This window comes from Pseudoalteromonas sp. SG45-5 (assembly GCF_014164085.1).
GTDB lineage: Bacteria > Pseudomonadota > Gammaproteobacteria > Enterobacterales > Alteromonadaceae > Pseudoalteromonas > Pseudoalteromonas aliena.
The window spans coordinates 2,893-60,563 of record NZ_JACJEM010000010.1 but is presented as its reverse complement, the minus strand read 5'-3'; the positions used below and the strand labels follow the sequence as shown (position 1 = coordinate 60,563).

Sequence of the window (57,671 nt, the reverse complement as noted above, 5' to 3'; positions counted from 1 at the left end):
GCTATTGGTTGGTACCAAATAGCACCTGAGCATGCCTTTTGGATCACTATTTCTGTTTTAGTTGCTACCTGCCCATGTGCCCTGAGTTTAGCCATACCAACCGCACTTACATGCGCGGTTGCAACCTTGACCCGTAAAGGCGTATTAATAAAACAAGCGCATGTGCTCGAAACACTCTCACAAATAACCTTATTTGCGTTTGATAAAACAGGCACACTCACCCAAGGTAAATTTAGCCTTGATGCCGTGGACATACTCGATAAACAATACACAAAAGGCCAAATTTTAGAAATAGCGGCTATGTTAGAAAGCTACTCGGAGCACCCTATTGCCAGTGCTTTTAACGAATTTACACCAGCTCAACGCACTTTTGTCGATGTTGAAATTCACCCTGGGTTAGGTATTAGCGCGCAAGATGATATGAATCATTACGCAATAGGTAAAAGTGGCTGGTTTGATAGTAAAAAAACCAATGCACAAGCGAGCTTATATATAAACAAACACGTAGTCGCACGTTTTTACTTTGTTGATAAAATTAAAAAAGATGCCAAGCAACTTGTAGACTCACTGCAATCACAAAAGTTGACATGCCACATGTTAACTGGCGATGCATCTGATGCAGGGCAAAAAATTGCTAAGCAGCTTAAGCTTAACAGTGTGCAATCTGGATGCTCGCCACAGGATAAACAAACAGCCGTTGAGCAATGGGCTTCGCAAAACGAAGTCGTTGCAATGGTAGGTGATGGCGTGAACGACAGCCCTGTATTTGCCAGTGCGCATTTATCTATTGCGATGGAGACAGGCGCTGATATATCAAAAAACAGTGCCGATGTAGTGCTCCTTAATAGCGATTTAGCTTCAATCGATCACTTACTTAATGTTGCCAAACAAACAAGACGGATTATTAAGCAAAACCTTGCGCTGTCTTTATTGTACAATGGTTCGATATTACCGCTTGCTGCATTGGGCCTAGTTGCTCCGTGGATGGCTGTCATTGGCATGTCTGCCAGCTCAATTATTGTGATCTGTAATTCACTAAGGCTATTAAAGTTATGAGCATAATTTACATTTTGATCCCCATTGCTATTTTATTTGTCATTATTGCCATTGGTGTCTTTTTTTGGGCTGTAAAAAGCGAGCAGTTTTCTGATTTAAACAAGCAAGGCCACAGTATTTTGTTCGAAGACGACAAAGAGCAGCATAACAAAAGCAATGATTGACCCTCTTTATACCAGTGCATTTTTAATGGGCCTCATTGGTAGCGGCCATTGCATTGCTATGTGCGGCGGTATAGCTAGTTCATTGCAGTTAGCCAGCGACAAGCGTAAAACATTCACTTACTCATTAGCGTATAATATCGGTCGTGCACTAAGTTACATGATTGCGGGCGCGCTAGTTGCAGGAATTAGTAGCCAATTTGCCAAGCAAAATACATCTTTTTCTTTAATACTTTCATTTATTGCTGCCATTTTTATGTTACTTGTAGGCGTTTATATAATGCGTCTAGGGCCCACTTTACAATGGTTAGAAAAAATTGGAAAAACTTTAATATGGCAGCATATTGTTAAGCTTAATAAATATTTAATGCCAATAAACTCCCCTTTTAAAGCTTTAGGTTATGGTGCTTTATGGGGCTGGCTGCCTTGTGGTCTGGTATACTCAGCCTTAACTTGGGCCATGACCAGCCCAAGCGCATTAGATGGCGCTTTAGTTATGTTATGTTTTGCCTTGGGCACTTTTCCAGCAATGATCACATTAGGTGTTACCGCGCAAAAGCTAAACACACTAATTAACCATCCTTGGACCCGAATTGTATTAGGCAGCGTTATAATTTGGTATGGTATCTACTTATTGATTATTGCAACCGACAAGCTGGTACTTTAATCTAGACAACGTCGTGAATAAAAATTAAAACGGATTAAATTATGGATTTCTCTCAAAGTCGCGCTAAAGGTAATTGTGCTATTAGCTGTAATAACTGCAGTATTAGTCAATTGTGTTTGCCATTTTCACTTAATGGCCAAGAAATGGATAAGCTTGACGAAATCATTGAACGAAAGAAACCACTTCACAAAGGCGACTACTTATTTGAATCTGGTGCACCTTTAAAAGCTATTTATGCAGTACGCTCAGGCTCATTTAAATCATATACATTATCAGAGCAAGGCGATGAGCAAATTACTGGCTTCCATCTAGCGGGCGATCTTGTTGGCTTTGATGCAATAAATAAAATGATACACCCAAGCTTTTCACAAGCATTAGAAACATCTATGGTGTGCGAAATTCCATTTGATACCCTCGATGAACTATCTGGTAGATTACCAAAACTACGCCAACAAATAATGCGCTTAATGAGCAGTGAGATTACATACGATCAAGAAATGCTGTTATTACTCAATAAAAAATCAGCTGAAGAGCGCTTAGCAAGTTTTATTTATAACCTTTCGGAACGTTTTGGTGAGCGTGGTTTTTCGCGTAAAGAATTTAGATTTACCATGACACGCGGAGAGATTGGTAACTATTTAGGTCTAACCGTTGAAACTATAAGCCGTTTACTGAGCCGTTTTCAAAAAGCCGATTTAATAAAAGTAGAAGGCAAGTTCATTACTATTTTAGACAATAATGCACTCGCTAAAACAGCCGCAATAGTAAAGCCTTGTTAAAAAACACCTCCCAAAAAATCACTACTTTATTCGTAATTAGAGTGTAATTATTGCAATTACACTTCCCCTCAACTAATACTTTAGAAGTGAACTTATACAAATCAGTATAAGTATGAAAACTATTTAACAATATGAAAACTGCGATCTAATTCAGTGTAATTATCCTTGTAGTGCGTTTTCATTTATACCAATCTGCTTATATATGGGGTCTATTTAATGTTAAGAAAATTACGCTAGAACTAGGCAAAAATTTTTGTATCTAGTTGTTCTAAATAAAAAATTTTTAACGACGTTATAATGCAATTTAATTCGTTAAATTGGTCAAAGATTTATGCAGTTTGGTATTAGCCATATTGCAATCCTTATCATAGTTATAAACTTCTATTTATTAACAATATAAAAGGAATAACCTATGCCTAATATTTTATATTTCCTGTTTATCTTCTCTTTAAGTATCTTCAGTAGTCAAGCATCAAGTTCAATGTTACCTGATGATAATATTGATGACTCCCAAGCATTAAAAGAGTTAATTTTAAACACTGCGGAAAATAACGAGTTAGTGATAGAGCAACCAGGTATTTATGATATTTGCTCAGCCATCATTTTTAGAAATATTAGTAATATCGTTATTTCTGCGCAAAAAGGGGTAGTACTAAGAAAGTGTGAAAAATTTGACGGTGAATATATTTTAGCTTTTTATAACTCGCGCTTTATCACTATTGAAGGCTTCACCTTTGAAGGGTTAACAAAAGACACTGTTAATTATGTGTGGGGTGAGCAAGGCATACTCTTTGCTGGTTCTTCTGATATATCGGTACGTGATAATCAGTTTTTTAACTTTGGGGATGCCGCAATCAGAGCAACCTCTTCTCATTTATCTTCTTATGATGCGCCAATTAATTCTTTTAGAGTCAAAATTACCAATAATTACTTTGAAAATATCACGCAAGTTACCACCACTCACCCTTGGAATAATAACTTTGGTGGTACGCATGATATTACTGTTGAAAATAATATTTTTGAAGGTTTAAAAGGCTCTTTAAAATTTGCTTCCGTAAAGCCAGTGTCAAAGGGGCTAATAAAATATAATACATTTAAAAATACCAAAGGGACTGCAATTGAGCTGACCTATTATTCCGATGTTAAAATAATTGCGAATACGTTTGTAGATACAGATAAATTTATACTCAATGCCTACCCAAATAAGCCAAGCAGCGTGACAACACCATTTAATTGGGGAAATATATATTTTACGCACAACAGTATTATACGTTCTAAAGGGGGGATCAGAATACAGTCTGATGTCACAAATGAGCTCATTGACGATAAATACGTCAGAGGTATTTATATCAATAATAATCACTTTCTCAATATTGATATGACTGTTTACCCTGAAAAAAAATACTGGGATCTAATTAACTTATTCTCTCGTGGTGGGAAAAGCTATGTATTTTCTACAATTAAGAACAATACTTATAACTTACTCCCAGAAGTAAACTTTGTGAAAAAAACGAGTGGATTTATCGAGAAAAATAATACATTACTCACACCTAAAAGTGATTAGGGCGTGTCGACCTTTCGTGATTGGTTTTGGTTTAAATTAACTTTCAGTCTATTTTATAGCCATTTTAGGTTATTAATTTTTAATAACCTTGGATAAAAAATTTCTTGATTTAGAACAACAATTTTTATGCTATTCCTTTAACTGTCTTGTATTTAAGTTACACTAAAATACACCTGTTCAGTAAATGGAGTAGCACATGGACACTATTAAACGTATTATTGCAATAATCGACCCTACCAAAGACGACCAACATGGTTTGGCGCGTTCAATCGACTTAGCTAAAAAATCTGGCGCAAGTATTACCGCTTTTATGACCGTTTACGATTTTTCTTACGAGATGACGACAATGCTCTCAGGAGATGAACGTGAAGCAATGCGAAAAGCCGTTATTAAAGACCGTGAACTATGGCTAAACGATCTGGTCTCTCCTTATCAAGACCTTGATATTGAAACCCAAGTTGTGTGGCATAATCGCCCTTACGAAGCCATTATCAACACTGTTATTGAGCAGCAATATGATCTCGTTATAAAAAGCACACATCAACATGGCGCACTTAAGTCGGTTATTTTTACTCCTACTGACTGGCACTTAGTGCGAAAATGCCCTACTCCTGTATTGTTTGTGAAAGAAATGGCATGGCCTGCACACGGTAATATTTTGGCAGCTGTAAATGCTGTTAGTGAAAACGAGCAGCATATGGCGCTTAACAAACGCATTATTAAAGATGCGCAATTTCTATGTGAACTCGCCAATGCCAAGCTCAATTTAGTTAACGCCTACCCTGCAACCCCAATTAATATAGCCATTGAAATTCCTGAGTTTAATCCAGGGCTTTATAATGAGTCAGTTAAAAAACACCATATTGATTCAACCAATGAGCTTGCCGCTGAGTTTAATTTACGCCAAGAACAATGTTTTATTGAAGAAGGCTTACCTGAGGATGTAATTCCTGATGTAGCTAAGCGATTAAATAGCGAGTTAGTCGTTATTGGCACTGTTGGCCGCACGGGTTTAAGCGCAGCGCTTGTAGGTAACACCGCAGAGCATGTAATTGATAGCTTAGATTGCGATGTACTTGCACTAAAACCCGATGGTTACGTGAGCCCGATGGCAAAAAAGCGGGATTAATACCAAACTGCATAAACCTTTTAGCAGGTAACAACCCGCATGCTACTTGCTAAAAATACCTTGTTTAATTTCTTTTTTAATTACACCCTAAACTCGCATATTCAGGTGGTTTGGGTATAATACGCCCCTTTATTTTTAGCAAATAACTTTGCTGTATTGTTTTACTAGGGGGCGTAATTGTCACATTCAGATCAAGCTAAAGCTCAATTTAACTTAAATAAGCTGCAAAAGCGTTTACGTCGCCAAACTGGTCAAGCCGTTATGGACTTCAATATGATTGAAGAAGGCGACCGTATAATGGTATGCCTTTCTGGCGGTAAAGACAGCTACACAATGCTTGAAATGCTTCAGCATTTAAAACGTGTAGCACCGATAAAGTTTGATCTTGTTGTTGTAAACCTCGATCAAAAGCAACCAGGCTTTCCTGAGCATGTTTTACCCCAGTACCTTGATAAACTAAATGTTGAATACAAAATTGTAGAAGAAGATACCTACAGTATTGTTACCGATATTATTCCTGAAGGTAAAACAACCTGTTCACTTTGCTCTCGCTTACGTCGTGGTATTTTATACCGCACAGCAAAAGAATTAGGCGCGACTAAAATTGCGCTTGGCCATCATCGCGACGACATGATTGAAACCCTATTTTTAAACATGTTTTACGGCGGTAAGCTAAAAAGTATGCCAGCTAAACTGATGAGCGATAATGGCGAGCACATGGTTATTCGCCCACTTGCATACTGTAGAGAAACCGATATAGCTCAATACGCATTTGCACAAGGCTACCCAATTATTCCGTGTAATTTATGTGGCTCACAAGAAAACCTACAGCGAAAACACACAAAAGCCATGCTTGCTAAATGGGATACCGATCATCCAGGTCGTATCGAGAGTATTTTTACCGCGATGCAAAATGTAGTGCCTTCGCATTTAGCTGATGCCGAACTATTTGATTTTAAAAACTTACAAACAGGCGACGTTATTGACGGTGGCGATATTGCCCTTGATAAACCCGATATTCCTAAAGTCCCTGTTAATAGCGAATTTGATGAATCAAAAGTTCCTGACGTAGTAACTATCAATCTAAGCTAACTATCGTTACGGGTTTGTATGGATATACAAACCCGTCATATTTGCCAACTCGAGCTTACTCTTTATTTTACCCCTGTGCTAAACCTTGTAAAAACTCTAAACTTAATTTTTCTTGTGCATTTGCCTGATATGGTAATTGCTGCAAACTATCATAGGCAAAATCAGTGATCTCAAAATAGCTAATTTCACTGCTGCCAAAACTATTTTGCTCGCCTGGGCTTGGCGACATTCTTTCGATGACAAAATCGCTTAGACGCATAGTTGTTATACCTTGCGGTAACACTGACCAATGCGATTTTAAATCAAGTAATTGATTACCTTCAGTCAGACGCTCTTTTGCAACCAAATGGGCAAGCGGCGTATTCCCATCATATAAATTAGCTCGAACACGGTATAAACCGCTTTTTATAACGTTTAAATTAGCAGGCACAATCATATTGTCATTCTGTGCATACGCTTTATTAAAGCCTGTTAACGTTGCACTTGGTGCCATGTATTGAATTTCAGCCACAGCAGGGACTTTTTTACCCGCAATATCTGCTTGAACAAACAGTTGTATATTTCGAGGGTAACTTTCCTCCCCCTTAAACGTTATAATTGCTTCGCCTTCACGTGCACTGCCTTTATGCGTACTAATTACTTCTTTCGTATCGGTATTGGAAAGTTCAACCACTACCTTGCCTAAACTCTGTGCATTTACATTGACAACTATGTCTTGTGGGTATGTAAAGCGATACTGTTTAAGGCTAACGGTAAGCGCTGCGCCACTTTCATCAATAGGACTCGATATAGGGTAAAACTGATTTGGTTTTAAGCGGTCTTCATCCAAAGCGCTTATCGGCTGAGAGTATGGCGGAAACTTTAGCGCATTTTCGTATTGCATTGCTACCAGATCAGCTGCTTGCGATAAATTATCATCAAAAATAACGTGTTGTTTTGACGCTTGAGCTGGCTTTTTATTTTTAGGTAAATCGATAGGGATAACTTTAACTGGCTGTGTAGCTAGCGTACTTTGCATTTTTTTTACCGGTAACGCAGTATGCTCAACCGACTTATTAGACACATTTTTATTCGTAAACCACAGCGCAAATAAAGTAACGCTAACAATTAAAGCTATCGCATAAAATTTTTTCATCGTTTATGTCTTTATCCTTTATAAAACATGAGGCTTTGTACCAATTCGCTTAATTAAATAATTTATTTTGAGGTAAGCAAACCGTGTCGATAACAAGGCAAATTTTTAACGCCGTTAGCACCTGGTTTAATCCCTCAAGTTGATTACGTATTATTGCAAATTGGTATTATCTTTAATCACACACTTTTTTGCTTTTATAATTAGTGTGTGCTCATCAGATAAAAGCTCAATAAAACGTTAAACAATATTATTGAGCCATTTAACTCGTTAAAATAAACTTAATAAAATTGAGAGTAAATCACGGGATCACGTTATAAATAAGCGCTGATGCACTCACGTTATTTGAATCCTTGACGTAACGGTACTCTTTTTTCCAAAACCAACTCCCCGTTGTTTTATCAAATGTCTTAAAGCCTATATTGTTGTCTTCTACATTTACATTATTCATCGCAATGGTTACATTGCCTTTTCGTTGCGCATTATGAATGTCGCTATGATTGTAGCTTTTACTCATCATTATTGGGTAGTGATTCGGCATAAAACTAGTCACAGCATTTCCTTGTGACTTTAAATGACCATCTGTATCAATATTACCACTGCAGCTACCAAACGATTTTGCCGCACTCGCGCCACACGATGAATGCGATGCAACAACCGAATCATCATTTCCTTTTAAAAAACCACCCGTTAAACCCAAATAAGCATTTCCGTCGGCAACAAAACGTAAACGCGGTGTGCGTGCATCTGGAAACGGTGAAATTTTACGCGCATTATTTACTTTTAAATCGTGTAGAACACCTACAGCTTCAGTAACCTCGCCCCCAAGCCACCATTTGAGTGCAGCATCAACCGCAAAGTTCCATGATGCCCCAGTTAATGCACTTACAGCAACATCAGCCAATTCACTTCCGCCACCAGCACCTGCTAAATCGAACGTAGCAACAATATTAAGTGGTTTTAAACCTGCATTTTCCAGCCAGTTTTCTTGGTTATCTATAATATGGCGAGCAATTAAATCCCCTGTTGAATGGGTTACAAACACACAACCTTGCTCACACAAGTTAGACTGTGACATTTGCTTTAATTTAGGCCACACCCAATCAGTGGCTATCTTTCCTTCCACCCTTTCATAAGCGGGCCAATCAATTCGCTCATCCGCACGGCTATTCCAATATGATTGCCAATATGTTTCACCATCATTAACAACATCACTCCCCGACTTATTCACTATTTGTGATACCTGTAAACCATGAATAAGTACAATTTTGTAGTCTTTACTCGCGGCAGAAAAGCTCATAAGCATAGCCAGTCCTGCGCCAAGTAAATGGCTGGCTTTTATTAGCCCTAATGTGCGCTTTTTATTGTTCATACCATTCCTTAATGTTGTGTGTTCAGTGTTTTTTATTATTTAAGGTATTCGTGTATAACCTGCGCAAACGTGTTAGTTCACACCTTCATCAGTATTAGGATCAAACAACAAAATTGCAACATTTTATTATCATTAAACCTGTTCTAAAATTAAATTCACTTATAAACAAGTAATTAAAAAGATATCGTTGTGATATTTGAAATTATAACGAGGAAGTATCAGTAACTAACCTGAACTTTGGTTAAGAGGTTTACCAACGTATTGAATTATGGAGATATTTAAATTTATTTTCTCAAGCCAGAGATTTTCAGTGAAAACAAGGCGAATCTTCGCGTCAATAGCGGGCCTATTGCAAGTAAATTCAACGCAGTTAACGCTGGAAATAGCTGCTCGAGATAGATTTATTATCCAGAGTTCAGGTTAACTAATAAGGCAAGGCTTGTATAAGTGTGGTGGCACAGTAAGTCACTTTAAGTAGCCGTTTTGGGGATGTTTATTCTTTGAGGTCTTTTAAAGGCCGCATTGAGCGAATTAAAGACGTGATAACAACAGTCACAACCCGACCCGATATATGTTGAGCTGCTGCATGGTATTGTTAGCAAATGCAAAGTCGGGGATCGTATCCACTAAACTTGCACCTGATTTTAAAGCAATGTTAATGCTAGCTACATTTTGTTCTAAGCATCTAAACTCAATGACCTTAGCGTTTGTATTTTTGAGTATGCTTGGCACTCTGGCGATTACTTGACTGATAATACCATTTCCTTGTGCATCACTACTTAACCAATAACCAAGTTCCGCTACATTTAACTCAGGGCAAATAGACTTAACTGCAAAAATACCACTCAGATTATCTTTAAAATAAATCTTAAACCACCACGAACCATTAAGCCCGCTGTTTACTCTGTCAGATACATATTTTTTAGCCGATTCAATATTGTTTACCCCTTCTACCCAAGGCAAAAACTGTCCTAAACTTGCTCGACTTAAATTAACAACCCTTAAAATATCCGCCGCATCGCTCTCCAATAAAGGAGATAGTTTGATGTGTTCTGCAATTTGGATATGCAAGTGTTCTTCCTTGTGAGTATTAATTTTATAGTTGTAAGTTTAAAACCAAAGCTCACTATTAAGTAGCCCCAAACTCATTTAACGGCTGAATAACCTTTGAGCTATTAAAAAGATACAGAAAAGTATTGCTCTAGGGCAACGCTTTTAGATGAAATCGCTAATAAACTAAATAATCGACCAAGAAGGATATTATACTATTTAACTCCTAGTTATATGATCAAAGACCATGTTGCACTGACCACTTGATATCACCGTACATTATTTAGTATCTAAGGATGACTGTCTTGTTTATTACTTAACATTTTTAGTAGGCCAAAACGGTAAGATTAAAAACCTGTATGATAAATTTAAACAAAAATCACCATCAAGTAGTGTTGGACTATTTGGCGACAGAGTAAGTTAGCTACTAGAAATAAAATACAAAAAAGCGTTGCTCAAGGGCAACGCTTTTTGACAAACTAAGAAAAAATTTTTATTAATATACTGCATCTCTAAAAGTACAGCGTGGTTCACTATTTACAAAGTCTGAAAATAAAATAGAACAATCGAGAAAAAATCGCCCAGGCCCTCTAGCACTTATATCAATTACTAACTGCAGACCATCTTTTGTAAACTTAACATTTTCATACGAAATAGCACTTACATCTTCTCTCGCATCAGTCACTTCGCCTATTTCGTCAGTAAAGCTACAAAATTCTCTGCCATTTGATTCACCTAGCTTTATTTTAAAACAAGGATAGTCTTCTGTGTTATAGCTAAAGTAAGTAACCTTCAGCTCTTGGTATTCACCTTCGATCATAACTGAAGGTTTCAAGCCGGCTTTCTCCTCATTTACTACAGCCATACAAGCAATGAAAGGGAAGAATAATGGTAATAGAAGTAAGCTTTTTAATTTATTCATGGGGTTACTCCAAGAGGAATTAATGAAGCGAATTTACTTCTCATATTAAAACGCTCAACGGGGACCTGAGCCCATTTAGAACGATCATTCATAAGCATTTTAATATTGCTTATATCTCCTTTCGAAAGAGGTTCTTGTAAAAATGATCTTGTTTGAGGCGAGTAGTCACCCCGGTATTTCAAATCAACAAATAATTCTAAAACTGATTTTGGTATTAAATTAAAATCAACCGTACCATATTTTTTTACTGTATCTCCTTTATTACAAATGCGCTTTACTTCAGACTCTTCATATGAATATGCAATATTAAAAAGAGCAAGTTGCACTGGGGCTGTAATTTGAAAGTCAAGAAGATCATTTTCTACAATAAATCGCTCAGCATTTGTACCCGATAAACGTGCGCCTTTACTTAATTTCTGAGCATAAAATAATGAAAGGCCAGCTTTTACAAGTTCTGTTTGAACTCGAGTTGAAGATTTCCCTTTCATATCATAGCCTCGCCCGAGCGTTAATCCAGATTTGGAGCTCGGAACATGGAGAATACGGCTATGAAAGAGACCGCCTTCTTTACCTTCAGAGTCCCAAGTTAAGCCCCCTCTAGTTGGCGAGGTTATAGAACTTAATCTAAAACTATTTTTTAAATTGCTTACAAGCACCTTAAAGGTTCTTTGATTACTAGATACAAGCCCATCGGGGATTCCCATTCTAACTACATTTTTTTGAAAATCATTTAGTAGGGACAGACTATCAGCATCAAATGTATTATTCATCTGAAGAGGTTTTTTACAAGCTCCCCTTGCATAAACATTGAGTAAAGCTTTAATTAAATAAATATCTACAGACGAATTTTTTCCTTTATCTCCAACTGAACCTGTCATTTTAAGTGAAATCATCATTACTCCTTTAATTATAAATTTGCATACTTTTAAGCCCAATTGATTTTTACATAACTATGAACTTTAGGCTATCAAATCATCTTAATAAGATCTTAAACCTTGGGTAAAAACAAAATTTAAAAACCAAAGGGATCAAACCTTGACCTCACACATCATGATTAATTAACATCAGCTTTTGCTATTTTCGATCATTGTGTAACACAGAGCTCCGAGATAAGTTGCTAATGACTATTATCGTTGGGTTTCGCTACGCTCTACCCAACCTACGAGTTTGTCTTAAATTTTTACGCAGACGAAAATGGCGTTGCCTGAGCGCTGTGTCCATGGGGTTATTTTGTCGTAGTCATGTTCAAATATGTGGACTTCGAAGTACGGCTTTAGGGCTTCTTTAAGCTCGGTATAACTAAAAGCCACCATTGGGTGCTCGTCGTGCCATACAAGTGTTTTGTCTGCGGTGGTTTTTTCGATGCTGAGTTTTAAAGAAACCAGAGGGGTCAAATCTTGACTTCATACATCATAATTAATTAGCTGTTTATATTCGCCGAAACTCAAATAAGTTACTGTGTCGGATGGCGCTTCGCTTATCCGACCTACGTTTTCAAATATATAATGCGGGGTTATTGGGTGTGGGTATTGGGGGTTCGTTGGGTTTCGCTGCGCTCTACCCAACCTACGTGTTCAACTTAAATTTTTACGCAGACAAAAATGGCGTTGCCTGAGCGCTCTGCCCATGGGGTTATTTTGTCGTAGTCATGTTCAAATATGTGAATTTCGAAGTACGGCTTTAGGGCTTCTTTAAGCTCGGTATAACTAAAAGCCACCATTGGGTGCTCGTCGTGCCACACGAATGTTTTGTCTGCAGTGGTTTTTTCTATGCTTAGTTTTAATAACTGTTTGCTACCGCTGCCACTGTAGTGCCAACCAGAGCGAAATGTGAATACGCTATTTTCGCTTGTTGCTGTGTGCTCTACAAATGAATCGCTGTCGATTTTGTTTTTATCAACTGTATTAAAGCAAAGTATCCCACCCACGTTTAATGCATTATGTACACTGGCAAGGCACTCTTTTAACTTATTAATGCCATCGCAGTAATGGATTGAATACAAAAAGCAGGTAATTAAATCCAAGTGCTCAGTTACCTTAAATTCACTCATGTTTTGCAATGAAAATTGTGCTTCTGGGCAACGAATTTTTGCTTTATCGAGCATTGGCTGGTTTAAATCAAGCCCACTACTTTGATAGCCGTTATCAATAAAGTGGCGTACATGCGGGCCGGTGCCACATGCTAAATCGAGATGGGTATTTCCGCTATTACCAAAAATTTGGTGCAGCCTGTGAATAGAATTGCTCTGGGCTTGATAATCTATATCTGCGCACATTAAGTCGTAGTAATCAGAAAGGTCGGTGTAAAGCGCGTTTGCGGACATATAGGCCTAGTGGTAAGTAGTAGAATATTTTTAAGTCGCGCATAGTAAACTAGTTATGGCTATTAGCGAAGAAGATATGAGTTTTAGGGTTGTCGGATGGCGCTTCGCTTATCCGACCTACGTACTATAACTTTAAGCTGGCTTTAACTAATTCCTAAATACTTATGTACTTGTATTGATAGGCGCCAGTTTTTAGCAATACAGGTGTCGATTGCGAGTTTAGTTGCTGATACTTTTTGGCTAATTGGCTGTAAATAAACAAGCTTTGGGTTAACGCCTGTTTTAGCAAATAACTCTTCTAGCTCTTCTACGTGCTTTTGCATAGCAACGGGGTGTTTAATCTCGTTTGCACGCTTCATCGCGCTGGTAAGTACTTCATAGCCGCCGCGCATATTAATTTTTGGTGATACTGTTACCCATGTTTGCTCTGGTGCGAGTATTTCAAACGTGCCGCTTGTTTCTATTTGCGTACTAAAACCGTTCTCATGTAATAAGTTACACACTGGGTTTAAGTCGAACATACATGGCTCGCCGCCGGTAATTACAACATGCTTTGCGGTATACCCACGCGATTGGAACAAGGCTAAAATTTGCTCTGCACTGGCGTAAGCCCAATGATCTGAGTCGGCCTTTTTTTCTACGGTTTCATCCAGCGATACTTTATATACATTATCAACATCCCACGTTTGCTTGGTGTCGCACCAAGAGCAACCTACAGGGCAACCTTGCAGACGTAAAAATATTGAGGGTGTGCCAGTAAAGCTAGCTTCACCTTGAATGGTTTCAAACACTTCATTAATTTTGTACAAAAGAGATCTCACTTACTACCTAGCAGCCAAATTGCTACTATTAAAAAACCAAAAAGCGCTGTGCAAAAATTGTTATTTAAGCTGCGGCCGTGTAGTATATCGCGCCCTGATATAAACCTCTATTAAAACTAAGAGCAAAACAGATATGACGCAAAAAGTAGTTGTTATTTATTCCGGCGGTATGGACTCATTTACCGTATTAAATAAAGCCCTGCAACAAGGCCATGATGTATATGCCCTTTCATTTGACTATGGTCAGCGTCATGTAAAAGAGCTTAAAGTGGCAGCAAGTGTGTGTGAAAAACTAAACGTTCCACACAAAATTGTTGATATTTCGGCGATTAACCAACTTATTGGTGGCTCATCACTTACTGATGACATTGATGTGCCTGAAGGCCATTACGAAGAAGAGAGCATGAAAAGTACGATTGTACCTAATCGTAATATGATTTTGCTCTCGCTTGCTGTTGGTTACGCGGTATCACTTAAAGCTAGCCAAGTTTATTACGGCGCTCATTCTGGGGATCATGCTATTTACCCTGACTGCCGTCCTGAATTTGTGCAAAAAATGGATGATGTGTGTCGTATTGCTAACTACGATGCTGTAGAAATTTTTAGCCCGTATTTAAATAATACTAAAATTGGTATTTTAACAGACGGTATTGAAATGGGTTTAGATTACAGCCAAACGTGGACTTGTTATAACGGCCGTGAAAAGGCCTGTGGTAAATGTGGCGCGTGCCAAGAACGCCTTGAAGCATTTGCACTAAATAACATTACAGACCCGTTAGAATACGAATAAGCCGCAATTAATTAGTAATACAATTGCTGCAAACAAAAAAAGGCTATCATCGATAGCCTTTTTTTGTTTGTCAGGTTTTAAGTAACTGGTATTGATTACAACCAGCGTTTTACGCGCGCTTTATAAGCGGTAAACTCTTCGCCAAATAATTTAGTGAGCGCGCGTTCCTCTGGAATTATTTGAAAAAGCGTTAAATACGCAATAAATCCAACAATACAAAGCATTGCCCACAACGAGCATAACCAAATACCCCACCCCGTTAAAATAAATGCAAAACCGACATACATTGGGTTACGCGAAATTTTATAAATGCCGCTAGTAATAAGTTTTGACGCTCGTTCAGGTTTATTAGGGTTTACCGTGGTATTTGCTATTTTAAAACTCGCCACACCCGCGATACAAAACGCACACCCAATAATGACCAAACTTGCCGCTAAGTAGGTAATAAATGCGGTGAAATCAATAACACTGTAATGCGCAATAAGCGCCATTATGCCTGCAAAAAACAGCACAACAATAACGGGGGGGATTTTATTATTTAACATAGCAACTCACTGTATTGACAAAAGTATGTTTATTATATGGTGGCTATGCAGCCATTAAACAATATCTTAAGTGTATAAATGATGAACGCTAATTAGCTAAAAAAATTCAGCAACACCTTAACTTAACTGGTGCAGAACTCCACGTATTGGTTATCGCTTAAGTCGCTTTTAAATTAACTTAGTCTTAATAAAACAACACACTACACATCACTCATCTAATTTTCTTTTTTACTGCCATATAAATGTATTAGTTAAAATTAAGTACCTAATAAATACAGCTATTCCTTGTAAGCAGTTAAACTGTTGATTATAGTCAGTGTTAAATGTAATAACGCTTAAGCCAATGCCAACTAAGATCTATTCAAAAGCCAAAATACTTATAGTCGAAGAGCAGCCGCTTGCTCAAAGCTATATGAAACAGTCGTTAGAAAGACTTGGCTTTCAACAATTGCGCTTTGCCGATCATGCAAAATCAGCAAAAGAGCAATGCTTAAGTGAAGAGTTTGATCTAATTGTTTGCTCGTTCAATTTAAGTAAACAACAAGATGGCTATCAGCTTTATGAAGAGCTTAGGGTAAAACGCTTAATAAAAAATTCGACTGGATTCATTTTTATTTCTGCAGAAACAACTGGCTCACTGGTGCATAGTGTACTTGAGTTGCAACCCGATGACTTTTTAGTAAAACCATTTACAGTACAAGAATTAAAAGTACGAATAGAGCGTGTTTTAAAGCGCAAACACGATTTACAAACTATTTATACTTTAATCGACGATGGTAATGATCCAAAAGCAATTACATATATAGATACTATTTTAAATAAAGAAAATAATAGCTACAGCCCCATTTTATTACGATTAAAAGGGGATGCACTGCTTCGCTTGAACAGCAAACAAGAAGCTAAAGATTTTTTTAAATCAGTACTTAATATTCAAAAGTTTGCTTGGGCAAAAGTTGGTTTAGTCGAGGCGCTTATAGCTAATAATGAGCACATTCTTGCCCAGCGTATGCTCAAAACTATGTTGGAGCGGCAAGAAACACGTTTAGTCGCTTTAGACTTGTTAGGCCAATTAGAAATAAAACTTAATCAATTCGAATTAGCACAAGAGTTTTTAAGTCAAGCCGTTAAAATTGCTCCGCGTAACATTTCACGCCAAAAATCGTTAAGTAATGTGTCGTTAATTAATCACGATTACGAAACCAATTATTTAACTCAAAAAGATATAGCAAGCTACGCAAAATACTCTATACACGACCACCCTAGTATCTATCTCAATGCAGCACGTGCAGGCATTGATTTTGCTCTAACAACGGATCAAACGGACCAAATACAACGAATTTCTAGGCAAACAAATCAATATATCAATGACTTAAAAAAGCTATTTCCTAATAGCAGTAATCAAGCTCAAATTGATGTGCTTAATGCCCGATTGCATTATTTAAAAGATGAGCATCAAAAAGCAAAAAAACTCATCGAGCAACTTGATGATGACGACGTTATTATTGGCTCAGTTGATAGTGCGCTTGATAAAGCAAAGGCATTTCATGAGTTAGGTTTTCACCAAAAAGCCCAAACACTTTTCACCCAAATAATTAATCATTGTGAGCAACACCCTAATCAAGAAGATATCACTTATTTACGGTACATCCAACAACAACAAAGTGAACGCCGTGATATAAAAATAGGGCCAAAAGAGCTAAACAATCATGCGGTTAATCAATTTAATAGAGGGCAGTTAAATACTGCTTTAGAGGCGTTTACGCAGGCATTTAGAGTCATGCCCCGCAATCCCAGCATTGCACTTAATTTATTACAATGCTTACTTGATTCAAATAAACAACTGGGCCGATCATTTAACCTTGAGCTTGCAAAAAAATGCTACGCTCTGCTTAGTAAAACTCAGCTACCAGCAGAGCAGATGCAGCGTTTAGATAAAATTTCGGATATTGCAAAAGAAATGAAATTAGAACTTGAAACAGACACTAAATCACAAAAGTAACAACGTTAAAGCTTTTTCATTGATGCTGCATTTACGCAGTATCGCAAACCTGTAGGCAATGGGCCATCAGGAAAAATATGCCCCAAATGTGCATCACACACGTTGCAAACAACTTCAATTCGCTCCATGCCATGGCTTATATCACTCACATAACCAATCGCTTCAATTGTGGCGGGTTGTGTAAACGAAGGCCAGCCCGTACCACTGTCAAATTTTTCGTCAGCATCAAAAAGTAGATTATCGCAACAAACACACGCGTATTTACCTGGCTCTAACAATGTGCAACTAGCTGAGCTATGCGGACGCTCTGTGCCTTTATTACGTGTTACGTAGTACGCATTCTCTGATAATTGCTCACGCCACTGAGCGTCCGTTTTAATCACTTTTTTACTTGGTGTAGGATTGCCGTTATTGGCAAAGTTAATAACATCATTCCACTTCAACATAATGACCTCATTGAATCGTTAATTAGCGGTACTTTTTAAATTTATAAAAAATATCGTTAAGTATTACGTTATTGATTAGAGTGGAGATCAGCCTAATCAAAGGTAATGGTTTGCTTTTCTGAATCGGTAAGTATTCGTTTAATAAAACTATCTAACTGTGCTTTTTTTACAGGTAGACTTACGCACAATTGGCGCTCGTTGTTGCTGTAGATCGTCAGCTCATCGTCTTTGCTGGTTATGCGTTCGATGCTTTTAATAACCAACCAGTTGGGGCCGTGTTTTTTATCAAAAAATCCCATCAAACTAAAGAGTAATAAATGTTGCGCATCTCGTTGGATAAAATGCTCTAAACGGTTTCTCGATTTAAAAAGCGGTGTGAGCCTATAAATACTTGAACAAAAAATAAATATCCATAAGCCAAATAGTACTTTAAACCACATAAACTCTAAAAGCTCAGTGCTAATCGTTAAAATAATAAGCACTAATCCTATTAGCGAAATCGTTATCGCTATTGTTTTATTTACAGCGTCCACAACCAGTCCTATTTAAGTAACTTTTTCTCTTCGGCTGCTTTTTCTGTTGGCTCAGGCCAATCGTTAAAAAAAACGGTTAAATAACGGCTCTTAACTAAATACCACAGCACCCATAAAACAATCATCATTTGTACTGCTAAAAATAATGAAAATCGATAATGACTATGTGCGGCTTGAATACTTAACCATGTTAAATCAACAACAGCACATAAAATAAGAGGCCAGCGCATATGCTGCCAAATTTTGGCTAACCTGTCGCTCGCACTGTGTGAGTCTCGCGGCCGCCGTAAACAAAATAAAATAGTCGGTATTATTGCAATACTACCAATCGTTATTGCGATAAAAAAATCATTTTTATTTTTAAAAAATAACGACATTAAATCCAGTTCAGGCCTGCGGCTTAAAGCCGCAATAACCCAAATGAAATAGCCGCGTAAGAGCACCAGCAAACTCAAATGAAATGCAATAGGAGTACGGTAACTCCCATACTTATCCCAGTATTCGGGTCCATATCGGCTCATAGTTGATTCTTTTTATCTGCAATCGTGCCAAGAATAAAAAATGCAACGATGAGTGTCACAGTCAGCCATTTTTTTCCAAAGAATAACAACCCTTTGGCTATTAAAGGGCTTAACCATACAACGATAAAACCAAAGCCAAAAGCGGTAATTAATACAAAGCACAAAACTCTAATCACAAAGTTATACCTGGTAACTGTGCTTTTTGTTAGCTTGATCACGTCATTGGCATATAACGACACTAAACACACCGTTAATAACATTGCGATATTATTTACGTAACCAAGCAGCCATTGCCCTGTGTCTAGTTGTAGTGTGTTCAAAAAATGTAAAATACTATCCATTATATTTTTCCAAAAGCGTTATTAGATCGTCTTCCGTTAGAATTTCTATCCCTAAATCTTGTGCTTTAGTTAATTTAGAGCCTGCTTTTTCGCCAGCGACTAACGCATCCGTTTTAGCCGAAACACTACCTGACACCTTAGCGCCAAGTTGTTGCAAACGTGCTTTTGCATCATTACGGTTAAGTGTATTAAGCGTGCCAGTAAGGACGTATATAAGCCCTGCAAGTGGCTGTTCGTCTTCAGACGGCGCACTTAGTGCAGGCCAATTTACACCTTGCTCTATAAGTGCGTTTACTACCGCTAAATTATGCTCTTCATCAAAAAAACCACGCACATGCGCTGCGACGATTTCACCTACATCACTTACTTGCGTTAGATTGTCAATGCTGGCATTTATTATATTTTCAAGGGTTAAAAAGTGATTAGCCAAATTTTGTGCCGTCGCCTCGCCCGCCTCACGAATACCCAGAGAATATAAAAACTTAGCAAGCGTAGTGCCTTTAGCCTCTTCAAGTGCTGTTACTAAGTTTTTAGCTGACTTAGGTCCCATACGTTCAAGCGACTCAAAATGCCCTTGCTTTAAAATAAACAAATCCGCAGGTGTTTTTATAAGTTCTCTATCTACCAGCTGATCAACAATTTTATCGCCAAGACCATCTATATCTAGTGCTTTTCGTGATGCAAAATGCTTAATCGCTTGCTTACGCTGTGCAGGACATACAAGTCCACCCGTACAACGGGCTACAGCTTCGCCTTCAACCTTTTCAACATGCGAATCGCAAATTGGACACGTCACTGGAAACTCAATATCTCTCGCGTCATCAGGGCGGTTTTCAAGCACCACTTGCGTTATTTGTGGGATTACATCTCCAGCACGGCGAATAATAACTGTATCACCTACTTTCACGCCTAAACGCGCAATTTCATCACTGTTATGCAATGTTGCATTTGATACGGTTACACCGCCGACAAAAACAGGCTCTAAACGTGCAACGGGCGTAATTGCCCCTGTGCGCCCGACTTGAAAATCAACATCAAGTAATTGAGTTATTTCCTCTTGCGCCGGAAACTTATACGCAATAGCCCAACGCGGAGCACGCGCTACAAAACCTAACCGCTCTTGTAAGGCCTTTTGATTTATTTTTATTACTACGCCATCTATTTCATATTTAAGCTCACCACGGCGCGTTAAAATATCGCTGTAATACGCAAGCGCGGCATTTGGACCTTCCACTAATTTTGTTTCTGGGCACAAAGGTAGTCCCCAATCAGTTAGCTTTTCTAATTGCTGATAATGATCCTCAGGAATGCTGCCATCAGCAACAAGCCCTGTGCTGTAGGCATAAAACATGAGTGGGCGTTTAGCGGTAATTTTAGAATCGAGTTGACGTAAACTACCAGCAGCTGCATTACGTGGGTTAACAAATACTTTTTCACCGCGTTTTTGCGCTTCAATATTCAATTTATCAAAGCCAGCGCTGTCCATAAATACTTCACCGCGCACTTCAAGCTCTTTTGGGTAATCGCCACGTAACTTAAGTGGTACATTACGAATGGTTTTAACATTTTGAGTAATGTTTTCGCCAGTAAAACCATCGCCTCGGGTCGCGGCCTGCACCAGCACACCATCGCGATAAATAATTGAAACAGCCAAACCATCGAGTTTTGGCTCACAACAAAAAGTAAGCTCATCAGCGCTCATTAAACGCTCTTTTATACGGCGATTGAACGCAATAAACTCTTCTTCACTAAAGGCGTTATCAAGCGATAACATAGGTACTTGGTGCGCGACTTGCTCAAATTTACTCAGTGCTGCACCGCCTACTTTTTGTGTGGGCGAGTCGGCAGTTAAAAATTCTGGGTGCTCGGTTTCCAATGCACTTAGTTCGCGTAACAACCTATCATACTCAGAATCAGGAATACTGGGGGTGTCGAGCACATAATAATTGTAATTGTGTTGCTCTAAAATAGTACGAAGATGATTAACTTGCTCACTAATGCTGCTAGACATTTAAACCTCAATAAACATAAAAAAAGCCACTTTGATGAGTCATCATCCAGTGGCTTACAAAAATATAATATATGCGCTATTTACGCTGAAAAAGAACGAACCTGTTCAACATACTGCCTGATGCGCTCTACGGTCATTTCTTCACGTTCTGCATCTAAAATTTGCGCACCAAACTCATCCGCTAACTTTTTAGCTGCACTGTGCAACATATTAAATGCCGCTAAGCCATCACCGTCGCACGGCAATGTCATAAATAAGCTAACCCCTGCGGTACTAAACTGTTCCATATTATCAATATCAAACGTACCTGGGTTGTACATATTTACTAATCTAAATAACACATGGCCTTGTCCTGCGGGATCGAGATGGCGATTAAAAAAGCCTTCCTCTGAGTATTTAAACCCTAACGTGTTAACGGCTGGCAATAATTTACTGCCCTGCATGCTAAGCCCTTCTGGCATTTGAATATGCACAATAACAAAGTCAGACATTTGAGCTGACGATTTTTCATCGCTTTGCTCTTTTGTTTCTAGGTCATCGACTATTTCTAGGTCATCTTCAATCGGCACTTCTGGCACACTTGTATCAATTTGCGGCTCATCTGCAGCAAAGTTAAGCTCACCAAATTGAGGTTCGTCACGTTCTTCTATCACAGGCTCCTTTGGCTCAGCCTCAGGACGAGAAGTATGCGATGACGCTGGTGCACTTTCTTGTAATGGTTCAACCCGTTCGTTATTTGACGCTTCAGGGCGATCTTTTTTTCTAACCGACCACAAACCATGCACTAACAAACCACCAATGACAATTACACTGATAACGATTAAAACCCATCTTAATTGTTCGGCCATCCCCTCACCTTTTATTATTTGATATGCCTAAAACCTGTATATTAATTAAAAACTAATACACGTGTTATAAAAATTTATGCATGTGCAAGTTGCACAGCTTGTTCTATATCTACAGCAACCATCCGCGATACGCCAGGTTCTGCCATAGTTACACCCGTTAATCTACCTGCCATTTCCATCGCAATTTTATTATGGCTAATATAAATAAACTGCACTGATTGTGACATTTCTTCAACCAAACGGCAAAAGCGAACAACGTTAGCATCATCCAATGGTGCATCTACTTCGTCCAGCATACAAAATGGCGCTGGATTGAGCCTGAATATAGAAAACACTAATGATAATGCGGTCAGCGCTTTTTCTCCACCACTTAACAAATGAATTGTTGAATTTTTCTTACCTGGCGGTCGCGCCATTATACTAACACCACTTTCGAGTAAATCATCACTGGTTAATGTTAAATACGCACTGCCACCACCAAAAACTTTAGGAAATAGTTCAGCAAAATCGTCATTAACCTGATCAAAGGTCTCTTTAAAGCGCGTTTTGGTCTCTCTATCAATTTTACCAATAGCACCTTCAAGCGTGCTTAACGCTTTTGTTAAATCATCTAATTGATTATCAAGATAATCACTTCGCGCTTTAGCTAAATCGAACTCTTCTATTGCCGCTAAATTTACCGCACCTAATTTATCCAACTGATTAGTAAATCCGGTTAACTGATTTTGTGCAGCGCTTAAACTTAGCGAATCTGGTAACTCATCAAGTATCGCTTTTAAGCTTTGTTTTAATTCTTCTAATGGCTCAAGCGCCACTTGTGCTTTTATCAGTAAACTTTGCTCTTCAATCGCTAACTTTTGATGCTGCTGTTGCAAGCCCACCAGCTCACCTTGTGAATTTTTAAGGCTCGCTTGCTTGGTGTTTAAACTTTCCTTCGCTTGAGCCAATTCTTTTTGCAGTGATACAAAAACCCGCTCACCTTTTTGATGCTGCCCCAAAAGCAGGGCTATTTTATCACTCAATTCTTGCTCTGGGATCAGCAACTCTTCTATTTCATTAAGTAGTTCTTGTGCGCCTTCAGAAGCACTAACGTGCTCTTGCTCTGCATGGCTCAATTTAGTTTGACTCAATTGCCATTCACTGCGCGATTTTTGCAGGGCAAGCGTTGCATTGTGTGCTTGCGTTTTATATTGCTCGAGCATGTTTAATGCTTGGCTATAATTTTTATCGCTTTGTGAATGTAGGCTATTTGCAGCGTCTACCTCCTTTTTTAAATTGAGTTGCTGCTCATTTAATACTTCATGTAGTTTGTTTTGCTCGCCAAGCACAGTATTTAATTGCAAAAGCTGAGTTATTAATTGCTGCTTTTGCTGCTGTAACTTTTCTAACTGTTGCAGATGCTGCGCTACTTGCTGTTTAAGCATGTCAGTGCGCGTACTGACGACGGCACTATTTTGCGCAAGCTCATGTATGGCTTCTTTTAGCTCACTTTGCTCGTTAATTAATTGCGCTTGCGCGAGTGTATATTTATCAAGAGTGAGCGTGACGTGATGTAGCTCGTCCTCGACATCAATTAACTGCTGAGTTTTATCTTGTAACTGCTTATGCTTTAAAAGCAATGAGTTGTCAGCATTACGATCGGCGCTTACATGCCAATTACGACCATGTAACGCACCGTTTTTATCCATAACGGCTGTATAAAAGCTATCATTTAATATTGTTAAATCACCGTTTTCGTTATAAGCAATACGCGTTAAATGATCTGGATACACGCCGCTTGTTATAAATACCGCTAAGCTATTTGTTGGCATGTGATCATCATGACTTGCCCACACGCTGTTGCTAGTTTGCTGCTCACTTACATTTAAATGCTCTAGCGATTTAAGTGCTTGCTCTATTAAAGGCTCAAAGCCTTCTTTAACACTTAGCTGATTAAACAATCCGTTAGTACGTTCAGTTTCTTCATCGAGTCCGAGAGTACTTTTAAGCCCTGTTATACTTGCTTTTAGCTCGTTTGCTTTTTGAGTGAGCAAAGAGTGCTGCTTTTGTGTGTCGTTAACATGTGTGTTTTGTAATTCAAGTTTAGCGCTACACTGTGTATGCGCAGTTTGTTTTGCGGCAAGCTGTTGAGTTAATATTTGTCTTTGCTGTATTTGCTGCGTTAATTGTTGCTCTACATCACTACTTTGTAGCTCGCTAAGCTGATCCTTTAGCTGATTAATTTGCTCGTTAACGTGGCTTATTTGCTGTTGAGTTTGTTTGATATGACCACTATGCAGTTGCGCATTAGTATTAAGCTGCTGCTGTTGCTCACTCAAAGCTTGCCAATGAGTACTGTACTGCTGCTTAAGTGCTAATAACTCTTTAAGCTCAAGCGTTAACTCGTTAACTTGCTCTTCGCACATTAAGGCATTTTCACTTGCCTCTTGCAGGATTTCATTTAGTTGCTCGCACACAATTTGCTGCTGCACTTTAACTTCAAGGCTATGTGTTTGGCGTTGCTGTAATTTAATTAAATTTTGCTTAAGCGTTTGAGTTTGTTGTTTTACGTTTATTTGTTGTTGCTCAGCGCGAGTAAGCTCGGTGTGTATTACATGTTGTTGATGCTGGGCATCGCTTAATTTATCTTGCTGGGTTTGTACTTGCCCTTCTAAGCTTGCAAGTACATCGTCATGCCCTGAATGAGCTGTTTCAAAAAACAAAATTTGATCATTAAGTTTATTAATTAGGGCGCTTTTTTCAAGTTGCAGCTGGTGTAACTTTTGCCATTTTAAAACCGCTATTTGCCCTTTTAATATACGTTCTTGCGCTTTTAACTCGCGGTATTTTTTTGCATCAACCGACTGCACAGCCAATTTATCTAACTGACTTTGCAGCTCTTTTCGCACATCTAACAGACGTTCAAGATTTTCGCGGGTGCTTTTAATACGAGTTTGTGTTTCGCGGCGGCGCTCTTTGTATTTTGATACACCGGCAGCTTCTTCTAAAAATACGCGCAGCTCTTGTGGTTTACTTTCTATTAAACGCGAGATCATACCTTGTTCAATAATCGCGTAACTACGCGGACCAAGGCCAGTACCTAAAAATATATCGGTAATATCACGTTTACGACATTTACTGCCATTTAAAAAGTACAGTGACTCTCCATCACGCGTTACTAAACGCTTAATCGCTATTTGGTTTCGATCGGCAAATGTATTTGAAGGACTACCACTATGGTTATCAAAAACCAGCTCTACAGAGGCTTGCGATATAGCTTTACGATTAGTGGAACCATTAAAAATAACGTCGGTCATGGCATCGCCACGCAGGTTTTTAGCAGAGCTTTCACCAAGCACCCATCGCACTGCGTCAATAACGTTTGATTTGCCACAGCCATTAGGGCCTACAACACACGTCATTTGATCAGGAAATGGAATTTTAGTGGGCTCTACAAACGATTTAAAGCCCGCTAATTTAATAGTGCTTAAGCGCATCTTGTTGTTATTACCAATTATTATTGTTATTGATTACAAACAATTTAACTCATAAACAGTTAAATTGTTAAGCTTGTCGTTTAAAATTATCTAAAATAATACCGGTTGCCATTGCAACATTAAGCGATTCTGCACCACCAAAAGCGGGGATGGTGATTTTATTACTAACAAGCGCGGAACAGTGCTGACGTATGCCATGTGACTCGCTGCCCATTAATAACACCCCTTTTCCTGCAAACTGACAATGATGGACATTCTCACCCTCTAAAAATGCACCATAAATTGGTACGTTTAAAGATGTTAAATAGCTGGGTAAATCAACTTGGCTTACCGATACACGTACGAAAGACCCCATTGTGGCGCTAATTGTTTTTGGGTTATACGGGTCGGCACTGTCAGTACTGGCAACAATATGTTTTATACCGTACCAATCAGCCACGCGAATGATGGTACCTAAATTACCAGGATCAGATACTCCATCTAAGGCTAATATTAAACTGTTTTCATCTGGTAATGCGGTGCTTGGCATATCAACAATTGCAATAGCCGCATTATTACTTACCAAAGTACTGGCCTTTGTTAGCTGCTCTTCATCTGCTGCAATAAAATGCGTATGAGGGTATGCGCTTTGGTTATTATCAATAAAGCTTTGCGTTGCAAATATATCGTTTACTTTTAATGGACTATTTAATAACTCCTGTACGTTTTTTTCGCCTTGTACGAGGTATTGATTAAATTGCTTGCGATACTTTTTTTGGCCAAGCTGGCGAATAAGTTTAAGTTGGTTTTTTGAAATCATGACAGCCCCATTAAATTATCTGCACAGTATACCAGAGGTGACTTAAAGTGCAGCCCTATAAACATTAAAAGCAATAAAAATAGCCTACTTACAATCAGCTAGCTAATTATAAAGATTGTTTTTTTTATCTAAAAAAGGTAAATTTACAAAAAACAACATGGATATATTTTTAAAATGGAACCAGTACACCCAACTTCACCTGACTCAAGCCAAACACCCTCCGCTATTTTTAGTGGTAAAGTACAATTTAACGGCAAAGCCGGCGAATTTTTTGGTATATGGAGTGTTAATATACTACTTAGTATTATTACTCTCGGAATTTACTCTGCATGGGCAAAAGTGCGCACCTACCGTTATTTTTACGGTCATACGCGTATCGACGGCCATAGCTTTGACTATCTAGCGACCCCGATACAAATTTTAAAAGGACGCATTTTAGCGGTCATCGCATTTTTAATTTACACCTTACTTAGCAGCCTCGCACCGGCGATAGGCCTTTTATTTGCTATTGGCTTTTTATTTTTATTGCCTTGGATCATTAACCAAGGTTTGCGCTTTAACATGCGTATGACCCGCCATCGTAATGTACGCTTTGCCTTTTCAGGTAATTACGGCGATGCATTTATTAACTTTGTTTTATTGCCTATTGCAAGTGTATTCACATTACACCTATTACTGCCGTATGTATTAAAGCGAATTGATCAATATATGCATGAAAATATAAGCTATGGAAATAAACCACTTACAGTAAATCTTCAGGGCGAACGCTATTACATCGCAGCACTTATTACCCTAGGAGTTGCAATAGGTGGCTTAGTTATTTTTGGCTTCTTTGCTGGTGCAAGTGCCTTAACTATCGATAACTTAAACACACAAAACTTTAGCCTTTCGACAATTGTAGTGCCGCTATTAATTGCTACGTTGTATGTTGCGTTTTTAACACTGGTAGGCGCTGTTTATCATTCGCTTATTAGAAATCATATTTTTAATAACAGTGAATTTACAGAAGTCGCTACCTTTGATTCGAACTTAAAAGCCATTGACTATGCCATCTTACTATTTACCAATGTACTGGCAATTATATTTACCTTAGGACTTGCCTACCCTTGGGCTAAAGTACGCAGAGCAAAGCTGTTAGCATCGGTTACTGAAGTCACTATTTATAGCGGCGCACTTTCGTTGATTGATGTTGCACAAAATGAGCAGTCATCATTTGCTGAAGAAGCTGCCAATGTGTTTGATATTGATATTTCACTCACCTAATGAGTAATTATCCTATTTTTGGCTGTTATTATTACCCTAATAGCAGCCAACATATTAAAAGCTATGCACACCTTTCCCATGAGCAAATAACGCTTGTTGACTCTGAGAATATGACGTTACTTGCATCAACTCTAGACGATTGCCAACTTGATAGCCCGTTACCTGGCATGGCGTCAGAGTTAAATTTTGTTGATGGTGGGCGATTTATTCCTCAAGATGTAGAATTTAGGTGGCCATTCGCGCTTAAAGAGCATGGACTCAGTGAACGCTTAGAAAAAAATAAGATTCTTATTGTTGCATCCGTGCTGCTAATTCCCCTATCGCTTTGGTTAATTTTATACCGCTTAATACCATCAGTAGCCGTTTATAGCGTTAACTTAGCACCTACCTCGACAATTGAAACGATGGGTGAGCACACGCTCAGTGTGATAGAAAAAGTCGCATTAGAGCCATCTCAACTTGCTGCTAAAAAGCAAACAGAAATACAGCAGCAATGGCGTTTAATGCTTAACTCGCTCAATTTAGACAGTGCAAAGTTTAGACTCTCTTTTTATCAGTCTGATTATTTTTCAGCTAATGCGTTTGCTCTTCCTAATGGGCGGGTTGTTGTGACTGACGAACTTGTTGAGCTATTAAAGAATGAACCTGATGCCCTGCGTGCTATTTTACTTCATGAAATTGGTCATGTTCAGCACCATCACAGCATTCGCCTTGCAGCACAAGCTGCAGCGAGCACCGTTGTCTTTGCAGTTATTTTTGGTGATTTAGAAGGGATATTAGAGGTCGTGCTTGGCTCTGGTTCATCTTTTTTACAACAAGCGTTTTCACGAGATATGGAACAAGAGGCCGATGAATATGCTATTAAAAATCTTTTAAAATTAGGATATTCTAACCACGATTTTGCTGATGCAATTGAAGCACTGGAAAATAATTTAAAAGCACAAGAAGGGAGCTATGATAATACTTGGTTAAAGTATTTATCAACGCACCCAAGTTCTCAAGAGCGAATAGAATATGCGAGGCAATATAAACCACAATGACCCCTGAACTAAATTTGCTCTTATTGGTTATCATTATGATAACGCTTGGCTACGGATTTATTTATCCGCGCTTTGCAGGCAGCAGCTTTAAAAAAGTATCGGTGCAAGATTTATTTGCAACAGGCATTACGCTATTAATTACATCTACTCTTTATTACAACTCAGGCGTGCAATTTAGCTGGTTAATATTTGAAGTTAATTGGTTTTGGTTTACTTTTTTAACTTACGTCGTAATCGAAATTCCGGTGTTTTTTATTTATGCTAAAAAGCACAATATGCAGTTTTAATAGTCTTTTATTTTCATACAAAAAAAGCGCCAAATTGGCGCTTTTTAAACTGCATTAACACATATTAATATTTATGCTTAAGTGCCCACAAATGCAGTAATTCACTGGCAATCGTTGCAGCGGCAATGGCGGTAAGCTCACTTTGGTCGTACGACGGGGATACTTCAACCACATCCATACCTACCATGTTTATGCCTTTTAGCGCACGCAGTACTTTAAGTACTTTATCTGACGTTAAACCACCGCACACAGGAGTGCCTGTACCAGGCGCAAACGCAGGGTCTAAACAATCTATATCAAACGTTAAGTAAACAGGTAGGTCACCTACTTGTTCAAGTATTTGCGCTGCAATATCATTTGCATGTAAATCGTTGGCTTGCATTGCATCAATCACAGCAAACTCATGTTTGCTTTGATCAAAGTCGGTACGAATACCTATTTGGATACTGTGCTCAACATCTATAAGCCCTTCCATTGGTGCATGATAAAACATAGTGCCATGATCAAATCGCGAGCCATTGCTGTAGGTATCGGTGTGCGCATCAAAATGCACTAACGCCATTTTGCCATGTATTTTTGCATGTGCACGTAATAGCGGAAGCGTCACAAAGTGATCCCCCCCTAAACCTAATAGCGTTTTACCTTGACGAAGTATTTGCTCAGCAGCCATTTCTAATTGCGCAGTAAAATACTCAGGGTCGCCAACAGGGTAAGTAAAGTCCCCTGCATCGGCCACTTTTAAGCGCTCAAACAACGGAAACGTCCACGGGTATTTAGTGTCTTCCCATGCTAAATGAACCGATGCACGACGAATTGCATCAGGGCCTAAGCGTGCACCTGGGCGACCCGATGTTGCTAAGTCAAACGGTAAGCCTAAAACCACTACGTCTGCATCAATTGCACTAATGTTTTGCACCATAGGACGACGTAAAAACGTCATCCCATTTGAGTACAATGAGTGATCTGCGTGACCAAACAAAGTTGACATTGCTTATAACTCTTCTAAATAAGTGTAGCCGTCTAGGCCGCTTTGCAACTCGTCTAAAACGCTTTGCTGTTCATTTTTTTCTATCTTTGCAGACACTAACTGTTCGTATGATTGCTGAAAACTTTCAACATCTAAATGTACATAGCGCATCATATCGGCAACAGTGTCACCTTGGTTTATTTCGGTAATACTTGCAACGCCTTGCTCATCCATATTAACAATGGCGCTGTGCGTATCGCCAAACAAGTTATGCATATCACCTAAAATTTCTTGATAAGCACCCACCAAGAAAAAACCCATTAAATAAGGTTTGTCAGCACTAAACTCTGGTACAGGTAATGTGCTTTCAATACCTTGTCCATCTACGTAATGCTCAAGTGCACCGTCTGAGTCACAGGTTATATCAAGTAATACAGCACGTTTTTTTGGTGCTTCAGTTAAGCCACTTAATGGCAGTACCGGAAACACTTGATCAATGCCCCATGCATCTGGAAGCGATTGAAATAACGAGAAGTTTACAAAAAACTTATCGGCTAAACGTACGTTTAACTCGTCAATAATAGGACGATGAAAACGGTTTTTATTATCCATGTGCTTGTTAAGTTCATAACAAATACGAATATTAATTTGCTCAGCCCATGCACGCTGCGATAAATCAAGTAAACCGAGTGCAAATTGGTTATGCGCTTCAGCTAAGTCACCTTGGCTGTCGTGATAAATTTCAATTAATGCACGGTCATCCGTTAAATCAGTTAACTGTACAAACGATGCCCACATATTTTTTAATAAAAGTGGTGCATCTGCCGCTGGCGCTACTAACTCTTCTGGCGTATAGCTTTCAGTACCAATAACATTGGAAATAAGCACAGCATGATGCGCTGTAAGCGCACGACCCGACTCAGAAATAATAGTCGGCATTGGTTGCTCATATTGCTTACATGTATCACCAATGGTGTACACAATGTTATTTGCATATTCAGCTAAGCTGTAATTCATAGAGTTATGCGACTGGCTACGTGTGCCGTCGTAATCAACAGCCAAACCGCCACCTACATCAAGGCAATCAATTTCTGCGCCTAATTTGCGTAACTCACAGTAAAAACGCGCAGCTTCGCTTACACCTAAACGTACGTCACGAATATTCGCCATTTGCGACCCTAAGTGAAAATGTACTAGCTGGAGTAAATCAAGCTGGTTTGCGTCTTTTAAACGATTAACTACATGCAAAACTTGCGATGCAGATAAACCAAATTTTGATTTTTCACCGCCACTCGCTTGCCATTTACCTTTGCCTTGCGACGCTAAACGTACGCGAATACCAATGCGTGGTTTTACGTTAAGCTCTTTTGCTTGGCTAAGTACCATGTCTAGCTCAGAGAGCTTTTCAAGTACGATATATACTTTATGACCTAGCTTTTCGCCAATCAGTGCTAAACGCACGTATTCTTTGTCTTTGTAGCCATTACATACAATAACGGCGCTGGTTTTTTCAGCCAATGCTAATACAGTTAGTAGTTCAGGCTTGCTGCCTGCTTCTAAACCAAGTTGCTTTTTTTCTACTTGTGCTTGGCTTGCTACTATTTCTTCAACCACTTCACGTTGTTGATTTACTTTTATTGGATAAACTAATAAGTAGTCTTTAGGGTAACCATAGTTTTCAATCGCAGTATTAAATGCGCCGCATAAGCTGTGTACACGATGGTGTAAAATCTGCGGAAAACGAACTAAAGCAGGTAAGCTTAAACCTTTATCTTGTAGTTGCTTTGCGATATCTGTTAATGCAATGGTTTGCTCTGGGGCATGAGCCTTGGGCGCCACATACACATCACCTTGATCATTAATACCAAAAAAACCTTGGCTCCAATGACGAACATTGTAGCTCGTACGAGCTTGTTCTAGTGATGTTGTTTCTTTCATTTATCTTTCTCTTTTATTTGATGAATGCCAATAGTGAGTATCGGCTGATTGCGCGCATTAAAAGAAAAATAGGGATTTAAGTCCAACAAGTATTTTTACTCGTAACGAGTAATTTTTAATATTAAAAAAACAATCAATAGCGTTCAGCTCGCTAGCACAGATAAAATAAGGTGTAGATAACTATTCGAGATGAAAAAAATTTACTAGAGGAGTCATTTTAAATACAGTCGACGGTGAATTTTATTAGTAAAAATGTGCAACTCGATTAGGTAAAATCAACCTTGGGTTACTTTGGTAATAGAGTCTGCTTTTGATGATTTAGAACCAACTATTCTCCACGCTTCATATTGCTCACTGTTTAGCCAAGTGATACCTATATATTCTTCAAAATGAATAAAATCTGTACTTCTAAAACGCTCAGTATTGCACCCACCAGCACCCATAGCCGTTCGGCACATATTAAACGTTAGGTATTGTCCATCGTACTGAAGCTGATTAGTTCTATTATACTGGCAGTTTGTAAATAATCGAGGTGGGACTTTTAGGATAATATTTGCCGTTTTTACGCCATTTTGGTTAATAACACGGGTAATTGACTCGCAGGGCTTTACGTAAAATTCATTATTACTAATAACTATATTGGGCGATAACGTTGACCACCAAAAGGCTTTGGCTGAAGATGTTTGGACTAGGGCTTTATCACTGCAGGCAACTAGCTGTATCATTTTAAGGTATAAGATTAAAAGCACCTCTTTACTATTTTTCATAATAACATTCATCATTTACTCAAAAAATAGGCGTGTTCTATTTAGTGAGTATAAGCTAACTACGCGTTTTTGGGTGCGAACATAATTATTGCCATACCAAGCAGTGCAACTAAACCACCGATAATATCCCACATAGTTAGCTTTACGCCATCAACAACCCATAACCATAATAGCGCAACGCAAATATACACGCCGCCATAAGCTGCATACACCCGCCCTGCGGCAGTAGGATGTAAAGATAGCAACCATGCAAACAGTGCAAGACTTAAAGCAGCAGGAATTAAAAGTAAAATGCTTTTATCTTGCTTAAGCCACAGATAAGGCAAATAGCAACCTACTATTTCTGCTAAGGCAGTAATTGTAAAAAGTACGATTATTTTTAATTCAAACATAATGCTCCGCGCTAAAATAAAAGCATAACAACCCATATGGGTTGTTATGCTTTATTACTCTTTGTTAATCTGCGCTTTTATTCACTAAGCGCCATTGTGGCAAGTTTCATTGTGCTTTCAAACGACTTAGTACCGGCTATAAATAAACCATTGTGACAGAACACAGCGTCGTCAATACCGGTTTCATCTACAAATGCTTGATCAGATAAACCTGACCATGCTTTAGGAAGCGGTTTTCTGTCTTCAAATGATCCTGGCTCAACGGGTACTGTTTGTAAGATCCATTGCCCAGAATGCGATGGGTAAACCATGTATAGCGCATCACTTGATAAAATATGGACTGTTTTTTTCCACGGTGTGTATTTTTCAAGCACGATAACTCTGGCGTCTTCTGCATTTTCAATTGCTTTAGCAACAATCTCTTTTGCATTTACACTTCCGTGGGCTGAGGCGATAAAACGAATGAGCATACGAGCTGCAAACTCAACAGCTTCATCAAAACAGGTATCAAAGTTACTTTCTTCTTCCCATGTAGGATTAAACATTGAGATTGTTTGGCTCAGGCTTATCCCTTTTGAGACACCTTCAACATGACCACAATCAATGGCGTCAATGGTTGAAACTAAGCCTGAATCAACTCTGTCGGCTACCGCTTGATTATCATCACACAGTGCTAAACCATATTTTTTCCACACTAAACCAAACGATGAAAAAGGAATGCCATTTTCTCGCTCCCCTGCACCACCGCGTTGGTGATGATCAAAGCGATTAGTTTGAGGGTCGTATTCGCCACCTACATCAATTACAAAGTCGGCACTTTCTATCAGTGTTTTATCGCGAGTACGTACCAGTTTAAATGTTGGCAAAACATGTTTGAGTACTGCAATACTAAAAACGTCATCTGCATGAAAATTACCATTGTGAGTTACTACTGTTATATCTGTCATTGATTTAGTGTCATCTTTAGAAAGGATAAGAAAGTCTCGCTATTTAAACGTTATGATTTGAAGGTTTGATGATAAAAATTACAAGGCGGATTTTATACGAAGCGCACTAAAAAAAACAGCAAACAGTTCTGCACAGTCTGTTGAACATCATTTTAATAAAAGGAGGAAGGAAGTGTGAGGACGCTGAAAGCTAAATGCAGATCTAAATCAGTTCAAACGCTAATACGCTTCATCCTCACAATATACATTAACAATCAATTCATCATCAACATTGTGCGAAACTAAAAAATTTATAGGCTTGCAACATACTTGGCAATCTTCAATGTACTGCTCATTTAAATCCGATGCATCAATTAAAATATCGATTGCTTCACCGCAATAAGGACACTCTATTGTCCTTTCTGTTAATTGGTTCATTTTAATGCCTTATGAGAATTAACTATCTAATAAACCAGAACTCTGGATAATAAATCTATCTCGAGCAGCTATTTTCAGCGCTAACCACGTTGAATTTACTTGCAATAGGCCAGCTATTGACGCGTAAGTTCGCCTTGTTTTCACTGAAAAGCTCTGGCTAGAGAAAATAAATTTAAATATCACCATAATTCAATGCGTTAGTAAATATCTTAACCCGAGTTCAGGTTAATAAATATATTTGGGTAAATTATACCCTTTGTATTAAATTAGTGATCTATTGTAGCGATAGAATAACCATGCTTTTAATAAAATTGGTATTATAATGTCTTTTCAAAGTGCTCTTTGTGCCATTGCAAATAATGATTGTGAGACATGGGCTTTGCAATTAAATAACCTTGAATTGAGTCAATATTCATTATTTTAAGCATTTCATATTGCGCTAATTGTTCAACACCTTCAGCCACCACCGATAAATTTAAGCTTTTACCTAAATTTATAATTGTTTGTACAATGCTAAAGCCTGTGCCGTTATCTAAAATCTTATCAATAAAGCTTTTATCTATTTTTAATTCTTTGACCGGAAAAGCGCTTAAGTGCGTTAAACAAGAATAACCGGTACCAAAGTCATCGATAGAAAACATAAATCCTTTATCTTTTAGCTCTTCCATTTGATAAATCATACTGTCTATATCACCAGATAACATTGACTCGGTGATTTCTAACTTAATCTGTGTTGGCTGCACTTTAAAATGAGTGATTGCTTTGAGCAACTCACTTTTTAAAGTGGACGAATTAAATTGGCATTGGCTTATATTAATAGAGATACAAAATGATTCATTAATGATTTTATTGCTATTCAATTCATTAATTAGAATACATATATCGCGAAGTACAATATTTTGTAACTTTTGAATCAGCCCGTATTGCTCTGCTATCGGAATAAACTCATTGGGCGCTATTAACCCTTTATTCGGGTGATCCCATCTAATAAGTGCCTCGGCCCCAACAATGTGTCCTGTGGCATTTATTTGAGGTTGAAAATACGCACAAAATTCATCACACGCTATCGCTCTTACAATGTCTGTTTCAAGTTCAGCTTGATTCTCTAGTAAGGTTTGCAGCGCCGGATCATAAAAACTACAGCTGTTGCCTCCTTTCATTTTAGAGCGGTACATAGCTGTATCAGCAAACTTTAATATATTGTCAGGAATTAAATTTATATCATCAATTAAGCAAATACCAATGCTACAACTCACCTGAAATGCTAAATTGCCAACTTCAAACTTCTCATTGAATACGCCTTGTAGTTTTTTTGCAATATTTTCTGATTCTACATTAGCGTGATTTTCATTTTCACCAACGTGCTCTAATAAAACAATGAATTCATCCCCTCCGACTCGTGCTAATGTACCTGAATTATTTAAAACGGCGCTAAGCCGATTCGCCAATTCAATTAACACTTCATCACCTGCACTATGTCCTAGCGAATCATTAATTCTTTTAAAATTATCTAAATCTAAAAATAATAAAGCCGCCGTTTTATGAGTGTGTTTTATTTTTTCTACACATATAGCGAGTTTATCACTTAGCATTCGTCTATTGGGTAGGCCCGTAAGTGCATCAAAAAAGGCGAGCTTTTCGATTTCTTTTTCTGCATTTTTACGGATCGAAATATCTCTAGCCATCCAAACAACATGCCTCTGCGATGGATTATTTGGGTGATAATGATCTAAAGGAGCTGTTCGTCCTTCAAAAGTAATTTTACCTTTTTGGGTTTCAAGTTCATATTCAAAAAACTGAACATCGTTTGTTGCTAATGTTTGCGTAATCACATCCATAACCAACAATGCCTCTCTTTCAGGAAGCGCGTCACTCACCTTTTTATTAATTATTTCCCTTGGTGATTTACACAATAAATCGTTAGAGGAACCATAAATGTCAGTGTATTCACCTTCTTCGCTTAAAATTAAAATCAAATCAGGCATAACTTTAGTGAATGCTTTAAATTTTTCATTACTTTGCTGTAGATCAGCTATCAGTTTTTTAGCATTGAGCGATTCAATATGTTTTTCTAATGCAATACTTGAAAAGTGTACAAAATAATCAATTAACTCTAAATCTTGAACTGATGGTGACTTGGCTATCCCATGATAAATAGCAAAAGTGCCTAAAATCTTTGATTGTGTTGAAATAATAGGTGTTGACCAACATGACTTCAAACCAAAACCCAAAGCGAGCTCTTTAAATTCTAGCCAAAGAGGAGAAGCTGAGATGTCTTCAACAATGACACGACGATTAGAATAAGCGGCAGTACCACATGATCCCATGTTAGGACCTATCGCAATTCCATTTATAGCTTGGCAATATTTTTCGTCAATATTGGGGGCGGCACAATGAAAAAGTTGCCCATCTTTTAACGATAGAATTGAGCACTTAGCTGATTCATCTTCAATAATTTCTTCAATAGATAAACAAATGTCATTAAGAATATCATTTAGGGGAGTGCCTAATGCAATTTTAGACAAGATACCTTGTTGGTGAGATAGTAATCTTCTTAACCTAGTTGTATCCATATTCCACCATACGTATTAATTATTTTTATTCTTGATTTATAATATGTTAATTAAAGATTCACACTAGAGCTAAAGCGGTTCACCCTCAATTATTTAATGTAGCTGCCATAACCTGTAAGTATAGTCATGATTTATGAGGTTTTTTAATTCCCACGAATTAAATTAAGTTAATAATATACATATTGTTAATTATTGATATTAAAATATACCTTTATGGGTACGTGATACAATTTAACAAGATGAGGTAAATTTAATACAGAAAAATACGTTCAGCGCTTATTGACTCAGTCCTAGTTCCATAAATACGCTTTGTGGGTTGTCTTGATAAGCTCCAAAACTGCTACATTGCTTAAAACCAAGGTTTTCGTATAACTTTATTGACTTAATTTGTTTAGGTCCAGTTTCTAACCTTATCAGCGGAATTTGTTCTTCGCCCGCATGATGCAATAAAATCTGCATAATTCGGCGAGACAATCCCCGCCCACGGTAGCTAGGATTTACATAAAGTCGTCGGATCTCACCGTAAGCAACTTCATCAAACTGCTTAACAATGGCCCCACATGCAATAATTCCATCTTCATTCTTTAATCCAATAGCATAAACATTTGCATCATTGAGCTCGCCAACGGTAAGCGATTGTGCTGTTGCAACAGGGTACAAAGAATTTATAAGTCGGTCGATATCAGAAAAAACATTAATCACATCCTGGTCATTTGGGTTTAAATCGACTAACTGCATAGAGAAAATCTCAATTTTATTTAAAAATATGTTAGCAAACTATACCGAATTGTAATAAATGAACAACCTTGTTTAGTTTATTTATCATTGATTTGAATATTTACTTGAGATTACTTCGACATAGCGAAATGGCAAACCTGTTCGCATCCGATAGAGTATTCCTTCCACCGTTATTCGATGTGCAGGCTTATTATAAATTCTCCCTGAACTTAACATTGCTTTGTACAGGACTTCCCAACGTTCATCTGTTAACATTAGTCTTGGCATAGTGAGTCGCTATTTTTTGTTTTTGGCGAAGTAAATTATACCTGCTCACTATGCTGTTTAAAAAGTATACTTGAAAGATCAACAGCCCCTAGTAATCAAAGTATTTTCTATGCTCTACACCGGCCAAATTAGAGTTAATTTTATTTGGGTGTTTATATTCCTTCCAATTCGCAACCTGGCGACCAACATTTAATTTAGGAAAATCAGTGTCTCCTTCTACTGTTTTACCTAAAAATTGTTTTAATTTGAGTAAACTATTGGGTTCACTAACGTCAATGGCTAAAAAATCATTACGGTCTTTAAAATAGGTGAAAACAGCACGTTCGTGGTTTAAATAACACTCAGCTAATGCATTGTGGGTTAAAGGCAATGTTGCCGGAAATAAAGAATGAAAACTACGTTTGAGAATAGGATTAAATTTACCTGTTTTTGGCTCCAAATGCGGGGCCATTTTCTGAAGTAGCATGGTGATTGAAGGAACCCATTTATCTACGTCTCGACTTAGATAAATAAATTTTGCGCCCGGAAATAACGTATCTAAATGCATATAATCACTGAAACAAGGCGCATCTGATACAACATCTGCCATCTCGAATGCTTTTTTGGTAAACGCGGTGTGCGCTACTAACAACCCCATTTCTAACAAGGCTACACTAATACTGGTAGTACCGGTTCTTGGCAAACCAATGATAAATATTTTAGACATCAAACGTTACTCGTTTTAAAACAGCAGCATATTATTACATGTTTGCCATACGACCATAAATAAATTAACAACGATTGTTGTAAATTGATAAGTATCAATGAAGCAGCCAGAGTTCAGATTATTTAACTTTATTACTTTGTATCTTAATACGTAAAATTAAACACTTTGTTACTTAAAAATACTGTTCAAAAAAGCTCAGCTACTTATACTAGCTTCAGTAGTAAACATTTTTGAGGTTGCTGTGCAGATCACACAAGGTATGGAATATTTTTTTTCAGGTTTTAAATTAATTACTCAAAAAGGATTAAAGCGCTTTGTTTTGATCCCGCTGTTAATTAATATTTTACTTTTTGGTAGCTCGCTGTTTTTTTTATTTGGATGGCTAAGCGACAGCTTCAGTTACATTAATAATATGCTTCCTGAGTGGTTAAGTTGGCTTGAATGGTTAATGTGGCCTATTGCTATATTAATCGTTTTATTTAGCTACAGCATGCTATTTACGGTGATCACCAACTTTATTGCTGCACCTTTTAACGCTTTATTGAGCGAAAAAGTGGAGCTTTATTTAACAGGTCAAAAAATTAATGATGATGGCTTTGCTGAGTTATTAAAAGATGTGCCACGCATGCTTGGCCGGGAGTGGACAAAACTTTGCTATTACCTACCACGCGCAATTGGCTTTTTTATATTACTGTGGATATTACCTGTTATTGGGCAAGTACTGTGGGTACTATTTACCTGCTGGATGTTCGCTGTGCAATATGAAGACTATGCATTCGATAACCATAAAGTTAGCTTTAAACACATGAAAGATGATTTAAAAAGTAAACAAGGTTTGTCGTATGGGTTTGGCTTCGCCGTTATGTTATTAACAGCCATACCATTTATAAATTTAATCGTAATGCCGGTAGCGGTTTGCGGCGCAACTCGCTTATGGGTTGATAATTACAGGCCTAAATATCGTAATTAAATCTATAAAAATGGGTCAAGTGACCCATTTTTTATTGCTAATAAAGCTTAGCTGTATAAATTTTGTGGCACCTTAATAACGTTTAAATGAACCGTTATTTCCTCACGATCATGATACAAATGCTTAGCTTGCAACTCATAATTAATACCCTGTTTTTCAAGTTCTTTTCGGATCATTGAAAGGCATTCGTAAACACTATCAAAGCGTTTTTTCATCGGTAACTTTAAGTTAAATATAAACTCTTTTGCATAGGCGTTCACGGCCCAGTCAATCATTAATGTGGTCACCTTAGTTGGTTTTTCTACCATGTCACAGACCAACCACGTGATGTTTCTTTTTTCTGGGCGATATTTAAAGCCATCAGCTCTAAAGTGCTTAACTTGCCCTGTTTCCATTAAGTCATCGTTCATTGGGCCATTATCAATCGCGCTTACAAACATGCCTCGACGTACAAGCTGATAGGTCCAACCACCTGGGCATGCACCTAAATCAACGCTGCGCATACCCGCTGCCACGCGTGACTCGCGTTGTTGTTCAGGAATAAACACATTAAATGCTTCATCTAGCTTTAACGTTGAACGACTTGGTGCATCGCTTGGCATGCGAAGACGTAAAATACCCATAAAAAATGGAGAATTATTAAAACTATATGAGTAACCCACGTAAGCCGTGTTATTTGTTAAAAACATAACATGCATTACTGGACGATTTGCTTTTGGTTCACGCAATACTGTGTTTTGTTTTTCAAGCGCTTTTTTTAGCGGGGTTGATATTTTTTTACAAAACGTTAAAAGCTCTTTACCTTCGTTTGTATCAGGTGTTTCAACGCGTAACTCAGAGCACAATGTAAACTCTTTTGCAGCTTCAACTACCGCGCCAACGCGATCCTCTACTGGCATGTTTTCAAGTAATGTACCGGCAAACCATTGGCGTGCAAACACCATATTTTTAAAATCAACTTTTTTGATTATTTCGTCGCTGTGATGCGCTTCAAAGCATTCATAAACAACGTAACCTGTATTTGGTTTTGCTTTTACATAACCTGCAAACCCTTGCTCGGCAGCGTGAAATGTTATTTCAGCAGCGGCATCGTTTTCAAAACCACTACGACAGTAAATCACAACACTAGACATATTAACCCTTAAACTCTTTAAAACTTAAATCGTGCAACTTGCACTAAAATAACAATCCAACCAATAATAAAGCACAACCCACCAATTGGTGTTATTGGCCCTAGCCATTTCATCTCCGTTAGAGCAAGTAAATATAAACTGCCACTAAAAAGTAGTGTGCCTGTTATAAAAAAACCACCAGCCCAGCTCAGATTTATGCCCCACTTAATTAAAATGGCAACCGCAATAAGCGCAAGTCCATGCACCATTTGATACTCAGCGGCGGTTTTAAATACTCCTAACGAATACTCCGATAAACGACTTTTTAAACCATGAGCCGCAAATGCACCTAACATGACCGAAAACATGCAAAGAAGACTGCCCGCCATTAAAAATAACTTAATCATTAATTACTCTCTAAATTTGAATCTAAATTGTTTTTAATAAACTCAACTGCGCCCAAGGCGGCAGTTTCTCTATTTTGTAACTCAGTAACACCACTTTTTTTACGAGGTTTAAGTGAGTGATCGCCGTCAGTTAACCATATATATTGAGGCTGCATAGGCATAGCCATCGTTGCAAGCTCCTCGCGGGTACCAAATGTATCTCGCTCACCTTGTAATACTAAAAATGGACAAACAACATCCGCAAAGTGATCAGTGCGAAGCTTTTCAGGCTTACCAGGAGGATGAAACGGGTAGCCAAACGCAAGTACACCTAAAACCGGGTGCTCTGTCGTACACGCAAGCATGGATGCCATTCGGCCCCCCATAGACTTGCCTCCAATAAATAACGGAACGTTTGGCTGGATGTGATTAAGTATTTGCTCAAAATAACTGAGTAATTTGGGTGCTCGCTCAGGCGGCCTGCGCTTATTCGTTTGTTTGGCTATTTGCATATATTCAAAATCAAATAAGCCAACATCAACGCCCTGTTCACTGATTAATTTTGCCATTTGCTGCATAAAGTCAGAGTCACTGCCTGCACCTGCACCATGGGCAAATATAAATTGTGCAAAAGCAGTTTGCTTAGAACTTTTAAACCATTCAATCATATTAATATTCTTGCTCTTGCTCTACTAAGCTCAACATCCACTCTTTAAAGGATACTATTTTACCCAGCTCTGTTTGTGATTCTCTAAGGACTAAATAATAGGCGTTTTTACTTTCAAGACTGTGATTAAATGGGATCACTAAGCGCCCCGCGTCAATGTCAGGTTTAGCTAACACACTGTTACCAATTGCAACTCCTTGCCCGTGCACAGCAGCTTGCAACACCATAGAAGAGTGACTAAAAATAGGTCCTTGGTTAACTTGAACGTTGCGCACACCGGCCGTTTTCATCCACGTTTTCCAATTTTTACGTGTGGTATCGTGCAATAAAGTGTGTTGTGCTAAATCGCTAGGCTGATCAAGCGGCTTTGGACCGCTCAACAACATCGGGCTGCACAAAGGGACTAAATATTCAGTATGCAACTTATACGTTTGTACACCGCTCCAATGACCGCGACCATAATAAATCGCCACATCAACATCATCTGTTAATGAGTTTTCATCTTGGTCTTGTGCTTTGATCCGTACGTCAATCTCGGGATGTAACTCATTAAATAAACTTAAGCGTGGCACAAGCCATTGAATTGCAAAACTTGGGGTTAAACTTACCGTTAATGATCCTTTAGCCCCTCGAGCTAATAGCTTTTCGGTTGCATCAATAAGCTGTGTAAAAATCTCTTTAATATCGAGGAAGTAACCTTGCCCCTCTTCGGTTAATAATAACGAGCGATTTTTACGTAAAAACAGCTTTAATCCTAAATGTTCTTCAAGTGTTTTTATTTGATGACTGACAGCCGCTTGCGTTACATAAAGCTCTTCCGCCGCTTTTGTAAAACTTAAATGACGCGCTGCCGCTTCAAAAGCTTTTAGTGCGTTTAATGGAGGTACCCGTCTTGACATGATAACCAAGCTTAGAATTAGTTTTTCTTATGCTGTGAATTATATACCTATGCTGAGAAAGAGTATATTTAAGGCGTAAAAAAAGCGACCTTAGTCGCTTTTTAAATATAACCTAAACATAGACATTGCTAATTATAAGTCGTTTGCGCTTGTATCAAGTGGTGCAAAACTTTTAATTAAATCGTCAACCGCCTTCATTTGCGATAGATAACCTTCGAGCTTACTAAGCGCTAGCGCACAAGGACCATCACATTTAGCTTCGTTAGGGTTAGGGTGCGCTTCTATAAATAAACCAGCAATACCTAGTGCCATACCACTGCGTGCAAGCTCTGCGGCTTGAGCACGACGCCCATCAGCCGAATCTGTACGACCACCTGGGCGTTGTAATGCATGTGTTGCATCAAAAATGACAGGCGCCATAGCTTTCATGTCATCCATGCCTAGCATATCAACTACTAAGTTATTGTAACCAAAGCTCGAACCACGCTCGCAAAGCGCGATGTTATTGTTACCCGCCTCATTAAATTTAGTAATGATATGACGCATTTCGTGCGGCGCTAAAAACTGTGGTTTTTTCACGTTAATAATTGCACCCGTTTTTGCCATCGCAACCACTAAATCTGTTTGACGTGCTAAAAATGCAGGTAACTGAATCACATCAACTACTTCAGCAACAGGTGCGGCTTGGTGTGGTTCATGTACATCGGTAATAAGTGGAATATTGAAGGTTTTTTTAATCTCTTCAAATATTTTTAAACCTTCTTCCATACCTGGACCACGGTACGAATTAATTGAAGAGCGATTAGCTTTATCAAACGAGGCTTTAAATACATAAGGAATATTTAATTTAGTGGTTACTTCGACGTAATGCTCTGCAACACGCATAGCTAAATCGCGAGATTCTAATACGTTAATACCGCCAAATAACACAAATGGTTTGTTGTTTGCTAATTCTATTTCATTGATTTTAATAATTTGGTCTTTCATTTTAATTCCTTATGGTGCAACTGCTTGCATCATTAATCCACAAAAATAAGCCATATACGTACCCACGCCATAACCAAGTACGGCTAATAATACACCGACTGGTGCAAGCGACGGATGAAATGCTGATGCAACAATAGGCGCTGAAGCGGCTCCGCCCACATTAGCTTGTGAGCCCACGGCCATATAAAATAATGGTGCTTTAATTAGTTTAGCAACTAATAACATTAAGCTTGCATGCACCAGCATCCAAATAGCACCAACTAAAAACAAGCCAGGATTATCAAAAATGGCGGTTACATTCATATGCAAACCAATAGCAGCAACTAAAATATATAAAAAGCTAGAGGCCACTTTTGAAGCGCCAAACGCTTCTATTTGCCTCACTTTAGTAAACGATAAACTAATACCAATTGTCGTTGATATAACTATTAACCAAAAGAACTTACTGTTTAAGCTGTATTCTTTTGCCCATTCATAAGTGCTACCAAAATAAGGTCCAAGAAAGTCAGCACAAAAATGCGCAAAACCAGTAATACCAAATGCAATAGCAAGCAACACCATATAATCATTAAGTGTTGGTATACGAGCATGTTCTGCATGGTACGCTTCTATCCGACGTTTTAAACCTTCAATTGCGCTGGTATCTGCACCAATTGCGGCATCAATTTTTTTATGATTTGCTGCCATTAATAATAAAACAGCCATCCAAATATTTGCCACGATAATATCAACCGTCACCATAACAGAAAAGATGTCTCCCCCGACTTCAAACATCTCTTTCATAGAAGCTTGGTTTGCACCACCACCAATCCAGCTACCGGCAACCGTTGTCATACCGCGCCAAACAGCATCAGGACCGTGGCCACCAACAATACTCGGATCAACAGCACTGACGACTAAAATAGCTAAAGGCCCACCAATAACGATACCCAAAGTACCGACTAAAAACATAATAAGTGCTTTGGGACCTAAATTGAGTATGGCTTTTAAATCAATACTAATGGTAAGAAGTATTAAACAGGCAGGCAGTAAATAGCGCGAAGCTACATAATAAACATTCGACTTATTGCCATCAACAATACCGAATGTATTGAGCAATGATGGTAAAAAGTAACAAAGTAATAAAGCGGGTACGTATTTATAAAACGTTTTTAGAGCTGGGCGTTCGCTGCTCGAGGTTTTAAAAATAAATCCTAAAATAACAGCAAGTAAACCAAGTACAACGGCATCATTGGTGATTAATGCGCTTTGAGCTTCGACCATAACTATTCCTATTCTGTAGATGTATTAATCTTTCAACATCAATTTTGAAAGATCAACACACCTCAATGGTGAGTTTTATTATTATCTTCTAGTTCTTCTATTTGATATTGAATGATCTCAATAGCGGGATCGTCTGGGCACTCATCAATAAAAAACTGTAAATCTGCACGCGCCATTTTAGGGCAATCTAATTGATTTAATAAATAGCCTCTGTCGCGTCTTTCATAGGGGTCATCACCTATTAATTCCATTAGCATTTCTACACAGGCTAAAGCGTGACCAAATTTATTTTCACTAATAAACGACCACTTTTGCTGCGCTAAAAACAACTTATATACCTCATCATCAAAAATGAGTTCTAGGGGTTCTTGTTCTTGACCATCATCTTCATCTGCATTTTCAGGGATTATATACCAGCTTTGTTGCCCACTACTTGGCTCTATTATGTAACCTTCTTCATCACTGATGGCAACATGAACACCAAGCTCACCTTGGTTCAAGCTGATGCTGGCATCAAGTTTAGCGTGTTGTAAAAAATGGCAAAGCAAAATAGCTAACGTTGTTGGAGAACCACTTCGCATCGTTAGTGCGTAACTTAAACTATTTAATTTATACTCAGGTACTTTCAAGCTAGAAGCACTGAATAGCCAATTGCTGTAAAAGGTATCAAGCAATTTATCTAGGCGCTCGTGCTCGTCTCTTAATTTTAAACAAAGCGCATCAATTTTCTGCTCAAAGTAAGTTAAGGTTTCAAAACTTGCTGTTAAATCTATTTGAGGATCCCATTTAGATTCCGCTTTTATACAACGATAGATGGCCGCTGGCGTAAATTCGTCATAAGCATCATCAATATATGATTCATCGTGTTCATCAAACCCGAGGGTGGTCATCAATACTACAACATTCCTAGAAAACGAAGACGTAGTTTACCTAATTTTAAAGTTAGATACCAATATAGTAATGTGTTGATTATTTAAGGAGGGAGCTACAACAAGGGCTTTACAAAACAAGTATAAAGCCCTAATTATTAAATCGTTAAAATAATAAAGCGGATTTAGACGTCGCTAAATAGCCTATCGCTAAAATAACTAACGTATTAATGATTGTATAAATAATTTTTGCTTGCACTTGCGTTTGTTTAGAACTTTTAATGCCAATAAAAATATAAGCCACTACTAATACAATCTTTTCTAAAAGCCATAATTGTTCAAGCGGGTTGATTTTTGCCATAAATACAAGTGCCAATGCAGAAACTAGTAGCAAGGTATCTATACTGTGGCTACCAATAAATACCAGTTTGTTCTTTGCTATTTTACCCCTTCCCATTCTCGAAAAAGAACGAACATAAAATAAAATCACACTTAATAATGCAATTGCCATGTGCGAGTGTTTTACTGCTAAATAATCCATATGCCTCTAAACTTCTGTTTTAAAAAAATACTTTAATCGGGGAAACGGACAAGCACCGCTTCCAACTCATTAATTTTGTCGTTAAAGATGTCAACAAGCTTAGGCTCAAAATGTTTGCCCTTTTGCTCATTTATTTCATCTACTACATTTTGTAATGTCCAAGACTCTTTATAACAACGTTTGTGGCGAAGTGCATCGTATACATCAGCTAATGCAACAATGCGGCCAAATACATTAATATCTTCCCCTTTCAAACCTTGAGGATAACCTGAACCATCCCACTTTTCATGGTGTTCTTTAGCTATAACCGCACCGGCACTCACAATTTCATACGGCGAATCTTTTAAAATAACATGCCCTTTTTCTGTATGGGTTTTCATCACTTCCCATTCTTGGGCATCTAATTTAGCAGGTTTGTTCAACACAGCATCAGGAATACCAATTTTACCAACATCATGTAATGGGGATGCTAAGCGGATCAACTCCGCATTATGCTTAGATAAGCCATAACCCGTTGCTAAAATATGGCAAATATGTGCAACACGCTTAACATGATTACCAGTCTCACTTGAGCGTTGCTCAACGGCCTCACTTAGCCTAAAAACAAGCTCTTGCTGCGTCGCTTCAATTTCAGATTGTAACTGTACATTTTCAAATGCTAATTGCACATTTTGCGAAAAGATTTCAATTAAATGACGCTGCGTCTCTGTCAAATTTTTCGGTATGCCTGATATAAACAACATTGATTTATGATTATATTCACTTGTACAGTATGCAAAAAGATAATTATCTTTGTATATAATCGATTTATTAATTAGCGCTTGTTCACAAGCCATTAATTGGCCTTCTTCTAGTACTTGCTCTAACTCTTTACCTTCACTTTTTTCAAAATCCCCCGTACCAGAACACACTATTAATTTTTTATTATTTCTCTCTTCAGGATTTTGGGCTACTAATGTGGTCGCGTACATTGCTTGATCGGAGGTGCCCAAAAGCGACACTAATTGTTGCATCACACCTTCAATAAAACTCTCTATTGAATGTGCTGAAAATATATCTCTTGATGCTTTTATTATCTTTTCTAGCCCTTCTCGCGATTGCTCTATGGTAATAATATCGCGATAAGAGCGAAGGCTTGACATAATAACAGTAAATAGCTTTTGCGCGGTTAATTCTGTTTTCGATTTGTAATCATTAATATCGTAATTAACAATTACTTGCCTCTCAGGCGCTTGGCCTGGTTGGCCTGTTCTTAATATAATGCGGATATGATTATTTTGTGCTGTTTCACGGATATACTTAGCGACCTGTAAGCCAGCATCATCCGTTTCCATGACAACATCGAGCAATACAATCGCTGCATCCGTATGTTTGTCTATTAATTGTTTTGCTTCAGCACCAGAATAAGCACTTATAAATTCTAAGCGCTTATTCTGAAACTCAAAATCACTCAATGCTAACTTTGTAACAGCATGAACTTCAGGCTCGTCATCAACGATTAATACTTTCCAGGTGCCCTGCTCAATCTCACTAACTGATTCTTCTGGCTCATCCGAAAATAAAAAATCACCCATCATAATAAAAATTCCTTCATGGCATTATTTAACACACAAGCAGGCAATTGTTATTCTTCAAGTCCACTGTGCGAGTGTTACACGGTCATTATCACCAAGATCTTTAACTGTTTTAATATTAATAAACGCCATTTGTTTAAAAAAATCACGAACAGCTTTACCTTGATCAAAACCGTGCTCTATTAAAAGATAGCCATTAGATAGTAAATAGTCACGTGATTGTATAATTATTTGTTTTATATCAGACATTCCCGAATCATCAGCAACTAAAGCTGAAAGCGGCTCAAAGCGAACATCACCTTGATTCAAATGTATATCATCACTCTCAATATAAGGAGGATTAGTGACAATTAGGTTAAATTTTTCATTTTCTAGCGCACTAAACCAATTACTTTGTTTAACGTTTACATTATTGATCGCCAAACGCTGTTGGTTACGCTTAGCCAATGCTACCGCTTCATTCACTCTATCTACTGCAATAATATTCCAGTTAGGCATTTCACTGCCAAGCGCCAGTGCGATTGCCCCCGTGCCTGTGCCTAAATCAAGCACCTTAGAATCTAAAGGCACATCCATTTCAAGGGCTTGCTCCACCAATGTTTCGGTATCAGGGCGCGGGATCAATGTAGTTGCATTAACTTCAAGTGACAAACTCCAAAACTCACGTTGCCCAGTAATATGTGCAACAGGTTCACCGTTTAAACGTCGTTGGCAAAATGTATTAAATTGCTGTTGTTGTTCAGCATTAAGCGCATGCTCTGGCCAAGTGAAAAGGTAACTGTGAGGTTTTTGAAGAATATGTAGCAGTAAAACTTGTGCGTCTAATTTGGCGCTTTCGCTGCTAGCGGCTAATAATTCAGCCCCTGCAGCAATAGCTTGTTCGAGGGTTTGGCTCACAATTACTCGTCGCCCATCGCGGCAAGTAAATCAGCCTGATGCTCTTGCATTAACGGGTCAATAATCGCGCTTAAATCACCGGCTACCACTTCGTTTAAACGATAAAGTGTTAAGTTAATACGGTGATCAGTAATACGACCTTGCGGATAGTTATAAGTACGGATTCGTTCAGAACGATCGCCACTCCCTACTAAGTCACGACGTTCAGATGCTTCTGCCGCATGACGCTTTTCATCTTCAGCTTGCTGCAGTCGAGCTGCAAGTACAGACATCGCTTTAGCACGGTTTTTATGCTGCGAACGTTGGTCCTGACACTCAACCACAACCCCTGTTGGTATATGCGTAAGTCGAATAGCAGAATCTGTTTTATTAACGTGCTGGCCACCTGCGCCTGATGCACGAAATGTATCTACTTTTAAATCAGCAGTATTAATTTGAATCGCTTCGGCCTCCGGTACTTCAGCCATTACCGCAACTGTACACGCAGAAGTATGAACACGGCCCTGAGATTCAGTTTCAGGAACGCGTTGTACGCGATGTACACCTGATTCAAACTTTAATTGCCCGTAAACACCTTCACCACTGATATTCGCAATCACTTCTTTGTAACCACCGTGCTCACCTTCATTGGTGCTCACAACTTCTACTTTCCATTTTTTAGTTTCTGCATAACGGCTGTACATACGAAATAAGTCACCAGCAAAAATAGCCGCTTCATCACCGCCCGTTCCAGCACGTACTTCAACAAACACATTGTTGTTATCTCGCGGATCTTTTGGCAGCATTAATACTTGAATTTGATCTTCAATTACCAGGATTTGTGCTTTAGCTTCTTTATATTCTTCTTGCGCCATTTCACGCATATCAGGGTCAGAATCTTTCAGCATTTCTTCTGCACTGGCTAAATCGTCTTGCGTTTCTTTATAAGTTAAAAACGTTTTTACGATTTCTTCAAGCTCAGAATATTCTTTTGAGAGCCCACGAAAACGATTTTGATCACTAATGACCGACGGATCGCTTAGTAGCGCTTGTACTTCTTCATAACGCTCAACTAAGGTTTCTAATTTGTTGTAAACAGACTCTTTCATTTAACGGTTATTCCTGGTCAATACCTAACATTTTTTTCAATTGATTTAATTGAGCCACTTCACCTTTTTTCGCTGCATCTTGAATAGCACGGGTAGGCGCGTGCATTAAGCGATTGGTTAATTTATTGGCCAACTCTAAAATTACTTTTTCTGCATCTTTACCACTAGAAAGTTGGCTAACAGCTCTTTCTACTAATTCCGACTTTATTGTTTGAACATCGTTTCGATAATGACGAATTAACCCCACTGAATCGAGTGAACGCAACCACATTAAAAACTCTTTAGTGCGTTCGGTAATAATAATTTGTGCTTGCTGTGCTGCTTGCTCGCGCGCAGCCATATTTTCGCTGACAATCGTTTGCAAGTCATCAACTGAATATAAGTAAGCCGCATCGAGTTCACCTACTTGGCTTTCTATATCGCGCGGCACAGCAATATCAATAAACAACATAGGTTTATTGCGGCGCTGTTTAAGCGCCTGCTCTACCACGCCTTTCCCTATAATAGGAAGTGTACTTGCAGTAGAACTTATAATTATATCCGCTTTATGTAAACGCTCTGGTAACTGCGCCAACGCAATAACATCTGCCGACACTTCATCAGCTAAATTGCGTGCTCGCTCTATTGTTCTGTTTGCTACTGTAATTTTTTGCGGCTCATTTTGATATAAATGTTTAGCAACAAGTTCTATGGTTTCACCCGCGCCTATCAATAGCACATTCGTTTTATCAAGCTTGCCATAAATATGCTTTGCTAAATTAACAGCTGCAAATGCAACAGACACGGCACTGGCGCCTATATTTGTTTCTGTGCGAACTTCTTTAGCTACCGAAAATGTTTTTTGAAATAAGCGATCAAACGTAACACCTACAGCGTCGTGGGTTTTAGCACTATAATAAGCTTGCTTTATTTGCCCAAGAATTTGCGGTTCACCTAGGACTAATGAATCTAAACCACATGCGACACGCATCAAATGGTTTATTGCGTCATTATCTTCATGACAATATATATTACTACTCAGTTCATGTTCATCTAAACCATGGAAACTGGCAAGCCAAGTCAACAGTATTTGGGAATTTTGCTGAGCAAGGCTACAATAGATTTCGGTTCTATTGCACGTAGAGACAATCACCGCTTCATTAAAGTCAGCATGACCGCTTAATTGTTGTAACGCCTCTGAAATTTGCTCAGGCGAAAAAGCCACTTTTTCACGTAGTTCTACGGAAGCGGTTTTGTGATTTATACCTAGTGCTATTATGGTCATATTTGCCAAATATTGCTGAGCCCTACTTTAGGGCGGCAATTTTACCAAAAATCAGCGGAATATGGAAAGTAAGGAACAACATTTGACTCGACAATATTTTATTTTAGCCATAACTTTTTTATTTTTAGGCGGTTGCGCTCAACAAATCACATCTAAAACAGTGCTTTATGATGATTGGAAGCCTCGCCTCGTAAATCAAAAAACTTGGCATGTGGAAGGTAAACTTGCGTTTATAAGCCCAGATGAACGCCAATCTGCAAACTTAAATTGGCAACAAAAGGAAAATAATAATGATTTAGTGCTCACATCATTTATTGGTACACGTATTTTGCAACTTAAGCAAACAAGTAAAATGGCTGAACTTGAGTTTGATGACAAAAAGTATTTCGATACGGATGCTGCACGACTTCTTAAGCGGTTAACGGGTTTTACACTGCCCGTAAATAATGCCGGCAGTTGGCTAAAAGGCACCATTGACGATCAAAGCTTAGTCGTTGATCAACTTGGTCGGGCAAAGCAAGTACTGTGGTTTGATAATAACGGAAAAAAATGGCAAATAGATTACAGTAGCTACATACAAAGTGAAGGCTATTGGCTACCAACCAAACTGACGTTAAAGCATCAGCAGATTAAAATTAAAATTCAACTCTACGATTGGCGATTTAATTAAACATGGCTAAAACAACTTCTTTTTCAGTTATTGCACCTGCAAAGCTCAATTTATTTTTACACATTAATGGTCGTCGTGCTGATGGCTATCATGAGCTTGAAACGCTATTTACCTTTTTAAACTTTGGCGATGAACTGTCTTTTGAACTTACAAGCACATCCACTATTTTAGTCACGGGTGATACTAAAGACATACCTTTAAATGATAATCTCATCTACAAAGCCGCTTTATTATTACAAACGCAGAATAAATCGCAGTTAGGTGTAAAAATAAATTTAATTAAACGCCTGCCTATGGGAGGCGGTGTTGGAGGAGGTTCATCCGACGCAGCCACAACATTATTAGCACTTAATAAACTCTGGAATATAAATAATAGTGTGGATGAATTAGCTGATTTAGGGCTACAATTAGGCGCGGATGTTCCCGTATTTATACGCGGTCAAAGCGCCATAGCACACGGCATTGGCGAGAAATTACAGCACGTAGAACTTGAACAAAAATGGTACTGTGTTGTGCATCCAAATCAGCATGTAAGTACGGCTAAAATATTCACACATCCAGACTTAAAACGCGATACGCCAAAAATTTTAGGTGATTGGAAATGCCAAACTTTGAGCAACGATTGTGAGCCTTTAGTTAAAAAGCTCTGTCCTGAGGTTGAAAAAACCCTCCAGTGGTTGCTAAAATACGCCCCGTCGAAGATGACCGGAACAGGTTCATGTTGTTTTGTTGAATTTGCTAGTCAAGTTCAAGCACAAGATGTACTTGCTAATCTCCCCCATACTTGGCAGGGGTTTATCGCATCAAGCGTTAATACTTCCCCTGCTCATACGGAGTTAGCCGCCATATTCGATCAATGAAGTAACGTAAAAGTAATCATAAGTTAACTCGCAATGATCTTTATCATTGCTCGTTAGTCCAAAATTTCAGTGCCTGAGGAACCCAACCGTGCCTGACATGAAGCTCTTCGCTGGTAACGCAACACCTGAGTTAGCTCAAAAAGTTGCAAAACGTTTATATATTGAATTAGGCGATGCTGTTGTTGGCCGTTTTAGCGACGGTGAGATCAGTGTTCAAATAAATGAAAATGTCCGTGGCTCGGATGTTTTTATCTTGCAATCAACCTGTGCCCCTACAAACGATAACCTTATGGAACTTATCGTTATGGTTGATGCCCTACGTCGTGCGTCTGCAGGTCGTATTACTGCCGTCATTCCTTATTTTGGTTATGCCCGTCAAGATCGTCGTGTACGTTCTGCTCGAGTACCAATTACAGCAAAAGTTGTTGCCGATTTCTTATCAAGCGTAGGCGTTGACCGTGTTCTTACGGTTGATTTACATGCTGAACAAATCCAAGGCTTCTTTGATGTACCTGTTGATAACGTATTTGGCAGCCCAGTATTGCTTGAAGATATGAAAGCTCGTCATTTTGAAGATGTTGTTGTTGTATCTCCAGATATTGGTGGTGTTGTACGTGCTCGCGCAATTGCAAAACTTCTAAACGACACTGATTTGGCTATTATTGATAAACGTCGCCCTCAAGCGAACGTTTCACAAGTAATGCATATTATTGGTGATGTTGAAGGCCGTGATTGTATTATCGTTGATGATATGATTGATACCGGTGGTACGTTATGTAAAGCTGCTGAAGCACTTAAAGAACATGGCGCTAAGCGTGTATTTGCTTACGCTACGCACCCTATTCTTTCTGGTCAAGCGGCTGAAAATTTGCGTAATTCGGTTATCGATGAAGTAATCGTAACTGATTCAATTCCGTTATCTGAAGAACTAAAAGCACTTGATATAGTAAAAGTACTAACGTTAGCAGATATGTTAGCAGAGACTATTCGTCGTATTAGTAACGAAGAATCTATTTCAGCGATGTTTGAACATTAAAGTTAAACATTTTTGAATATAAAAGCGCCTTTTGGCGCTTTTTTTGTGGACTGTGTATATTTTACAAGTTCGCAGTGGTATGATAGCGCGCCTTTTGGCTGGGGTCCTTGGTCGCAAAGGCCCCACACTTATAATTATTGGAGACATCATGTCTAACAAAACTTACACTTATAACGCTGAACTTCGCGTAGAAACTGGTACTGGTGCGAGCCGCCGCCTACGTCGCGAAGACAAAGTTCCTGCAATCCTTTACGGAGCTGATAAAGAAGCCCTATCTCTTACTTTTGCTCATAAAGATATGATCAAAGCACAAGAAGACGAAGGTTTTTACACGCATATCCTTACGCTTAACGTAGATGGCGAAGCTGTTGAAGTAATCTTAAAAGATATCCAACGTCACCCATTCAAGCCTAAGCTTACTCACCTTGATTTCCAACGTGTAGATGCTACTCATAAATTTCAAACTAAAGTTCCTCTACACTTCATCGGTGAAGAGATTGTAACTAAAGCTGGCGCAACTGTTGTTCACCAGTTAACTGAAGTTGAAATTACGTGTCTTCCAAAAGCACTTCCAGAATTCATCGAAGTAGATGTTTCTAAGTTTGTTGTTGGCGATTCAGTTCATATCTCAGACCTTACTTTCCCTAAAGGCGTTAGCTCTGTAGATTTAGCTAAAGGCGAAGGCCATGATCAGTCTATCCTGACTATCAAAGCAAACAAAGCAGCTCCAGTTGAAGACGACGCTGCAGCAGCAGAATAATTTTTAAGGTCTCGCAACCTTGAATTCTATTCAAATGCTTGTGGGCCTGGCTAATCCAGGCCCCGAATACGCAAACACACGCCACAATGCAGGTGCTTGGTTCATCGAGCAAATCGCTGCACGCTATAACTGCACTCTAAAACACGATCCTAAATATCATGGCCTTACAGGCAAAGTGATCATTCAAGGCCAAGAATTCAAATTATTGATCCCCACTACTTACATGAATTTAAGTGGTAAAGCGGTCGGTAGTTTAGCTAATTTTTTCAAAATCCCTGTCGAGGACATTTTAGTTGCTCATGACGAACTGGATTTAGACCCAGGCGTTGCCAAATTAAAAAAAGGCGGCGGGCATGGCGGTCATAATGGCTTAAAAGACATTATTGCAAAAATGGCAAATCAAAAAGACTTTATGCGCTTGCGCATTGGTGTAGGTCATCCGGGGCATCGTGAAATGGTAACTGGTTGGGTGCTTGGAAAAGCAGCCAAAGAAGACCAAGAAAAAATGGATGCTGCTGTTGATGAAGCAGTTCGTTGCATGGAAATACTTGCAAAAGATGGTGTGTTAAAAGCACAAAACAGACTACATTCGTTTAAACCCTAGTAACTTGGGTCCAAGTACACCGTTTAAACGAATTCTAAACAAGGTATCTTACTATGGGTTTTAAATGTGGCATCGTTGGCTTGCCTAACGTTGGTAAATCAACGCTTTTCAATGCACTAACCAAAGCGGGTATTGAAGCCGCTAACTTTCCTTTTTGTACCATTGAACCTAATACAGGTGTGGTGCCGGTGCCAGATCCTCGCTTAGACGAACTTGCTAAAATTGTTAACCCGCAACGAGTTCTTACCACAAGTATGGAATTTGTAGATATTGCCGGTCTAGTTAAAGGCGCATCTAAAGGCGAAGGCCTTGGTAATCAGTTTTTAGCTAATATTCGTGAAACTGATGCAATTGGCCACGTAGTCCGCTGTTTTGAAGATGAAAACATCATCCACGTAGCAGGCACTATTGACCCTGCTGACGATATTGATGTAATCAACACTGAGTTAGTACTTGCTGATATGGATAGCGCTGAAAAAGCCCTTTTCCGTAATGCAAAAAAAGCAAAAGGTGGCGATAAAGATGCTAAAGAGCAAAATGCTGTACTTGAAAAAGTAAAAGTGCATCTTGACGAAGGCTTAACTTTACGTGCTTTAGAATTAACTAAAGAAGAAAAAGCAGCAATCAGCTCTATAAACTTTTTAACTATCAAACCAACAATGTATATTGCAAATGTTGCTGAAGATGGTTTTGAAAATAATCCATACCTTGACCGTGTTCGTGCTATAGCTGCTGCTGAAGATGCGATTGTTGTTCCTGTATGTGCCGCTATCGAGTCTGAGCTTTCAGAATTAGATGACGAAGACAAGCTTGAGTTTATGGCTGATCTTGGTCTAGAAGAGCCAGGTCTTAACCTTGTTATTCGCGGTGGTTATGAATTACTACAATTACAAACTTACTTCACAGCTGGCGTAAAAGAAGTACGCGCATGGACAATCCCTGTCGGTGCAACTGCACCACAAGCAGCGGGTAAAATCCATACCGACTTCGAGCGTGGCTTTATCCGTGCGCAAACGATTGCTTTTGACGACTTTGTTGCTTTTAAAGGCGAAAGCGGTGCAAAAGAAGCGGGGAAGATGCGTCAAGAAGGTAAAGAGTACATTGTTAAAGATGGCGATGTAATGAACTTCTTGTTTAACGTATAAATAAAATTAAATCCATTTAGATGGGAATTAATTTTTAAAGGCTCGTGTTTACGAGCCTTTTTTGTATCAGCTAAATACAACAGCCACTCAGCATAACCTCCTCCACTGCATTAGCAAAGCACCTAAAAGCGTGTTTATACCAACCTGTATAAGTATAGGAGCTATTTTCAATACGTTATAATCAGAGTTCAGGTTATTTAACGATAAGAAATAGCGCATTAACGAGGCAAAAATTTTGAACAACGTTAGCACGTGCTCCAAAGAGCGGCCCATGTCCGGCATTTATATCGCGTTATAACGTATTAATAGAGAATATCCAAACACCACAGGCACTGTCTTACATAAAACCAAACACGCTGCAGCCAAATTTAACCACCAAAGATAAACACGCCCTAAGTTCTCTTAATGAGTGTATGCGCATAATGATCAAACAAGTTTAAATTTTAATCATTAAAAACCAACCATCTTGAATGTTAAAAGGCACTAGTTGCTAATTTCTCTACTTTGGTTATGAGGCTGAATTAAAAAATTTCAGAATAAACGAGATGTTGAACTTTAAAGGGTGTTAAAAAAACAGCATTTTTATTAAAATTTAGCCGGTTAGCTTAATTTTCCTGCAAACAAACACAGTTAAGTGTTTTTTTACAAAAAAGGTGTTGACGAATTTGGGTCATATCAGCATAATACGCCCCGCACTCAGCGATGAAGTGCTAACAAAAAAGATGGCTAAGTAGCTCAGCTGGTTAGAGCACATCACTCATAATGATGGGGTCACAGGTTCAAATCCCGTCTTAGCCACCATATTTTTTGTTGCTCAATGAAGAGTTTAAAATAACTACCTTGTGTGCGGGAGTGGCGGAATTGGTAGACGCGCTGGATTTAGGTTCCAGTATCTTAGGATGTGAGAGTTCAAGTCTCTCCTTCCGCACCATAATTCTTGATAAGAATTAAAACTATCAATTGTTATTGTTGGGATATCGCCAAGCGGTAAGGCACCAGGTTTTGATCCTGGCATTCCCAGGTTCAAATCCTGGTATCCCAGCCAACAATGGCTAAGTAGCTCAGCTGGTTAGAGCACATCACTCATAATGATGGGGTCACAGGTTCAAATCCCGTCTTAGCCACCATTTCTTTTTTAGAAGTGGCTCTGCAAGAGTTAAATTGCACTCAATGAAGAGTTTAAAATAACTACCATTTCTTTGATTAATTCAAAGTGATAATGCAGGAGTGGCGGAATTGGCAGTTGTCTTGAATAAGACGCTGGATTTAGGTTCCAAAACATGAATACCTGTATACTCGATGCGGGAGTGGCGGAATTGGTAGACGCGCTGGATTTAGGTTCCAGTAACTTAGGTTGTGAGAGTTCAAGTCTCTCCTTCCGCACCATGTTCTTGATAGGA

56 protein-coding genes, 5 tRNA genes and 3 pseudogenes (1 of these 64 running past the window's edge) are annotated in these 57,671 nt (G+C 38.5%); 25 read left to right on the top strand and 39 right to left on the bottom strand.

Translation table 11 applies throughout. From position 1 onward, the window contains the following. The 7 genes from H5119_RS04760 to ttcA form a co-directional block, all read left to right on the top strand. Nucleotides 1–1,056: the final stretch of a heavy metal translocating P-type ATPase gene (locus H5119_RS04760; RefSeq protein WP_182701393.1), read on the top strand. It extends 1,320 nt beyond the left edge of the window; 1,056 of the gene's 2,376 nt are visible here — the last part of the coding sequence; its start codon lies beyond the left edge, outside the window; it ends in the stop codon at nucleotides 1,054–1,056. Continuing rightward, nucleotides 1,053–1,220, top strand: coding sequence for a cbb3-type cytochrome oxidase assembly protein CcoS (gene ccoS, locus H5119_RS04755; RefSeq protein WP_002963071.1), 168 nt, complete (start codon nucleotides 1,053–1,055; stop codon nucleotides 1,218–1,220). Before H5119_RS04760 ends, ccoS begins: the two co-directional genes overlap by 4 nt. Then, on the top strand, nucleotides 1,213–1,884 hold the full coding sequence (locus tag H5119_RS04750) for a sulfite exporter TauE/SafE family protein (RefSeq protein ID WP_077538303.1): 672 nt from the start codon (nucleotides 1,213–1,215) through the stop codon (nucleotides 1,882–1,884). The genes ccoS and H5119_RS04750 overlap by 8 nt, the downstream gene beginning before the upstream one ends. A gap of 41 nt (nucleotides 1,885–1,925) precedes the next feature. Further along, nucleotides 1,926–2,663 carry an FNR family transcription factor gene (locus tag H5119_RS04745; RefSeq protein ID WP_077538304.1) on the top strand — a complete coding sequence of 246 codons (738 nt, stop codon included), beginning with the start codon at nucleotides 1,926–1,928 and terminating at the stop codon, nucleotides 2,661–2,663. A gap of 412 nt (nucleotides 2,664–3,075) precedes the next feature. Continuing rightward, complete coding sequence (locus tag H5119_RS04740) at nucleotides 3,076–4,227, top strand: right-handed parallel beta-helix repeat-containing protein (protein ID WP_182701392.1); 1,152 nt, start codon at nucleotides 3,076–3,078, stop codon at nucleotides 4,225–4,227. 196 nt (nucleotides 4,228–4,423) lie between these two features. Further along, entirely contained in the window at nucleotides 4,424–5,356 is a 933-nt protein-coding gene (uspE, locus tag H5119_RS04735; protein ID WP_138584747.1) for a universal stress protein UspE, read from the top strand. A 177-nt stretch (nucleotides 5,357–5,533) separates the two neighbouring features. After that, nucleotides 5,534–6,448 (top strand): tRNA 2-thiocytidine(32) synthetase TtcA, encoded by a 915-nt coding sequence (gene ttcA / locus H5119_RS04730; protein ID WP_182701391.1) that lies wholly within the window; start codon nucleotides 5,534–5,536, stop codon nucleotides 6,446–6,448. A gap of 67 nt (nucleotides 6,449–6,515) precedes the next feature. Here the strand turns inward: ttcA and H5119_RS04725 are convergent, their stop codons facing one another. The 3 genes from H5119_RS04725 to H5119_RS04715 form a co-directional block, all read right to left on the bottom strand. Continuing rightward, nucleotides 6,516–7,583 (bottom strand): hypothetical protein, encoded by a 1,068-nt coding sequence (locus tag H5119_RS04725; RefSeq protein ID WP_182701390.1) that lies wholly within the window; start codon nucleotides 7,581–7,583, stop codon nucleotides 6,516–6,518. Nucleotides 7,584–7,881: 298 nt separating this feature from the next. Continuing rightward, nucleotides 7,882–8,952, bottom strand: coding sequence for a hypothetical protein (locus H5119_RS04720; RefSeq protein WP_182701389.1), 1,071 nt, complete (start codon nucleotides 8,950–8,952; stop codon nucleotides 7,882–7,884). 552 nt (nucleotides 8,953–9,504) lie between these two features. Next, complete coding sequence (locus tag H5119_RS04715) at nucleotides 9,505–10,023, bottom strand: GNAT family N-acetyltransferase (RefSeq protein WP_182701388.1); 519 nt, start codon at nucleotides 10,021–10,023, stop codon at nucleotides 9,505–9,507. A 286-nt stretch (nucleotides 10,024–10,309) separates the two neighbouring features. On the opposite strand from H5119_RS04715, the pseudogene H5119_RS20765 reads away from it, so the two are divergent. Continuing rightward, a pseudogene (locus H5119_RS20765) lies at nucleotides 10,310–10,421 on the top strand (thioredoxin-dependent thiol peroxidase); the annotation flags it as partial. Between the two features lie 77 nt (nucleotides 10,422–10,498). Here H5119_RS20765 and H5119_RS04710 read toward each other — a convergent pair. The 5 genes and pseudogenes from H5119_RS04710 to queE all read right to left on the bottom strand — a co-directional run bounded on the left by H5119_RS04710 (nucleotide 10,499) and on the right by queE (nucleotide 14,056). Then, nucleotides 10,499–10,924: a hypothetical protein gene (locus H5119_RS04710; protein ID WP_182701387.1), complete on the bottom strand. Its 426-nt coding sequence runs from the start codon at nucleotides 10,922–10,924 to the stop codon at nucleotides 10,499–10,501. Beyond that, nucleotides 10,921–11,820, bottom strand: coding sequence for a hypothetical protein (locus H5119_RS04705; protein WP_182712962.1), 900 nt, complete (start codon nucleotides 11,818–11,820; stop codon nucleotides 10,921–10,923). The genes H5119_RS04710 and H5119_RS04705 overlap by 4 nt, the downstream gene beginning before the upstream one ends. Before the next feature lie 276 nt (nucleotides 11,821–12,096). Further along, nucleotides 12,097–12,300, bottom strand: a pseudogene (locus tag H5119_RS04700) (SAM-dependent methyltransferase); the annotation flags it as partial. Between the two features lie 203 nt (nucleotides 12,301–12,503). Next, nucleotides 12,504–13,247, bottom strand: a complete 744-nt coding sequence (locus H5119_RS04695) for a class I SAM-dependent methyltransferase (RefSeq protein WP_182701385.1) — start codon at nucleotides 13,245–13,247, stop codon at nucleotides 12,504–12,506. A 143-nt stretch (nucleotides 13,248–13,390) separates the two neighbouring features. Continuing rightward, complete coding sequence (queE, locus tag H5119_RS04690) at nucleotides 13,391–14,056, bottom strand: 7-carboxy-7-deazaguanine synthase QueE (RefSeq protein ID WP_182701384.1); 666 nt, start codon at nucleotides 14,054–14,056, stop codon at nucleotides 13,391–13,393. 145 nt (nucleotides 14,057–14,201) lie between these two features. On the opposite strand from queE, the gene queC reads away from it, so the two are divergent. Further along, complete coding sequence (gene queC, locus H5119_RS04685; RefSeq protein ID WP_002960416.1) at nucleotides 14,202–14,858, top strand: 7-cyano-7-deazaguanine synthase QueC; 657 nt, start codon at nucleotides 14,202–14,204, stop codon at nucleotides 14,856–14,858. A 95-nt stretch (nucleotides 14,859–14,953) separates the two neighbouring features. Here the strand turns inward: queC and H5119_RS04680 are convergent, their stop codons facing one another. After that, entirely contained in the window at nucleotides 14,954–15,403 is a 450-nt protein-coding gene (locus tag H5119_RS04680) for an isoprenylcysteine carboxylmethyltransferase family protein (protein ID WP_182701383.1), read from the bottom strand. A 343-nt stretch (nucleotides 15,404–15,746) separates the two neighbouring features. Here H5119_RS04680 and H5119_RS04675 point away from each other — a divergent pair, with 343 nt between their 5' ends. Continuing rightward, nucleotides 15,747–17,402: a tetratricopeptide repeat-containing response regulator gene (locus H5119_RS04675; protein ID WP_138585829.1), complete on the top strand. Its 1,656-nt coding sequence runs from the start codon at nucleotides 15,747–15,749 to the stop codon at nucleotides 17,400–17,402. Between the two features lie 5 nt (nucleotides 17,403–17,407). On the opposite strand, the gene msrB is transcribed toward H5119_RS04675, so the two are convergent. From msrB to H5119_RS04635, 8 genes are all read right to left on the bottom strand, one after another. Further along, entirely contained in the window at nucleotides 17,408–17,848 is a 441-nt protein-coding gene (gene msrB, locus H5119_RS04670; protein ID WP_182701382.1) for a peptide-methionine (R)-S-oxide reductase MsrB, read from the bottom strand. 92 nt (nucleotides 17,849–17,940) lie between these two features. Further along, complete coding sequence (locus tag H5119_RS04665; RefSeq protein WP_182701381.1) at nucleotides 17,941–18,381, bottom strand: hypothetical protein; 441 nt, start codon at nucleotides 18,379–18,381, stop codon at nucleotides 17,941–17,943. A gap of 8 nt (nucleotides 18,382–18,389) precedes the next feature. Continuing rightward, nucleotides 18,390–18,902 carry a DUF2919 domain-containing protein gene (locus tag H5119_RS04660; RefSeq protein ID WP_138585826.1) on the bottom strand — a complete coding sequence of 171 codons (513 nt, stop codon included), beginning with the start codon at nucleotides 18,900–18,902 and terminating at the stop codon, nucleotides 18,390–18,392. Then, nucleotides 18,899–19,243, bottom strand: coding sequence for a DUF3392 family protein (locus H5119_RS04655; protein ID WP_182701380.1), 345 nt, complete (start codon nucleotides 19,241–19,243; stop codon nucleotides 18,899–18,901). Before H5119_RS04655 ends, H5119_RS04660 begins: the two co-directional genes overlap by 4 nt. Beyond that, complete coding sequence (ligA, locus tag H5119_RS04650; RefSeq protein ID WP_182701379.1) at nucleotides 19,236–21,254, bottom strand: NAD-dependent DNA ligase LigA; 2,019 nt, start codon at nucleotides 21,252–21,254, stop codon at nucleotides 19,236–19,238. Before ligA ends, H5119_RS04655 begins: the two co-directional genes overlap by 8 nt. An 80-nt stretch (nucleotides 21,255–21,334) precedes the next feature. Then, nucleotides 21,335–22,102 (bottom strand): cell division protein ZipA, encoded by a 768-nt coding sequence (gene zipA, locus H5119_RS04645; RefSeq protein ID WP_182701378.1) that lies wholly within the window; start codon nucleotides 22,100–22,102, stop codon nucleotides 21,335–21,337. 74 nt (nucleotides 22,103–22,176) lie between these two features. Continuing rightward, entirely contained in the window at nucleotides 22,177–25,578 is a 3,402-nt protein-coding gene (locus H5119_RS04640; protein WP_182701377.1) for a chromosome segregation SMC family protein, read from the bottom strand. A 67-nt stretch (nucleotides 25,579–25,645) separates the two neighbouring features. Further along, nucleotides 25,646–26,377, bottom strand: a complete 732-nt coding sequence (locus tag H5119_RS04635; RefSeq protein WP_182701376.1) for an RNA methyltransferase — start codon at nucleotides 26,375–26,377, stop codon at nucleotides 25,646–25,648. A gap of 174 nt (nucleotides 26,378–26,551) precedes the next feature. Here H5119_RS04635 and H5119_RS04630 point away from each other — a divergent pair, with 174 nt between their 5' ends. Genes H5119_RS04630 through H5119_RS04620 form a run of 3 tightly spaced genes read left to right on the top strand, consistent with a single transcriptional unit; the run spans nucleotide 26,552 to nucleotide 28,967 of the window. Further along, the gene (locus H5119_RS04630) at nucleotides 26,552–27,640 is read left to right on the top strand and encodes a YjgN family protein (RefSeq protein WP_182701375.1); all 1,089 of its coding nucleotides are present in this window, start codon (nucleotides 26,552–26,554) and stop codon (nucleotides 27,638–27,640) included. Next, a complete protein-coding gene (locus H5119_RS04625) occupies nucleotides 27,640–28,680 on the top strand; it encodes a M48 family metallopeptidase (protein WP_182701374.1) in 1,041 nt (346 codons plus the stop codon). Before H5119_RS04630 ends, H5119_RS04625 begins: the two co-directional genes overlap by 1 nt. A 35-nt stretch (nucleotides 28,681–28,715) precedes the next feature. Next, nucleotides 28,716–28,967, top strand: coding sequence for a hypothetical protein (locus tag H5119_RS04620; RefSeq protein ID WP_259398938.1), 252 nt, complete (start codon nucleotides 28,716–28,718; stop codon nucleotides 28,965–28,967). Between the two features lie 64 nt (nucleotides 28,968–29,031). Here H5119_RS04620 and speB read toward each other — a convergent pair whose 3' ends face one another. From speB to H5119_RS04570, 10 genes and pseudogenes are all read right to left on the bottom strand, one after another. Continuing rightward, nucleotides 29,032–29,955, bottom strand: a complete 924-nt coding sequence (gene speB / locus H5119_RS04615) for an agmatinase (protein WP_182701372.1) — start codon at nucleotides 29,953–29,955, stop codon at nucleotides 29,032–29,034. Nucleotides 29,956–29,958: 3 nt separating this feature from the next. Next, nucleotides 29,959–31,872 carry a biosynthetic arginine decarboxylase gene (speA, locus tag H5119_RS04610; protein WP_077538350.1) on the bottom strand — a complete coding sequence of 638 codons (1,914 nt, stop codon included), beginning with the start codon at nucleotides 31,870–31,872 and terminating at the stop codon, nucleotides 29,959–29,961. A gap of 275 nt (nucleotides 31,873–32,147) precedes the next feature. Then, a complete protein-coding gene (locus tag H5119_RS04605) occupies nucleotides 32,148–32,639 on the bottom strand; it encodes a hypothetical protein (RefSeq protein ID WP_182701371.1) in 492 nt (163 codons plus the stop codon). A 59-nt stretch (nucleotides 32,640–32,698) separates the two neighbouring features. After that, nucleotides 32,699–33,031, bottom strand: a complete 333-nt coding sequence (locus tag H5119_RS04600) for a YnfA family protein (RefSeq protein WP_182701370.1) — start codon at nucleotides 33,029–33,031, stop codon at nucleotides 32,699–32,701. 77 nt (nucleotides 33,032–33,108) lie between these two features. Further along, nucleotides 33,109–33,978, bottom strand: a complete 870-nt coding sequence (locus H5119_RS04595) for an MYG1 family protein (RefSeq protein ID WP_138585815.1) — start codon at nucleotides 33,976–33,978, stop codon at nucleotides 33,109–33,111. Nucleotides 33,979–34,197: 219 nt separating this feature from the next. After that, complete coding sequence (locus H5119_RS04590; RefSeq protein ID WP_182701369.1) at nucleotides 34,198–34,395, bottom strand: CPXCG motif-containing cysteine-rich protein; 198 nt, start codon at nucleotides 34,393–34,395, stop codon at nucleotides 34,198–34,200. 317 nt (nucleotides 34,396–34,712) lie between these two features. Continuing rightward, complete coding sequence (locus H5119_RS04585) at nucleotides 34,713–36,968, bottom strand: EAL domain-containing protein (RefSeq protein ID WP_182701368.1); 2,256 nt, start codon at nucleotides 36,966–36,968, stop codon at nucleotides 34,713–34,715. A gap of 276 nt (nucleotides 36,969–37,244) precedes the next feature. Further along, nucleotides 37,245–37,706 carry a GNAT family N-acetyltransferase gene (locus tag H5119_RS04580; protein ID WP_182701367.1) on the bottom strand — a complete coding sequence of 154 codons (462 nt, stop codon included), beginning with the start codon at nucleotides 37,704–37,706 and terminating at the stop codon, nucleotides 37,245–37,247. Nucleotides 37,707–37,829: 123 nt separating this feature from the next. Further along, nucleotides 37,830–37,973: pseudogene (locus tag H5119_RS04575) on the bottom strand (IS5/IS1182 family transposase); the annotation flags it as partial. A gap of 88 nt (nucleotides 37,974–38,061) precedes the next feature. Next, nucleotides 38,062–38,679, bottom strand: coding sequence for a sulfotransferase (locus H5119_RS04570; protein ID WP_182701366.1), 618 nt, complete (start codon nucleotides 38,677–38,679; stop codon nucleotides 38,062–38,064). Between the two features lie 259 nt (nucleotides 38,680–38,938). Here H5119_RS04570 and cysZ point away from each other — a divergent pair, with 259 nt between their 5' ends. Further along, a complete protein-coding gene (gene cysZ / locus H5119_RS04565) occupies nucleotides 38,939–39,649 on the top strand; it encodes a sulfate transporter CysZ (protein WP_171037475.1) in 711 nt (236 codons plus the stop codon). A gap of 47 nt (nucleotides 39,650–39,696) precedes the next feature. On the opposite strand, the gene rlmM is transcribed toward cysZ, so the two are convergent. From rlmM to hemA, 12 genes are all read right to left on the bottom strand, one after another. Continuing rightward, nucleotides 39,697–40,782: a 23S rRNA (cytidine(2498)-2'-O)-methyltransferase RlmM gene (gene rlmM, locus H5119_RS04560; RefSeq protein WP_077538368.1), complete on the bottom strand. Its 1,086-nt coding sequence runs from the start codon at nucleotides 40,780–40,782 to the stop codon at nucleotides 39,697–39,699. Nucleotides 40,783–40,799: 17 nt separating this feature from the next. Beyond that, nucleotides 40,800–41,168 (bottom strand): DUF423 domain-containing protein, encoded by a 369-nt coding sequence (locus tag H5119_RS04555; protein WP_182701365.1) that lies wholly within the window; start codon nucleotides 41,166–41,168, stop codon nucleotides 40,800–40,802. Then, entirely contained in the window at nucleotides 41,168–41,815 is a 648-nt protein-coding gene (locus tag H5119_RS04550; protein WP_182701364.1) for an alpha/beta family hydrolase, read from the bottom strand. Before H5119_RS04550 ends, H5119_RS04555 begins: the two co-directional genes overlap by 1 nt. A 1-nt stretch (nucleotide 41,816) precedes the next feature. After that, the gene (locus H5119_RS04545; protein ID WP_077538372.1) at nucleotides 41,817–42,713 is read right to left on the bottom strand and encodes a transcriptional regulator GcvA; all 897 of its coding nucleotides are present in this window, start codon (nucleotides 42,711–42,713) and stop codon (nucleotides 41,817–41,819) included. 132 nt (nucleotides 42,714–42,845) lie between these two features. Beyond that, nucleotides 42,846–43,700 (bottom strand): 3-deoxy-8-phosphooctulonate synthase, encoded by an 855-nt coding sequence (gene kdsA, locus H5119_RS04540; protein ID WP_138584945.1) that lies wholly within the window; start codon nucleotides 43,698–43,700, stop codon nucleotides 42,846–42,848. A gap of 9 nt (nucleotides 43,701–43,709) precedes the next feature. Continuing rightward, nucleotides 43,710–44,963 (bottom strand): DUF819 domain-containing protein, encoded by a 1,254-nt coding sequence (locus tag H5119_RS04535; RefSeq protein WP_138584944.1) that lies wholly within the window; start codon nucleotides 44,961–44,963, stop codon nucleotides 43,710–43,712. Between the two features lie 62 nt (nucleotides 44,964–45,025). After that, on the bottom strand, nucleotides 45,026–45,853 hold the full coding sequence (locus H5119_RS04530) for a tetratricopeptide repeat protein (RefSeq protein ID WP_182701419.1): 828 nt from the start codon (nucleotides 45,851–45,853) through the stop codon (nucleotides 45,026–45,028). 145 nt (nucleotides 45,854–45,998) lie between these two features. Continuing rightward, nucleotides 45,999–46,373 carry a SirB2 family protein gene (locus H5119_RS04525; protein WP_182701363.1) on the bottom strand — a complete coding sequence of 125 codons (375 nt, stop codon included), beginning with the start codon at nucleotides 46,371–46,373 and terminating at the stop codon, nucleotides 45,999–46,001. A 32-nt stretch (nucleotides 46,374–46,405) separates the two neighbouring features. Then, complete coding sequence (locus H5119_RS04520; protein WP_182701362.1) at nucleotides 46,406–47,950, bottom strand: response regulator; 1,545 nt, start codon at nucleotides 47,948–47,950, stop codon at nucleotides 46,406–46,408. A gap of 54 nt (nucleotides 47,951–48,004) precedes the next feature. Then, complete coding sequence (gene prmC, locus H5119_RS04515) at nucleotides 48,005–48,844, bottom strand: peptide chain release factor N(5)-glutamine methyltransferase (RefSeq protein WP_182701361.1); 840 nt, start codon at nucleotides 48,842–48,844, stop codon at nucleotides 48,005–48,007. A 2-nt stretch (nucleotides 48,845–48,846) separates the two neighbouring features. After that, a complete protein-coding gene (gene prfA / locus H5119_RS04510; RefSeq protein ID WP_077538380.1) occupies nucleotides 48,847–49,932 on the bottom strand; it encodes a peptide chain release factor 1 in 1,086 nt (361 codons plus the stop codon). Nucleotides 49,933–49,939: 7 nt separating this feature from the next. Continuing rightward, a complete protein-coding gene (gene hemA / locus H5119_RS04505; protein WP_171037471.1) occupies nucleotides 49,940–51,196 on the bottom strand; it encodes a glutamyl-tRNA reductase in 1,257 nt (418 codons plus the stop codon). Nucleotides 51,197–51,278: 82 nt separating this feature from the next. Between hemA and lolB the strand changes: the two genes are divergently transcribed. From lolB to H5119_RS04450, 11 genes are all read left to right on the top strand, one after another. Beyond that, complete coding sequence (gene lolB, locus H5119_RS04500) at nucleotides 51,279–51,866, top strand: lipoprotein insertase outer membrane protein LolB (protein ID WP_077539070.1); 588 nt, start codon at nucleotides 51,279–51,281, stop codon at nucleotides 51,864–51,866. 2 nt (nucleotides 51,867–51,868) lie between these two features. Further along, complete coding sequence (gene ispE, locus H5119_RS04495; protein ID WP_077538384.1) at nucleotides 51,869–52,726, top strand: 4-(cytidine 5'-diphospho)-2-C-methyl-D-erythritol kinase; 858 nt, start codon at nucleotides 51,869–51,871, stop codon at nucleotides 52,724–52,726. Between the two features lie 88 nt (nucleotides 52,727–52,814). Next, a complete protein-coding gene (locus H5119_RS04490) occupies nucleotides 52,815–53,762 on the top strand; it encodes a ribose-phosphate pyrophosphokinase (protein ID WP_077538386.1) in 948 nt (315 codons plus the stop codon). A gap of 148 nt (nucleotides 53,763–53,910) precedes the next feature. Then, nucleotides 53,911–54,522, top strand: coding sequence for a 50S ribosomal protein L25/general stress protein Ctc (locus H5119_RS04485; protein WP_002958549.1), 612 nt, complete (start codon nucleotides 53,911–53,913; stop codon nucleotides 54,520–54,522). A 19-nt stretch (nucleotides 54,523–54,541) separates the two neighbouring features. Then, nucleotides 54,542–55,126, top strand: a complete 585-nt coding sequence (gene pth / locus H5119_RS04480; protein ID WP_077538388.1) for an aminoacyl-tRNA hydrolase — start codon at nucleotides 54,542–54,544, stop codon at nucleotides 55,124–55,126. A gap of 53 nt (nucleotides 55,127–55,179) precedes the next feature. Next, nucleotides 55,180–56,271, top strand: a complete 1,092-nt coding sequence (gene ychF / locus H5119_RS04475; RefSeq protein WP_077538390.1) for a redox-regulated ATPase YchF — start codon at nucleotides 55,180–55,182, stop codon at nucleotides 56,269–56,271. A gap of 724 nt (nucleotides 56,272–56,995) precedes the next feature. After that, nucleotides 56,996–57,072: transfer RNA gene (locus tag H5119_RS04470), tRNA-Met, on the top strand. 45 nt (nucleotides 57,073–57,117) lie between these two features. Then, nucleotides 57,118–57,202: transfer RNA gene (locus H5119_RS04465), tRNA-Leu, on the top strand. Between the two features lie 39 nt (nucleotides 57,203–57,241). Next, nucleotides 57,242–57,316, top strand: a tRNA-Gln gene (locus tag H5119_RS04460). Nucleotides 57,317–57,321: 5 nt separating this feature from the next. Further along, nucleotides 57,322–57,398: transfer RNA gene (locus H5119_RS04455), tRNA-Met, on the top strand. A gap of 174 nt (nucleotides 57,399–57,572) precedes the next feature. Further along, nucleotides 57,573–57,657: transfer RNA gene (locus H5119_RS04450), tRNA-Leu, on the top strand. The last annotated feature ends 14 nt before the right edge of the window (nucleotides 57,658–57,671 follow it).

Bases quoted from the DNA above. Each gene is read 5' to 3' on its own strand.
- ccoS (WP_002963071.1), top strand. From the start codon at position 1,053: ATGAGCATAATTTACATTTTGATCCCCATTGCTATTTTATTTGTCATT.
- H5119_RS04750 (WP_077538303.1), top strand. From the start codon at position 1,213: ATGATTGACCCTCTTTATACCAGTGCATTTTTAATGGGCCTCATTGGT.
- H5119_RS04745 (WP_077538304.1), top strand. From the start codon at position 1,926: ATGGATTTCTCTCAAAGTCGCGCTAAAGGTAATTGTGCTATTAGCTGT.
- H5119_RS04740 (WP_182701392.1), top strand. From the start codon at position 3,076: ATGCCTAATATTTTATATTTCCTGTTTATCTTCTCTTTAAGTATCTTC.
- uspE (WP_138584747.1), top strand. From the start codon at position 4,424: ATGGACACTATTAAACGTATTATTGCAATAATCGACCCTACCAAAGAC.
- H5119_RS04725 (WP_182701390.1), bottom strand. From the start codon at position 7,583: ATGAAAAAATTTTATGCGATAGCTTTAATTGTTAGCGTTACTTTATTT.
- H5119_RS04720 (WP_182701389.1), bottom strand. From the start codon at position 8,952: ATGAACAATAAAAAGCGCACATTAGGGCTAATAAAAGCCAGCCATTTA.
- H5119_RS04710 (WP_182701387.1), bottom strand. From the start codon at position 10,924: ATGAATAAATTAAAAAGCTTACTTCTATTACCATTATTCTTCCCTTTC.
- H5119_RS04705 (WP_182712962.1), bottom strand. From the start codon at position 11,820: ATGATGATTTCACTTAAAATGACAGGTTCAGTTGGAGATAAAGGAAAA.
- H5119_RS04695 (WP_182701385.1), bottom strand. From the start codon at position 13,247: ATGTCCGCAAACGCGCTTTACACCGACCTTTCTGATTACTACGACTTA.
- queC (WP_002960416.1), top strand. From the start codon at position 14,202: ATGACGCAAAAAGTAGTTGTTATTTATTCCGGCGGTATGGACTCATTT.
- H5119_RS04680 (WP_182701383.1), bottom strand. From the start codon at position 15,403: ATGTTAAATAATAAAATCCCCCCCGTTATTGTTGTGCTGTTTTTTGCA.
- H5119_RS04675 (WP_138585829.1), top strand. From the start codon at position 15,747: ATGCCAACTAAGATCTATTCAAAAGCCAAAATACTTATAGTCGAAGAG.
- msrB (WP_182701382.1), bottom strand. From the start codon at position 17,848: ATGTTGAAGTGGAATGATGTTATTAACTTTGCCAATAACGGCAATCCT.
- H5119_RS04660 (WP_138585826.1), bottom strand. From the start codon at position 18,902: ATGAGCCGATATGGACCCGAATACTGGGATAAGTATGGGAGTTACCGT.
- H5119_RS04655 (WP_182701380.1), bottom strand. From the start codon at position 19,243: ATGGATAGTATTTTACATTTTTTGAACACACTACAACTAGACACAGGG.
- ligA (WP_182701379.1), bottom strand. From the start codon at position 21,254: ATGTCTAGCAGCATTAGTGAGCAAGTTAATCATCTTCGTACTATTTTA.
- zipA (WP_182701378.1), bottom strand. From the start codon at position 22,102: ATGGCCGAACAATTAAGATGGGTTTTAATCGTTATCAGTGTAATTGTC.
- H5119_RS04640 (WP_182701377.1), bottom strand. From the start codon at position 25,578: ATGCGCTTAAGCACTATTAAATTAGCGGGCTTTAAATCGTTTGTAGAG.
- H5119_RS04635 (WP_182701376.1), bottom strand. From the start codon at position 26,377: ATGATTTCAAAAAACCAACTTAAACTTATTCGCCAGCTTGGCCAAAAA.
- H5119_RS04630 (WP_182701375.1), top strand. From the start codon at position 26,552: ATGGAACCAGTACACCCAACTTCACCTGACTCAAGCCAAACACCCTCC.
- H5119_RS04625 (WP_182701374.1), top strand. From the start codon at position 27,640: ATGAGTAATTATCCTATTTTTGGCTGTTATTATTACCCTAATAGCAGC.
- H5119_RS04620 (WP_259398938.1), top strand. From the start codon at position 28,716: ATGATAACGCTTGGCTACGGATTTATTTATCCGCGCTTTGCAGGCAGC.
- speB (WP_182701372.1), bottom strand. From the start codon at position 29,955: ATGTCAACTTTGTTTGGTCACGCAGATCACTCATTGTACTCAAATGGG.
- speA (WP_077538350.1), bottom strand. From the start codon at position 31,872: ATGAAAGAAACAACATCACTAGAACAAGCTCGTACGAGCTACAATGTT.
- H5119_RS04605 (WP_182701371.1), bottom strand. From the start codon at position 32,639: ATGAAAAATAGTAAAGAGGTGCTTTTAATCTTATACCTTAAAATGATA.
- H5119_RS04600 (WP_182701370.1), bottom strand. From the start codon at position 33,031: ATGTTTGAATTAAAAATAATCGTACTTTTTACAATTACTGCCTTAGCA.
- H5119_RS04595 (WP_138585815.1), bottom strand. From the start codon at position 33,978: ATGACAGATATAACAGTAGTAACTCACAATGGTAATTTTCATGCAGAT.
- H5119_RS04590 (WP_182701369.1), bottom strand. From the start codon at position 34,395: ATGAACCAATTAACAGAAAGGACAATAGAGTGTCCTTATTGCGGTGAA.
- H5119_RS04585 (WP_182701368.1), bottom strand. From the start codon at position 36,968: ATGGATACAACTAGGTTAAGAAGATTACTATCTCACCAACAAGGTATC.
- H5119_RS04580 (WP_182701367.1), bottom strand. From the start codon at position 37,706: ATGCAGTTAGTCGATTTAAACCCAAATGACCAGGATGTGATTAATGTT.
- H5119_RS04570 (WP_182701366.1), bottom strand. From the start codon at position 38,679: ATGTCTAAAATATTTATCATTGGTTTGCCAAGAACCGGTACTACCAGT.
- cysZ (WP_171037475.1), top strand. From the start codon at position 38,939: ATGGAATATTTTTTTTCAGGTTTTAAATTAATTACTCAAAAAGGATTA.
- rlmM (WP_077538368.1), bottom strand. From the start codon at position 40,782: ATGTCTAGTGTTGTGATTTACTGTCGTAGTGGTTTTGAAAACGATGCC.
- H5119_RS04555 (WP_182701365.1), bottom strand. From the start codon at position 41,168: ATGATTAAGTTATTTTTAATGGCGGGCAGTCTTCTTTGCATGTTTTCG.
- H5119_RS04550 (WP_182701364.1), bottom strand. From the start codon at position 41,815: ATGATTGAATGGTTTAAAAGTTCTAAGCAAACTGCTTTTGCACAATTT.
- H5119_RS04545 (WP_077538372.1), bottom strand. From the start codon at position 42,713: ATGTCAAGACGGGTACCTCCATTAAACGCACTAAAAGCTTTTGAAGCG.
- kdsA (WP_138584945.1), bottom strand. From the start codon at position 43,700: ATGAAAGACCAAATTATTAAAATCAATGAAATAGAATTAGCAAACAAC.
- H5119_RS04535 (WP_138584944.1), bottom strand. From the start codon at position 44,963: ATGGTCGAAGCTCAAAGCGCATTAATCACCAATGATGCCGTTGTACTT.
- H5119_RS04530 (WP_182701419.1), bottom strand. From the start codon at position 45,853: ATGACCACCCTCGGGTTTGATGAACACGATGAATCATATATTGATGAT.
- H5119_RS04525 (WP_182701363.1), bottom strand. From the start codon at position 46,373: ATGGATTATTTAGCAGTAAAACACTCGCACATGGCAATTGCATTATTA.
- H5119_RS04520 (WP_182701362.1), bottom strand. From the start codon at position 47,950: ATGATGGGTGATTTTTTATTTTCGGATGAGCCAGAAGAATCAGTTAGT.
- prfA (WP_077538380.1), bottom strand. From the start codon at position 49,932: ATGAAAGAGTCTGTTTACAACAAATTAGAAACCTTAGTTGAGCGTTAT.
- hemA (WP_171037471.1), bottom strand. From the start codon at position 51,196: ATGACCATAATAGCACTAGGTATAAATCACAAAACCGCTTCCGTAGAA.
- ispE (WP_077538384.1), top strand. From the start codon at position 51,869: ATGGCTAAAACAACTTCTTTTTCAGTTATTGCACCTGCAAAGCTCAAT.
- H5119_RS04485 (WP_002958549.1), top strand. From the start codon at position 53,911: ATGTCTAACAAAACTTACACTTATAACGCTGAACTTCGCGTAGAAACT.
- ychF (WP_077538390.1), top strand. From the start codon at position 55,180: ATGGGTTTTAAATGTGGCATCGTTGGCTTGCCTAACGTTGGTAAATCA.